This window comes from Pantoea septica (assembly GCF_002095575.1).
In the GTDB taxonomy this organism is placed as follows: domain Bacteria; phylum Pseudomonadota; class Gammaproteobacteria; order Enterobacterales; family Enterobacteriaceae; genus Pantoea; species Pantoea septica.
Window position 1 is genome coordinate 1 of the sequence record NZ_MLJJ01000016.1, and the last position, 57,671, is coordinate 57,671.

General features: G+C 56.0%; 51 protein-coding genes (1 of these 51 running past the window's edge). 38 read left to right on the top strand and 13 right to left on the bottom strand.

The features are described from left to right. From HA46_RS10510 to HA46_RS10515, 3 genes are all read left to right on the top strand, one after another. A partial coding sequence (locus tag HA46_RS10510; protein WP_084884123.1) for a conjugation system SOS inhibitor PsiB family protein occupies positions 1-439 on the top strand: 439 nt, incomplete at its 5' end. Next, positions 436-837, top strand: a complete 402-nt coding sequence (locus HA46_RS20820) for a hypothetical protein (protein ID WP_143807621.1) — start codon at positions 436-438, stop codon at positions 835-837. The genes HA46_RS10510 and HA46_RS20820, both read left to right, overlap by 4 nt. 635 nt (positions 838-1,472) lie before the next feature. After that, entirely contained in the window at positions 1,473-1,712 is a 240-nt protein-coding gene (locus HA46_RS10515) for a hypothetical protein (RefSeq protein WP_084884125.1), read from the top strand. Positions 1,713-1,858: 146 nt separating this feature from the next. On the opposite strand, the gene HA46_RS10520 is transcribed toward HA46_RS10515, so the two are convergent. From HA46_RS10520 to HA46_RS10550, 6 genes are all read right to left on the bottom strand, one after another. Then, positions 1,859-2,113 carry an EexN family lipoprotein gene (locus HA46_RS10520; RefSeq protein ID WP_084884128.1) on the bottom strand — a complete coding sequence of 85 codons (255 nt, stop codon included), beginning with the start codon at positions 2,111-2,113 and terminating at the stop codon, positions 1,859-1,861. 613 nt (positions 2,114-2,726) lie between these two features. Further along, positions 2,727-3,707, bottom strand: a complete 981-nt coding sequence (locus HA46_RS10525; protein ID WP_084884130.1) for a hypothetical protein — start codon at positions 3,705-3,707, stop codon at positions 2,727-2,729. A 363-nt stretch (positions 3,708-4,070) separates the two neighbouring features. Next, positions 4,071-4,586, bottom strand: a complete 516-nt coding sequence (locus tag HA46_RS10530; protein ID WP_084884133.1) for a GNAT family N-acetyltransferase — start codon at positions 4,584-4,586, stop codon at positions 4,071-4,073. A 437-nt stretch (positions 4,587-5,023) separates the two neighbouring features. After that, on the bottom strand, positions 5,024-6,283 hold the full coding sequence (locus tag HA46_RS10540) for a GIY-YIG nuclease family protein (RefSeq protein WP_084884139.1): 1,260 nt from the start codon (positions 6,281-6,283) through the stop codon (positions 5,024-5,026). Next, positions 6,283-8,334: a DEAD/DEAH box helicase gene (locus HA46_RS10545; RefSeq protein ID WP_084884141.1), complete on the bottom strand. Its 2,052-nt coding sequence runs from the start codon at positions 8,332-8,334 to the stop codon at positions 6,283-6,285. The genes HA46_RS10540 and HA46_RS10545 overlap by 1 nt, the downstream gene beginning before the upstream one ends. Next, a complete protein-coding gene (locus tag HA46_RS10550; RefSeq protein WP_084884147.1) occupies positions 8,334-11,018 on the bottom strand; it encodes a DNA methyltransferase in 2,685 nt (894 codons plus the stop codon). The genes HA46_RS10545 and HA46_RS10550 overlap by 1 nt, the downstream gene beginning before the upstream one ends. 602 nt (positions 11,019-11,620) lie before the next feature. On the opposite strand from HA46_RS10550, the gene HA46_RS10555 reads away from it, so the two are divergent. The 4 genes from HA46_RS10555 (at position 11,621) to HA46_RS10570 (ending at position 16,067) form a co-directional block, all read left to right on the top strand. Beyond that, a complete protein-coding gene (locus HA46_RS10555; protein ID WP_244277518.1) occupies positions 11,621-13,423 on the top strand; it encodes a DUF4942 domain-containing protein in 1,803 nt (600 codons plus the stop codon). Between the two features lie 105 nt (positions 13,424-13,528). Then, on the top strand, positions 13,529-13,903 hold the full coding sequence (locus tag HA46_RS10560) for a hypothetical protein (RefSeq protein WP_143807622.1): 375 nt from the start codon (positions 13,529-13,531) through the stop codon (positions 13,901-13,903). A gap of 657 nt (positions 13,904-14,560) precedes the next feature. Next, a complete protein-coding gene (locus tag HA46_RS10565) occupies positions 14,561-15,151 on the top strand; it encodes a hypothetical protein (RefSeq protein WP_084884154.1) in 591 nt (196 codons plus the stop codon). A 64-nt stretch (positions 15,152-15,215) separates the two neighbouring features. Continuing rightward, a complete protein-coding gene (locus HA46_RS10570; protein WP_143807623.1) occupies positions 15,216-16,067 on the top strand; it encodes an LPD29 domain-containing protein in 852 nt (283 codons plus the stop codon). A gap of 259 nt (positions 16,068-16,326) precedes the next feature. Here HA46_RS10570 and HA46_RS10575 read toward each other — a convergent pair whose 3' ends face one another. Further along, on the bottom strand, positions 16,327-16,827 hold the full coding sequence (locus tag HA46_RS10575) for a lytic transglycosylase domain-containing protein (protein WP_084884159.1): 501 nt from the start codon (positions 16,825-16,827) through the stop codon (positions 16,327-16,329). A 414-nt stretch (positions 16,828-17,241) separates the two neighbouring features. Here HA46_RS10575 and HA46_RS10580 point away from each other — a divergent pair, with 414 nt between their 5' ends. Next, positions 17,242-17,643: a relaxosome protein TraM gene (locus HA46_RS10580; RefSeq protein ID WP_084884161.1), complete on the top strand. Its 402-nt coding sequence runs from the start codon at positions 17,242-17,244 to the stop codon at positions 17,641-17,643. 49 nt (positions 17,644-17,692) lie between these two features. On the opposite strand, the gene HA46_RS10585 is transcribed toward HA46_RS10580, so the two are convergent. Continuing rightward, entirely contained in the window at positions 17,693-19,018 is a 1,326-nt protein-coding gene (locus HA46_RS10585) for a hypothetical protein (RefSeq protein ID WP_084884163.1), read from the bottom strand. 283 nt (positions 19,019-19,301) lie between these two features. Between HA46_RS10585 and HA46_RS20825 the strand changes: the two genes are divergently transcribed. The 27 genes from HA46_RS20825 (at position 19,302) to repA (ending at position 48,938) form a co-directional block, all read left to right on the top strand. Continuing rightward, a complete protein-coding gene (locus HA46_RS20825) occupies positions 19,302-19,631 on the top strand; it encodes a type IV conjugative transfer system pilin TraA (protein WP_143807624.1) in 330 nt (109 codons plus the stop codon). Between the two features lie 9 nt (positions 19,632-19,640). Further along, entirely contained in the window at positions 19,641-19,937 is a 297-nt protein-coding gene (traL, locus tag HA46_RS10595; protein ID WP_039390120.1) for a type IV conjugative transfer system protein TraL, read from the top strand. Positions 19,938-19,955: 18 nt separating this feature from the next. Further along, positions 19,956-20,528, top strand: a complete 573-nt coding sequence (locus HA46_RS10600; protein WP_084884168.1) for a TraE/TraK family type IV conjugative transfer system protein — start codon at positions 19,956-19,958, stop codon at positions 20,526-20,528. Next, entirely contained in the window at positions 20,521-21,246 is a 726-nt protein-coding gene (locus tag HA46_RS10605; protein ID WP_084884170.1) for a TraK domain-containing protein, read from the top strand. The genes HA46_RS10600 and HA46_RS10605 overlap by 8 nt, the downstream gene beginning before the upstream one ends. Further along, positions 21,236-22,612 (top strand): TrbI/VirB10 family protein, encoded by a 1,377-nt coding sequence (locus HA46_RS10610; protein ID WP_084884172.1) that lies wholly within the window; start codon positions 21,236-21,238, stop codon positions 22,610-22,612. The genes HA46_RS10605 and HA46_RS10610 overlap by 11 nt, the downstream gene beginning before the upstream one ends. Next, the gene (locus HA46_RS10615) at positions 22,609-22,965 is read left to right on the top strand and encodes a hypothetical protein (protein WP_084884175.1); all 357 of its coding nucleotides are present in this window, start codon (positions 22,609-22,611) and stop codon (positions 22,963-22,965) included. The genes HA46_RS10610 and HA46_RS10615 overlap by 4 nt, the downstream gene beginning before the upstream one ends. Then, positions 22,958-23,122 carry an ATP-binding protein gene (locus HA46_RS20830; RefSeq protein ID WP_143807625.1) on the top strand — a complete coding sequence of 55 codons (165 nt, stop codon included), beginning with the start codon at positions 22,958-22,960 and terminating at the stop codon, positions 23,120-23,122. Before HA46_RS10615 ends, HA46_RS20830 begins: the two co-directional genes overlap by 8 nt. Further along, complete coding sequence (gene traV / locus HA46_RS10620) at positions 23,115-23,666, top strand: type IV conjugative transfer system lipoprotein TraV (RefSeq protein ID WP_084884177.1); 552 nt, start codon at positions 23,115-23,117, stop codon at positions 23,664-23,666. Before HA46_RS20830 ends, traV begins: the two co-directional genes overlap by 8 nt. 7 nt (positions 23,667-23,673) lie before the next feature. Then, a complete protein-coding gene (gene traC, locus HA46_RS10625; RefSeq protein ID WP_084884179.1) occupies positions 23,674-26,280 on the top strand; it encodes a type IV secretion system protein TraC in 2,607 nt (868 codons plus the stop codon). Positions 26,281-26,404: 124 nt separating this feature from the next. After that, a complete protein-coding gene (locus tag HA46_RS10630; protein WP_084884181.1) occupies positions 26,405-26,761 on the top strand; it encodes a TrbI F-type domain-containing protein in 357 nt (118 codons plus the stop codon). Positions 26,762-26,793: 32 nt separating this feature from the next. Next, positions 26,794-27,444, top strand: coding sequence for a type-F conjugative transfer system protein TraW (gene traW, locus HA46_RS10635; RefSeq protein WP_084884183.1), 651 nt, complete (start codon positions 26,794-26,796; stop codon positions 27,442-27,444). 11 nt (positions 27,445-27,455) lie between these two features. Further along, positions 27,456-28,247, top strand: a complete 792-nt coding sequence (locus tag HA46_RS10640) for a DsbA family protein (protein ID WP_048786630.1) — start codon at positions 27,456-27,458, stop codon at positions 28,245-28,247. A 1-nt stretch (position 28,248) separates the two neighbouring features. Continuing rightward, on the top strand, positions 28,249-29,253 hold the full coding sequence (gene traU, locus HA46_RS10645) for a conjugal transfer pilus assembly protein TraU (protein WP_048786627.1): 1,005 nt from the start codon (positions 28,249-28,251) through the stop codon (positions 29,251-29,253). A gap of 10 nt (positions 29,254-29,263) precedes the next feature. Next, entirely contained in the window at positions 29,264-29,704 is a 441-nt protein-coding gene (gene trbC / locus HA46_RS10650) for a type-F conjugative transfer system pilin assembly protein TrbC (protein WP_239670439.1), read from the top strand. A 53-nt stretch (positions 29,705-29,757) separates the two neighbouring features. Beyond that, positions 29,758-31,611 (top strand): conjugal transfer protein TraN, encoded by a 1,854-nt coding sequence (locus HA46_RS10655; RefSeq protein WP_084884185.1) that lies wholly within the window; start codon positions 29,758-29,760, stop codon positions 31,609-31,611. A gap of 2 nt (positions 31,612-31,613) precedes the next feature. Further along, positions 31,614-32,387 (top strand): type-F conjugative transfer system pilin assembly protein TraF, encoded by a 774-nt coding sequence (traF, locus tag HA46_RS10660; RefSeq protein ID WP_233988947.1) that lies wholly within the window; start codon positions 31,614-31,616, stop codon positions 32,385-32,387. 3 nt (positions 32,388-32,390) lie between these two features. Further along, the gene (trbB, locus tag HA46_RS10665; protein WP_084884187.1) at positions 32,391-32,969 is read left to right on the top strand and encodes a type-F conjugative transfer system pilin assembly thiol-disulfide isomerase TrbB; all 579 of its coding nucleotides are present in this window, start codon (positions 32,391-32,393) and stop codon (positions 32,967-32,969) included. Next, entirely contained in the window at positions 32,969-34,333 is a 1,365-nt protein-coding gene (locus HA46_RS10670) for a conjugal transfer protein TraH (RefSeq protein WP_084884189.1), read from the top strand. The genes trbB and HA46_RS10670 overlap by 1 nt, the downstream gene beginning before the upstream one ends. Before the next feature lie 2 nt (positions 34,334-34,335). Next, on the top strand, positions 34,336-37,185 hold the full coding sequence (traG, locus tag HA46_RS10675; protein ID WP_084884191.1) for a conjugal transfer mating-pair stabilization protein TraG: 2,850 nt from the start codon (positions 34,336-34,338) through the stop codon (positions 37,183-37,185). Between the two features lie 5 nt (positions 37,186-37,190). Then, entirely contained in the window at positions 37,191-37,715 is a 525-nt protein-coding gene (locus HA46_RS10680) for a hypothetical protein (protein WP_084884194.1), read from the top strand. A 90-nt stretch (positions 37,716-37,805) separates the two neighbouring features. After that, positions 37,806-38,717, top strand: coding sequence for a DUF6012 family protein (locus HA46_RS10685; RefSeq protein ID WP_048786616.1), 912 nt, complete (start codon positions 37,806-37,808; stop codon positions 38,715-38,717). A 173-nt stretch (positions 38,718-38,890) separates the two neighbouring features. Beyond that, complete coding sequence (traD, locus tag HA46_RS10690) at positions 38,891-41,047, top strand: type IV conjugative transfer system coupling protein TraD (RefSeq protein ID WP_084884196.1); 2,157 nt, start codon at positions 38,891-38,893, stop codon at positions 41,045-41,047. Positions 41,048-41,055: 8 nt separating this feature from the next. Continuing rightward, the gene (gene traI, locus HA46_RS10695; RefSeq protein WP_084884198.1) at positions 41,056-46,194 is read left to right on the top strand and encodes a conjugative transfer relaxase/helicase TraI; all 5,139 of its coding nucleotides are present in this window, start codon (positions 41,056-41,058) and stop codon (positions 46,192-46,194) included. A 5-nt stretch (positions 46,195-46,199) separates the two neighbouring features. Beyond that, positions 46,200-46,712 carry a hypothetical protein gene (locus tag HA46_RS10700; protein WP_048783152.1) on the top strand — a complete coding sequence of 171 codons (513 nt, stop codon included), beginning with the start codon at positions 46,200-46,202 and terminating at the stop codon, positions 46,710-46,712. Positions 46,713-46,797: 85 nt separating this feature from the next. Continuing rightward, a complete protein-coding gene (locus HA46_RS10705) occupies positions 46,798-47,334 on the top strand; it encodes a phospholipase D family nuclease (RefSeq protein ID WP_048783150.1) in 537 nt (178 codons plus the stop codon). Between the two features lie 133 nt (positions 47,335-47,467). Then, positions 47,468-47,722 carry a RepB family protein gene (locus tag HA46_RS10710; protein WP_084884200.1) on the top strand — a complete coding sequence of 85 codons (255 nt, stop codon included), beginning with the start codon at positions 47,468-47,470 and terminating at the stop codon, positions 47,720-47,722. A gap of 283 nt (positions 47,723-48,005) precedes the next feature. Next, positions 48,006-48,938 (top strand): plasmid replication initiator RepA, encoded by a 933-nt coding sequence (repA, locus tag HA46_RS10715; protein ID WP_084884203.1) that lies wholly within the window; start codon positions 48,006-48,008, stop codon positions 48,936-48,938. Positions 48,939-50,041: 1,103 nt separating this feature from the next. On the opposite strand, the gene cadR is transcribed toward repA, so the two are convergent. Next, positions 50,042-50,500 (bottom strand): Cd(II)/Pb(II)-responsive transcriptional regulator, encoded by a 459-nt coding sequence (gene cadR, locus HA46_RS10720; protein ID WP_075203154.1) that lies wholly within the window; start codon positions 50,498-50,500, stop codon positions 50,042-50,044. Between the two features lie 79 nt (positions 50,501-50,579). Between cadR and HA46_RS10725 the strand changes: the two genes are divergently transcribed. From HA46_RS10725 to arsH, 3 genes are all read left to right on the top strand, one after another. Then, positions 50,580-53,198 carry a heavy metal translocating P-type ATPase gene (locus tag HA46_RS10725; RefSeq protein ID WP_239670368.1) on the top strand — a complete coding sequence of 873 codons (2,619 nt, stop codon included), beginning with the start codon at positions 50,580-50,582 and terminating at the stop codon, positions 53,196-53,198. Positions 53,199-53,392: 194 nt separating this feature from the next. After that, positions 53,393-53,725, top strand: coding sequence for an ArsR/SmtB family transcription factor (locus tag HA46_RS10730; protein WP_048781204.1), 333 nt, complete (start codon positions 53,393-53,395; stop codon positions 53,723-53,725). Beyond that, on the top strand, positions 53,722-54,444 hold the full coding sequence (arsH, locus tag HA46_RS10735) for an arsenical resistance protein ArsH (RefSeq protein ID WP_075203156.1): 723 nt from the start codon (positions 53,722-53,724) through the stop codon (positions 54,442-54,444). The genes HA46_RS10730 and arsH overlap by 4 nt, the downstream gene beginning before the upstream one ends. A gap of 66 nt (positions 54,445-54,510) precedes the next feature. Here the strand turns inward: arsH and arsC are convergent, their stop codons facing one another. The 4 genes from arsC to HA46_RS10755 all read right to left on the bottom strand — a co-directional run. Then, entirely contained in the window at positions 54,511-54,939 is a 429-nt protein-coding gene (gene arsC / locus HA46_RS10740; protein ID WP_048781205.1) for a glutaredoxin-dependent arsenate reductase, read from the bottom strand. Between the two features lie 49 nt (positions 54,940-54,988). After that, complete coding sequence (locus tag HA46_RS10745) at positions 54,989-56,272, bottom strand: arsenic transporter (RefSeq protein ID WP_048781206.1); 1,284 nt, start codon at positions 56,270-56,272, stop codon at positions 54,989-54,991. Positions 56,273-56,361: 89 nt separating this feature from the next. After that, positions 56,362-56,715, bottom strand: coding sequence for a metalloregulator ArsR/SmtB family transcription factor (locus tag HA46_RS10750; RefSeq protein ID WP_048781207.1), 354 nt, complete (start codon positions 56,713-56,715; stop codon positions 56,362-56,364). Between the two features lie 246 nt (positions 56,716-56,961). Then, on the bottom strand, positions 56,962-57,671 hold the 3' portion of the coding sequence (locus HA46_RS10755; protein WP_048781208.1) for an IS110 family RNA-guided transposase. Its footprint extends 286 nt past the window's final position; 710 of the gene's 996 nt are visible here — the last part of the coding sequence; its start codon lies off the right edge, out of view; it ends in the stop codon at positions 56,962-56,964.

A 57,671-nucleotide genomic window follows, 5' to 3' on the forward strand; every position in this document is an offset into this window, starting at 1 on the left:
ACGCGATGAAAGCGTGACACTGCAACGTCTTAAGGCATTCACGCCGGGTGACTTTGAGGCCTACAGCGCGCGCGGTGAGGAGTTTCGCCGGCGGCTGTGCGGGACTGTACTGAACGCCCTGCAGCTCAGCAATGCCTGGCTTACCGACTGCGAATGCCGGGGAGAGTGGGGCGGGGTGTTCCCGGTTCATCTCCGCCTGACGCACCGCAAAAATCCGCTCGTCACGCTCGACATCCTGAGCCCGGGCAGCGAGTCGCCGTTCTGGCACGGGCTTATCTGGATAAATCCCGATCACACCGGGCTGTACGTTCTGAACACCGAACAGTTTGAGCCGGAAACCATCGGCCGGCTGCTGACGCGTATTGAAGATATGGTGTCTGCAGGCATTACGCCAGCGGAAATCGTGGCGGTACTGGGCAGAAAGGGAGGGCGCGCATGAACACAGTCATGATGATGCCGCCAGTGGCGCCACGTTTTTATGGGCAACGGCATAATGTCTGCCGGCTGCACAACGTAGCTTCATGCCCTGAAGTGATTTCAGCACCGGCAGCAAGGGTACAAACAAAAAGCAGGGCATATCCTCGGGTGCCCACGTTGCAGAACCTGACTGATATTATCGGGCGGTCCGCTCCGGCAGCGTCAGAACGAACGCCCCAGGCGCTGATGTTCATGGCTGAGGCGCAGGAAAAGCTCATCTGTGAGGCCGAAACTGCGCTGGCCAGCCAGTCTGTTCGCACATACCGGCGATGGTACTCGCACTGGCGGCGCCGGGGCGTACAGGTGAACGACCTGCTGGATATGACGTGGGTATGGCGCCAGCGTGCCCGGACTGAATGACGAGAGACAAAACATTCTAACCGGTCAGACCTGTTAATGTTTCAGATCGTGGTGCCGATAGTATTCAGGTCCTTCACCAGGGAAACACATTGATGGCAAATTCGTTTAGACGATGCTTCGCGGCATCGTCTTTTTTTTATCTTTCAAAAAGAACCCGCCGTAGCGGGTTTTAAATACACACATCTGTTCCCGGGGTCGGGATGAGGGAGAAAAGAATATTGTCTCCCTGTGAGGGTCGGCGACATCTTAGCGGGGTTAATGTTTAGTGTCCTGAGCTAAATCCATCTGAAGAGACAAATGAGATAAATACGCACGGCCTGTGATGCTTAGCATGGATCTGATAGCAGTGCGCGAAGAAAAACTCCGCTGGCGGTAAATCATATTCAGTTAAAGCCTCCATTCCCGGAGTTTTACCGAACGGCGCAGCGGGCAAACCGGCGCGGCCTGCCTTGGCGCTGACCGTCCGACCACTATATCTTGTAGGTCTGCCAGCTGTGAAAGGCACAACATATAGTATTACGCGCCGCAGCGGGGCGATTCGGCAGAATTGGCGTTTTACCGAATGCCGGGAAAACGACAGCAAAAATTGGCGTTGCTGTTGAGGCGTGTTCTGCTAACTTGATGAATGCTTCAATATGAAGTTTGACTTGAGAGAATTGAACATGAAAGATTCCTGGTGCAGTCCCCTAGAAACCGAAGACGGCATGCTGTACGGCGGCGCTGCACGCAATGTAAGAATTGCAGCAGCAGACGGTATGGATGCGATCATTGAAAACGCCGCACGTACAGCCGCGCGTGACGCACTCAAACATGCAACGGAACGTGCCAGCGCCCCTAAAAAGAACGTTGTGGGATTCAAACGTAAAGCAGGATAAAAGTTATCAACATTGTGAAACTGCAAAACAAAAAGCTGCCGGGAAATTCAGGGCAGCTTTTTTTTGACTAATTCGGTGGAATAGGCGTTTTACCGAATGCCCGGAGAAGAGCATAAAAAAACCGCCTCGCGGCGGCTTATCTCCAGCTAACCCTTAGAACCATCGAGAGTCCACTCTTTAGGTTTGCTATGTGTAATATTGCCCCCAGCACGAACAGAAGCATCAATCGCGTTACGGCAGTCTTCGGTGCCACGCGGATTCGAGGATTTCTTACACTCTTCAACTTTTGCGTTTCGCTCCTTATCATGCGCCTTATACCATTCAAGGCTCTGCGCGCCTGCATCGCAGCCGGTAAGCAGTACGGCGGCCAGCAAGCTCAGTGAAATTAATCCCGTTTTCAAGATTTGTTCCTTTTAGTGAATGGATCGCGACAGCAATTATAGCTAGCAGCGTGCGCCGTTTAACGGTTCGGCAGGTGAGGAAGTATCATTTTACCGGCGCCTGGAGAAACTGCTTACGCTTCTTGCCCGTAAATCATATCTGAATTGGTGGGGCTCAGACCGTGTTCCGGGAGGACTGAGATCCCTTGGCCACATCTGTACCTGTAACATTCGCCCTGCCATCGGAAACCGTACGCGCCGCCGGAGCAGAATGAATGTCCCGCCTACGGCGCGGAACCGGTGAGCAGTTGTGTTTGATGTCAACCTAGAAGGATGTTTCAAAGACGCCAGTGGTTACAGGTGATGAGCGTCCGCTAAGAGCGAAAAGCGGACATTATGGCAGATAAATATTGATGCACCGGCGCCACTTATCAAAGCATATCTGCCGCGGGATGCCTGGAACCAAAAGGCGTTACTCAACAAACTGCCCCAGCTTGATGAATAAGTGTTGTTTATAAATATCAGTCCGCGGGGCAGCTGACGTTCATGCGGACTGTTATAGTGTCAGATCAAGGTGTCCCTTAAGGTGTAGACACCTATCGTGTGTTTTTTTCTAAAAAAGACATACATCTGACTAGAACGGAATATCATCGTTCTTGACCGCATCATCAGAGATAAGTGCACCTCCGGGCAGAGGTATATTACTTACAGTATATAAATTAAGAATGTCTTCCCGGTCCATAAACATTATCTGACTTCTTTTGCTGGCATCAAGTTTACCGCCCAGCCAGTTCCTCGCCTGTTTAGTAATTTCTCCGCCGGCAACAATAAAGGCATGATCAACTAGCACCTTTCTGTTTGTTTCCGGGTCAAATATTTCATGGCCAAGCATCATTAGCACTTGGTTGTGAATTTCTGCCACGTTTGAATTCGTAGCTTTGCTGACACCCGACGCATCCAGCTTGCCTTTTTTTGCCTGAATGCCGAAATAAAGAACATGCTGAGTTGGCAGTGTGAACTTCATCCAGATGTCTTTCCCGTATTCCAGCGCTTTATCTTTATGTCCCGCAGCTGTTATCCGGTGAAAACCGAGTTGTCTGAATAAAGGGAGGAGTACCTCTTCTATCAGCTCATCTTCAGAGCAGGTATCGAGAAACAAAGTCAATAATGTTCTGCGTTTTATTTCGTGAGGCGTTAAGGGCCGGTGAGGGTTATTACTTACTGAAACTGTTTTGGTGCCAATGTGGCGTATATACAAAAGGTTATCATCACCATAAAATGCCTCATAGCCTTCCCGCATCAATGGCTTGTTCAGTTCTTCGAGCGCCTTTGATCTTCCGGGATCATCGTCCATGGCATCTTCTGGTAGCATTAAAGTCCTAAGTACATGAACAAATCTTTCCGGTAAAGCATGGGCCTTTGGCTGTGGCTCATTAAGAAGTTCTTCAAGCCTCTCGGCCGTCCATGCCCACCGCGTTGATCCGTCATGAATAACCTCTATGTCGCAGTCTTGGAAAAATTCAGTGATGCGACTGCTTGAGCGATACAGAAATGCCGTATTATCTCCGATGAGACATTCCGCGAGAGCCCTGAGATTTCTGTCCTTAAATTTCATATGTAATAATCTCTCCCTTGTTCAGTTATACAGAATTAATTGCAGGCACCGTTTGTTCGGGTAACTGTTAGCGATTCACTACTCATTACTATTAATTCACAAAAGAAATGCCCGAGGCAGTGATTGGACGGATATCATTGACGGAATCTTCATACAGCAAGTATATACGCCATCTTAATGGTGTTAAAACGCCCCGGCTACGGGTCTAACGCACTCGCGTAATGCAGGCTTGAGCCGGCGCGCTTTTTTCATTTCCTGAGGGTAGATAATGAAGTGACCCGTTCCCCATTAAACAACTCAGATTGTTGTTAACTACTTCCGCTTTTGGCACAAAGCGGACATTGTGTAAGCATTTCATTACGACTAATCGGCATCATGAATGTGAAGCTCATAAACTACGCAGGTCACATCGTAATGCTGTTCTTTTGTTTTGTAATTCATGCCTAACCGCTGCATCACTCTCTGAGAGGAGATATTTTCAGGGTCGGCAACAGCTACTAAGTACGTCGTGCCTGTCTGCTCTACTGCGAAATCAATAATCGCTTTAGCCGCTTCTGTTGCATAGCCTTTACCGTTCTGTTCCGGGACAAGCCGCCAGCCAATCTCTAAGGGGGCATTCTCCGCGTTTGCCAGGTGCTGGAGGCATGCTGCGCCAACGATATCCCCGGAAGCCTTTTCTTTGATAGCCCACCACGAAAACCCGTACTTATCCCAACGGGCCTGTACACGCCTGATACTTTCCCAGGTTTCTGCTGGTGTTTTAACTATTCCCTTATTGATATAACGCATCACGCCGGAATCGTTATCCATCACCCGCAAACCCTTGTAATGTGAGCCATTAAAGGGTTCAAGCCTTAAACGCGCAGTTTCTAAATCCATCTGACACCCCTTTTTACGTGCCGGCGTTAACTGGATGACCGACTCTCTATCAATCAACGTATCAAGCTGTAAGGAACGTCAGCTACCGGCACAGAGCGGACATGGACGAAGCCAGGTTCGCTTTGAGCGAGAAGCGGACGTTGCTAATATCACGGTGAATTAATCAACGGCGCGCAGGTCAGGCGAAAAGAAGCTTTTCCGGCAAGACCTGCAGCGCTAGCGCGCACGCTCAATGTGCAACACGGTAGGCTTTCTGTTATGGGCTATATCAACATAATGTGGTTGTTTAATCCCGTGCTTATAGGGTGTGATAGCCTCACAGTAAAGGCAGCATCCTTGCTCCTCATTACCTGCTATTTCGAAGACGTAATGATCACCCAGATCGATGACTTCACCCTGCAAACCTCCGATGTGCATCACTTCCACTTTTGGCATTATCAGCCCTTTTTCATCACCATCTTGCCGGTGGTGTTATCAATCCGATAATGCACGATTGAACCATCAATGATGCGCCTGACAACCTCGCGGGCGGTATCCAGCGGCACCGAAAACCACTCGTTAGGGTGATAGGCTTTACCGTTCTTACCGGTGAGCGTCACCTTCAGGCGCTGTGAGTGCAAAAATCCGTGGATAAGCGACTCAAATTTATTGGGGTTGAGGTTGTAACATTCCATAGAAGCTAGGATTTTGACCGGAGACTCCAGAAACGCCGCATCGTTAATCGCGTTCTTTGTCCGTTCCTCTACGGTCAATTCTGTATAGCCAATCTTGATGAGGTTCGGTATTGCCAACAGTACCGGATTGTCACTTTTTGTTGTCACAATGTAGATCTGGCCAGAGCGCTTATCTTTGTGAGTAATGTTGTTGAATGTCTCAGTAACAGAATCCCCATCCCGGATGATGCGACGGCCAGTTTCCTCTTTGAAAAGTCGCTTTGCCAGAGAGCGCAGCAGGTGATTCGACTCAGTACCATTTTCAAAAATCAGACGTAAGCGAGGGTTATAGCGTCCGTCTTTTTCTTCACGATACTCACCAACTTCATCAACGATGCAAATCACACCATCCATGATAAACGCATCACCAGTCTGAACCTGGGAGCCTTTGACAAATCGAGTGGCGCTTGCCTTTCCAGACTTGAGATCGTCATGCAGCTGATTGAATGTCGATTCAAACTGGTAAAAGTCTTTGCATACCCGGCGTTGCGCCACTTCATCGGGATCAGCTGACTTATTAAATTCAACATTCACCGAATTCAGAATACTGATGTCACCTAAGTCAAATTCTGCGAAGGCTTCGCTCGCAAAAATGTCATCCAGCGAGGTGACTTCTTCAAATGCTGCTGCGCCAGCCTGCACGGCAGCATTAGTCTCACCTAAATCGCCTTCAAGTTCCGCGAGATACGGCAGCAAGCCATGACGGTCAAAAGGGATTAGCAAAGGCTGCATGCCATGATTTTGCTGATATCCCCTTAAACGGCGAGTGAGCTGCTTCTCACGCAAATCACCGTCGCTGGATGGTAAGCGGCCGTGCTGATCCACAAACGCGCTGATTTCTTCGAATTTCGCCACTTCTGGTGAAGATGAATAGCTGCTTTTTTTTGCCTCAACATTCAGTAATCCAAACTCATCATCACTGCTGAAAATGTCGGCCAGGGAAGGGCGCGAAGCGCCCTTATTTTTATGATGTGAGAAAGCCATTACTCAGCACCATTTGCGGCTTTGGCCTGAGCCTGAAGCTGCTCAGCCTTTTTACGCTTAACGAATGACAGCGCATCACCTAGGCGACGCTCAAAGGCATCAGCCGCTTTCACTGAAGGCTCACGACCTTTATCGCGGCGAAACTCCAGTACGTGCTTCCAGAGCACAATCGCTTCTTCCTCAGTCATGGTTGATCGCATGCCAGTGACGGTGTCCTGGATGGTTTTCAAAACATCGGTAGTCACCGCTTTAGACAGAATTTCGTAAGCGCCTTGGAAAGGGTTAACCTGGCGGATCAGGTCAACATTGAGATTTTCGATGTTGATAAACTTGCCGCCAATGTTAACGAACTCGCGATTTCCTTTTACCTCACCGTTATTGACTGGCAGTGCTTTAGGCTTGAATGTCTCGGTTTGGCCTTTCCCGTCAATAATAATGGCACCAGCCGGTAAATCTGCCTCGTTAACCACGCCACCAGTAGACTGAACGACCATCGACGTGTGAACAGCCTCAGCAACGGTCTGAACTTCGTCTGCGTCCATATCTGGATACATCTTCTCGATCACTTTAGGGATCTCCACCAGTTCCAGCACTTCCTGGCTAGGGTCGTTGGACACTGCGGGTGCAACCACTTCCGGCTTTTGAAGAATCGCGGCTTTAATGTTGTCCATGTTCTCCAGAGCCTTAATTACTTTGTCTGATACTGGCGAGCTGATGTCATCGATAACAACCGTACCAGGCGCGGCCTGTTCATCAGGCATCATGCGTGAGCGAGGCTTAAAGGTGATGGAAGGTGCCAGCACTTGCTCCATCAACAGTGAAACGGTGATCGCTTTAAGCATGTTGTTCACAGAGACCTTAACGTCATCGTCTTCAGCGTCTGGCTGGGCAATCAGGTTGGTGAACTGCGCATGCGATTTGCCTTCAGAGTCGCGAGTGGCACGGCCAATGATCTGAATGATTTCCGTAAGCGAAGAGCGATAGCCGATAGTTAGAACGTGCTCACACCAAGGCCAGTCGAACCCTTCTTTCGCCATGCCCAGGGCAATGATGATGTCCATATCATCGCGATGCTTCACATTACGAAGGTAGTTCTGAACCTCAATGCGCAACGGATTATCATCAACCAGGTCAGCAACCTTAAGCTGTCGGCCAGTCTTATCCTGAACGGTGATGATGCCGGTCTGCATATCCTTAGAAAGAACCTTCCCGATAGCGTCCAAAATGTAATCGACTTCTGAATACTTATCCTTTGTGGACTCAATCGAATTCACATTAGGGATGTGGATGATCGTTTTCTTTGAGGTATCGAGCACTTCGTGGATCGCGTCAAAATAGCGCCCCGTGTAGAAGTGGTATCCAATGCCCAGGGATTTCAGGTATTGATAGCCGTTCAGCTGCTCATAGTACGAATACGTCACCTGAGTGAACTTCTCTTCATCCTCGGGCAGCAGGATAGGAACAGCATCACCACGGAAATACGATCCAGTCATTGCCACTATGTGAGCGGTGGATTCGGCCATAAGGCTATCAATCATCGCGCCTAAACGGTTTTCTTCATCGGCTGATGCATGGTGGAATTCGTCGATGGCCAGCAACATGCCATCAAAATCAGATGGCGAAAGCTGCTGGAAGGCAAAGCGTAATGTGGAATGGGTACAGACCAGCGTTTGAGCTGATGGGTCATGCATGAAGTTGACGAACGCCGAAACCTTTTGGCTTTCGCCGCCTGGAATACACAGATTATTGCTCGGCAACACGGTCCAGTTAGCAAAGAAACCGCCGCTTTTCAGGTCAGTGTCTCTGAACGAGCCGCCAATGCTCATCTCAGGCACAGCCACGATGACCTTTTTCACTCCCTGGTTATGGAGCTTGTCCAGTCCCAGGAACATCAGCGCGCGGGATTTACCTGATGCTGGTGGTGCTTTCAACAGAAGGTATTGAGCATTGCGAGCCTCAAAGGCACGAGCCTGCATCTCACGCATGCCCATGTTGTTCAGGTTGGAACTTTTGCCAGTCTGCTTGTAATTTACTGTCAGTAAGTCCGTCATTATGTTGCTCCTTCGTTAACAAGGCTTTCATAGCAAGCGATCAGGTGTGACTGGCGCTCAGCAGCATCTTTAAATGGTTTTTCGCGATACAGCTTTTCTACAGCACGATCCAGAGCCTTATGAGCTTCGCGTAAGGTTTCAGGCATTTTTTTGGGGTCATAGAGGGTCGATAATGTTTCAGAAGGGAAGTCCTCCCGAACCATCAAAATTTCTTCGGCCAATGCCTCAATTTTTTTTATTTTTTCATCTGAGGCAACAGGCCACGGGAAAGTGTTATAAACAACGGATGCGGCATATCTATATCGACTTTCGAGGCGACCTCCAACTAATCTCATCCAGTCGTTGTGCATCATAGAAGTCATAATGCCGAACTGGAAAAGAGAGCCATTAGGTATAAATAAGTTTGCATCAGAACAAATAACATCATGATCTAAAAAACCGATAGGTACGTAATCTCTTCGCTCAGATGATACTCGCGGGACCAAAATATAATGACCAGACTCAGGCTGACTTACCTGCATGAAAATATGCGGAGTATCTGCGGTCTTGAGAGCCGCAGCATGACCGGCTTTAATTCTGAGCTGGCGAACAGCCATTGTGCGATGCTTTAAAGCTGGCATATTGTTAAGGTCTTCTCCCGTAGCATCCTTAAGCCAGAGACACCAGCGTTCTTTCCCATTTAGGAATTCCGCAGCACCTAAAATTTTCTTAATCCATTTTTTTGTGCCTGGCTCAATGGTAACGAGTTTTTCCATCTCATCACGATTAAGCAGGAGATTACCTCCATCAGCGGCCATGTTTCCAAAGAGCATCTGTGGAATGCCAGTATTTAATGGTTTAGTAGATGGGTGAACAATATTATTACCACCTTCGACCAGATAAGGGCTTATTCCTGAGACGGATTTAACGTGCAATTTCCCGTCAGAGAGCTGGAACAACCTCCCACCGTTTGAAGTGGCGGATAAACCAACAATGATCACATGAACGGCGGCCTTATCCCTTGCATTATTTGACCAGGGGAAAGTCGTGTAAGCGAGATGGATGTTCACGTCTAAATTAAAAATTGGTTCCCAAAGATTGGCAACTTGCTCGCCTTGGCAAATCGAATTAGTGGATACAAGTGCCATTTCAGCTTTAGATGATGCGATGTATTGGGCACCTTTCCAGAACCAACAAGCGACATAATCCATTGCGCCAATTTTTTTTCCTTTAAATACGGCAGCCATATCTTCACGTTGTTCGTCGGTACGGCCAACAAAACCGAGGAAAGGGGGGTTGCCAATTAAATAAACCTCATCTTCAGCTTTCTTGGCGCAAACTGTATGCCAATCAACCTGAAGACTGTTTTCATGATGGATCTTGCCGCTGTCACGCAATGGCAATGCTGGTGGAGCATAGCCGAACTCTTTTTCCCATTGAGTATTCAGCTGGTGCTCAGTCAGCCAGAGAGAAAGGCGGGCGATCTCACATGCAAAGTCGTCAATCTCAATGCCATAGAGGTTTGACAGTGACAGATTCGGCAGGTGAATCGACTGCGGGTCTAATTCACGCATCGCGCGAACAATTTCCATCTCCAGCTTACGTAGCTCTTTGTAAGCGATGATTAGGAAGTTACCAGATCCACACGCTGGGTCGAAGATTTTGATTTGCTGAATACGTACGTGCAGCTCGGTGAGCTTGCGCTCACTTTTACGTGCTTTCTCCAGCTCAGCATAGAGCTTGTCCAGAAACAGCGGTTGGATCACCTTCATTATGTTTGAAACTGAGGTGTAGTGCTGGCCGAGGTTTCCGCGCTGGTTTTCATCAATTACAGCCTGAAACATTGAACCAAAAATATCTGGGTTGATTTCAGACCAGTTCATTGAGCCGCAGTCAATCAGGATGCGGCGAGCTTTACGGCCAAACTCTGGAATAGGTTCATCAACTTTGAATAAGCCACCGTTGACGTATGGGAAAGCCTGAAGGTGAACAGGCAGGCTTTGACGTTCAGGTGCATTTGATTTCAGGTTCAGCACGGCAAAGAGGTCAGTAAATAACTGGTCAACATCTGAGCCGTCTTCTTTCGTGTAAGCCTGAATGGCGTTAGTCAGCTGGTCGCGTTCAAAAATGCCCGTGTCATCCGCGTAGAAGCAGAAGAGCAAGCGAGTTAAGAACACGTTAAGTGCGTGAATATCTTCTGGTTTTGAGAGGTCATTACGTTCGCGAATAAGATCGAACAGGTCACCCATTTTTTCAGACGCTTTAACGTCGGCTGGGTGCTCGGTATACATGACCGCTTTTTCATAACCAGCTAGCGGCAGGAAGAAAGCATAGTTTTTATGCAGCTCGGACATCGAAACATCCAAACGCTCTTCAGCAGCTAGGTCGAACGCAACAACGCGAGTGAAATCGGTGACGATCACAAAGCGAATATCGTTCTTGGCAACCACATCTGAAACTTTCAGTTTGTCGGCAACAGTTTCGACATCTGAACCAGCAGAAACCGGAGAGAAGTAGATTTTTTTCTTAACAGCAATGTCATTGCCGGTTGCAACGTTACGTGTGTCATCGCCCTTGCGAAGGCGGGAAATCGTGCTTTTTGAAAAGCCATAAGCATCTAGAAAAGCGAAGATAAATTCTGATGGTGCAACGATGGAACAAGCCTGTTCCATAGACTCGATAATGCGGGCTTGGGTGATGGCCATGCCACAACTCCTTGGGACATTCTTATTAATTATGAATTGAGAGATACATTCAATACCGGTTTGAGCAATGAGATTACGCTTAAAAAAACAAACTCTCTATACTAAAACTCGGTTTTATCTACATAACGTTTTGATCCTAGAGATGTCCTACATAAGCAGTTCTACGGAGAATCCTGAATTCGTCATTACATGCCTACTTCCGCTTTTGGCACAAAGCGGACGTTAGTGTCAAAACCCTGATGGCCCCCTTCGGCTCCCCGGCGTTGCCGGGTCGTCGAGCCCTACTCCGCTAACCGGCAGAGCCGGTAAGCTCCGCCGAACCCCTCCGGGGTTCGGGCCTGACGGCTAGGGTCTGATGGCTGACGGCAAGGCTCACCCCTGCAGCCGGCTGGTGCCGGCGCGCTCACTGGCCACAAAAAGCCGTGGCCGCTGAGGACCGGACCGGCACCGTGGCGTGCCGTTCCGGGGCTGTGCCCTGTTCATCCTTCCGCGTTCTGTTTCGTTTCCCGGGTCCCTTCGCCGTGCAGAAACCTGGCACCCGGGCGTCTTCACGCAAGGGTCGCATGCTAAACGGCTGCACCCGGTCCCTTCGGGCTGCGGCTTTGCCGTTTCCCCCTGCGCTCAGCCTGATGCCCGGTCGCCCGTTCTGCCCTCACGGCGAGGAACTCAGAGAAACATCACTTAAACCACACGGGAGACGCAACATGTCACAGCAGAACGTCAACACCACGGCTTCAGAATCTAAAGAATCATCTCTTTTTCACGGCCAGGGCGATCATGGCGGAGCGGGGGAACTGCTGGGCGATAGCTTCTTTGCGCCGGTAGAGTCGGATCTGATTGATTCCCTGCTGGGACGTTATCAGCACACCCGGGCGAAAATTGAAGCCATCGCCAGCATGGTGACCAGCGGTGAAAACGCGCCTGCGGTGGCGCATTTTATCAGCGGCAATCTGAGCAGCCGCCGGGGCTATTACGGGCGTTCCGTAAGCGAGATGTTCAGCGTGTCAGGCGCGGTCGCGTCCCTGAATTCAGCATTCTGGCAGGAGGCGCTAGACCTGACGGACGTTTACCAGTACATGCCCAACGACCGGCGCAACGAGTGGAATGAGCAGATCCGCGAAATGGCCGCACCGGACTTTGAGGAAAAAACAGTCCGCGCCACGTTGTCTGAACTGCTGTTCTCGCGTGAGAAGTTTTTTGCCGAGCGCATAGACGGCATTTTCCGCAACCTGTCCGGGGAGCACGTCACCAACCGCCCGGAGGGCTTTGGTAAGCGCATGATTATGGCGCGAGTGTACGACGAGTGGGGCGGCAACAACTACGATCGCACCGGCTACATTGATGACCTGCGCCAGGTAATCGCGAAATTCATGGGCCGTGATGCCACAAGCTACCGTACCACAGACAAAATTCTGCAGATTGCTCGCAAGCGTGCCGGGGAATGGCTGACCCTCGACGGGGGTGCGCTGCGCGTGAAAGCCTTTCTGAAAGGTACGGCGCATCTTGAAATCCATCCCGATATGGCCTGGCGTCTCAATGACATTCTGGCGTTTCTGTATCCGGCGGCGATCCCGGCGGAGCACCGTCAGAAGCCGCGTACAAAGTTGAAGACCTTTAACCTGTCGTCGAACCTGCTGCCGTTCAGCGTGCTGAGCGAACTCAGCGAGCTGGAGATCGAGCGCACGGAACCACAGCAGCGTAACCGCTGGGAAGAGCCACGCCAGCCGGTTACCACAAACCCGAATAATCGCCGCTTTAAAAACCTGATGAACTTCGATAAAGGCGTGCGCGCGGAGGCTGAAAAAGTACTGATCAGCATTGGCGGTGTGAAAATGGCCAGAAACGCGTTTACCTGGTTTGAATTCGATTACGACCCGACCACGGCAATTCAGGATATTCAGCTGAGCGGCGCGCTGCCGGATCAGAAAACGCACCAGTTTTACCCGACATCCCAGGCGCTTGCCACGCAGCTGCTTGACGAAGTGAATATCCAGGAGGGTGAAACCTGCCTGGAGCCAAGTGCGGGTATGGGCGGACTTGCCGATTTGATGCCGCAGACGCAAACCACCTGCGTAGAAATCTCGCCGTTGCACTGTCGCGTACTGGAGGCCAAAGGGCACACCGTAATTGAAGGCGACTTTCTGCAATGGGCGCAGGAAACCCGCCAGCGCTTTGACGTCGTGGTGATGAATCCACCCTACAGCGAAGGCCGCGCCGTGGCGCATCTGAATACAGCCGCTGCGCTGGTAAAAGAGGGCGGCCGCCTGGGAGCCATACTGCCAGCGGGAATGGACAGAAAAGGCGTGCTGCCGGGCTGGGACTGCAGCTGGTCTGAACCTATGGAGGGCATGTTTGCAGGGACGGGGGTACGCGTGGTGCGACTCATGGCGTACAAACCGGAATAACAGACAGAAAAAAGGCAGGGTGTTAACCCTGCCAGATTCCGCCCCTGGTATCTGCGACGAAGCCGGGGCATCAGAGAAACACTGACCACAGAACGGGAGATCAATGTGTCTACAGAGCAAACTGTATCAATGGATAACCAGCCAGTAAACCCGGAATTTTACGATGCTCACGAGCCAGTGCGCATGGACGCTATACAAGTTATCGCTTCAATGGCAGAGGCAACAGATAGCCCGATGTCCATTTGGGGAAATACTGACAGGGCAGTAGCTGCAGCAGAAGCGCTATGGGTGTATGCCAGCCGTACTGGCCTCAGCGGAAATGAAGAAAGCGCCTGTGTGGTCGTCCAGGACCTGCTAAACGACCTGATGCACCTGTGTGAGCAGAAAGGCATAACACATCCGGACATGCCATTCATGTCGATTGTAGACAGCGCGCAGATGAGCTACATGGGAGAAATTGAAGACGACAGTAATCTGTGAGAGCGGGGCCGTTTGTGGCCCTGCAGCTGCACCTGACCGCGGCTAAAACCGGGCGGCCCTGCGGGCCGGGTAAAGACGGTGCTGACGCACCGTCTCTCTCCCTTCGCCTGCGCTTTCTCTCTCCGGGACGATGTCTCACGGTCTTCTCTCTCTGCCTCCTGCTGCTCTGCGTTCTGCTGATGTGCTGTAGCTGCTTCTCCGGTTTCCTGTCCCAGAAGGTCAAAAGTATAAACAGCCTGATGGCCCCCTCCGGCTCCCCGGCGTTGCCGGGTCGTCGAGCCCCACTCCGCTAACCGGCAAAGCCGGTAAGCTCCGCCGAATCCCTTCGGGGTTCGGGCCTGACGGCCAGGGTCTGATGGCGAACGGCCAGGTCAACCCCTGCAGCCGGCTGCGCCGGCGCGTTCACTGGCCACAAAAGACGTGGCCGCTGAGGACGCCCGCGTTGCGGTCGGGTGTGTGCCTGCTCATCTTCGGCGCGGTGGTCATGTTGCGGTACGTCCCACGCGGCGGGCGAATCCAAGCACCGTCATTCATCAGATACAAGGGTGAAGTGCACGCCTGCGGCGCCCTTGTATCTGCTGCCTGCCATTGCTTCTCAGCCCTTTGCCGCGAGGAACTAACCGAAACATGAATTAACCACCTGACAGGAGAACCAGCATGCACACAGAAAACGTCAACACCGCCGCTTCAGAATCTCCCAAAACATGGGGTAACGGCCCGAAAATCTGCGTCAGTGCAAACGATCTGCGCACGCGCTGGCACGTCACAGGCGAAAACGGCGAAAAGTTCACGCCGCCAGAGGGGAAGCACTACCCGGCACGAAACGGCAGCTATGGCGTAGACGTGCTGCTCCTTGATGAAACAGATGTCATCGCGCTGATGGCTGCCGGACATAATGCGTTGCCGTGTCTGGCGAGTTCATGCGGAGGCATGACGGCGCTGTACGACATGGGCGAAAAGGCCGCCGGGCGTTACCTGATTGCCAGCCGTGGCCAGATTTTTTACCGCACGGATTCGTGGCAGGAGGTGCGGCAGAAATATGTCCGCCGGGCGTCAGAGGTGCGGAGCGAGGAAGTGCAGAAGTTTCTCGATAACTTTGACGCGGCGATGGCGGCAGGACTGGACCTCTACAAGGCAAGCGACGTCGCGCGTGGAATTATCTCACTGGAAAATGCCCTGAACCCGGCGACTGAAAATCAGGCAACTACTGATAACGCTGATACCACTCTGAACGAGATTCCCTTCTGAAAACGTTGCGCGGCCTGTTAGGGCGGGCCGCTTTTTCGTCTCATCTGATTTAAGGAAAACTGAAATGAAAATGCACAATGCGCAGGCAGTGGTTATCGGTCAGGTTGTCAGTACAGTTCTTTACAATCGCGGGCGGGGCGTCGTGTTCGCCGTTCACGGCGAGCAGAAACCGGCATCAGTCGGATCGCTTTCAGGCTGCGTATCTTATGGCGGTAATGCCACGTTTGATATTGCGTTTGAGAGCGGCGGAATATCTCGCGGGCTGCCGGAAAGTATCTTGCACGGAAAGCAGTGGAGCATATTCCAGGAAATAAAAAGTGGGGAGGAGACGGCACGCATTGTGAAACATGCGGAGTCTGAAGAACGGCGTAAGCAGCAGGAAAAAGAGAAGGAAGAGCGCCTTTATGCCGCTGAGTGCGAGCGTTTAAAAACCGCACCGGAATATGCCGCGCTCTCGCAGGATAAAAAAGGGGCCGTGCAGGTAACGTCTAATATTCGTAAGGAGCTGAAGGCCAGATTTGCAGGCATTAAATTTTCCGTTCGCAAGCGCAGTTATGACAGCGTAAGCGTTAACTGGATTGACGGGCCGACAGAGGAGGAAGTAAAAGCCGTAACCGACAAGTACAAAGACAGTTATTTTGACGGTATGCAGGATATGTCCGTTTCCTGTGCCTCTCCTTTTAATCGTATTTACGGTGGCGTGGGCTACGTTTTTATCGACCGGGATTATTCGGACGTGATGAAGCAAAAAGCGGTCGATGTGGTTTCTCAAAAATTTAGCGGCAGCCTGGACGGCGAAGAAATTACGCTGGCGCGCTTTAATGCCGGCGAGTTATACAGGGTCGGGCGCGATTACTTCTGGCACAATCAGGGCGTGCAGGGCGAGATAAACAGAACGCTTGCGGAAATAAAATAACAAACATTGGGGAGCCTGAAGGTTCCCTTTTTTTCGTCTGTTATCCGCCGCCGGTATTGAACCGGTGGCGAATAAATATAAACCGGTGCGATATGCGGAACGGGCCTGACGTGAGAAAAAAGAAGCGTTGTTCCTGTTGCCCATTCCCGGCATTGAGCCGGGGCGGGTAATTCTGCGGCCTGGCTTCGTTATTGTCTTTAAAATAATCCTACGCAGAAAGATAAAGATGCGTTGCGCGCTTTGTCAGTTTAAAAGTCTGTCAGCCGCTGAAAGCCTTTCGCGGGATCGTGCCTGCTTTGATGGCCTTGTAATGTTTATCAATCAGCATCGCATAGTTATAGCGGTTCGTTACGGTTACCGGCAGGTTTTTCATTCCCGCGTTGTACATTCCCACCGCCAGCCACGTTGTGCCGTACTGATTGAAATTGCGGCGCAGCAGCATGGCACCAATATAAATATTCAGACATGGCTCGCTGAGCAGCTTTTCTTTGCTGAGGCCCGGGTACTCTTTCTGTAAGCGGCGCATTGTGACCGAATTAATCTGCATGAGGCCGTAATCACTGCTGCCGGGCTTACCATCTTTCGTACGGTTGGTATTAATGGCTCCCGGGTTATAGCGGGACTCCTGCCAGGCTATGGCGCGCAGATAGTCCGGATCGATGGAATACCATTCGCCGGCTTTAATAAAACAGTCCGCATTCACGCTGGCGGAGAAAATGCCTGTCGCCAGCAGGGCTGCAGCGTGAGTGAATAAACGCATTGCGGCTCCTGATTTGAAAAGTTCGGAGGAGATGTCAGGCTCAATAATATCATAAGAGTCAGGTTTTTACACACCACTCGCAAATTTATTTTTGCGGATCTATTTCTTTAGTATCAGCTAGTTAGTAAGAAATCGTAGAAAATTTAGTCTGAGAGACGATTTCTTTAAAGAAACTGAAAAGCGCTTGCTACGTGTCATTGGTGTTACAACAAAGTGCCTTTATTAAAATCAAGTAGTTATGATGATTTTAACTGCCTTGACCCTTCCTTGTCGCTTTAAAGTGATATCGTTGTTACTGCATAGTTTCTTGAAATCAGTGAATTTAGAGTATAGTTTATCTGAAACTTTAGGCATTCAGTTACCCGATCATCATGTTCATGATGAGCATAATAACCTTGTTAACAGGAAAAATATATGTTAGAGCAGAATTCATCTAAAAGTAATCGCGTTAATCTTACTGTCCCTTTTTCACTGATTGAGAAGGTTGATGCGCATATCGGAAAAAAACTCGAAGATGGCGAGTCGCGAGAGACAGCTAACCGATCGGCATTTATCATGGAAATGTTTAAGCTGGGCCTCCGTGTTTATGAAAACAAAATAAACAAAGATGCCTCTGAAAAGACTCTTGACCAGAAGCTGGAGTTTATCGCTAAAAATGTGCTCGTCAGTGGCTTTATCACTGACGCTATCTTTGGCATTCAGAAAGAAACAGTCGAGCCCGGAAAGGTCATAAAAAATGAAATGGTTCTGGACCCGGAATGGGTGAAGGCAGTCAATGAACGTGTTGCAGGAAAATTGCAGGAATACTTTAAATAATTAGTCTGGGCCTGATGCGTAGTTCTGATGCATCAGGCGAACCAGCTTATCATTCTTCCTTACTCTCTGAGTCAGCTTCCTTCTTCCGCAATGCTTCAAGTTCTCTTTTCTGTGCTTCACGGATATAGCGCCGCAGCGTAAGCGCGTTAATTCCATACTGAGTATAAACCTGCTTACGGGTAATTCCGTCCCGCAGAACAGCATTAACAGCCTGATCGCGGTCGCGTTTAGATAACACGTTGCGATTATCGTATTTGACGCGTTTTTCCTGAATATCGGGTGAGCCTTTCTTTTCCCGCCACGCATCCTTTACGGTTGATATAGTTACGCCGAGAATATCTGCCGTCTGTTGCAGTGTTTTTCCCTGAACGCGCAGGCGAACCGCATGTTCTTTTAATTCTTCCGGAACAGGTCTGTAGTCGTCGCTTGTGCCAACGTACTTTATCAGCGTTTCCGTTGTGATGTTGTACTCGGCAAGAATATGCTTCCTGAGCATGCCATCGCTTAATTTCCTCTTTATCGTCTTAATGTCATCAGGCGTCAGTTTTCTCTCTTTTTCTCGGGGATTAATCTTTGCGCCATCCCGCTCGGCTATTTTTCTGACAGCATTGTAGATAACCGCACGCGATACGCCGCAGGCTTTCTCAATCTCTTCCAGCGTCATCTTCGGTTCTGCGTGATACATGCCTGAAATCAGCTCCCACTGCTTCCAGCGGTAATCCATTGCAGAGCTTCCCTTGCGCTTTTTAATCAGCTTATAGACGTATGATTCAGAACACCCCTGTTCTTCACATATATCTTTAACACGCCAGCCGAGCATGACCCGCTCCATTATTCTCTCTGCAGCGGGTCCGTCTTTTATTGCGGCAGGCTTTTTCGATGCGCTTTCTTTCTTTGGCGTGGGCGTGGGTTTTAAGCCGGGCGACGCAGGCTTATTTTCAGAATCGATTAAATGACCCGGGTCAGTGAATATTGCCTTATCAAGCCTGTTCTTTAATTTACGGGCCTGCCACAGGTTTACGCATGGGCGCGGAAGGGGAGACAGGAAATCTGCATTAATCATTATCCAGGCGGCGGGGTCAGGCACGTCTGAATAATTCCTTATCTGTGCAAGCGAGCGTTCAGCGGCCGCACGCAGCTGTCGTGCCGGGACGCGATTTTTAATAAATGCCAGTAAAGGAATGGTGACCAGCTGGCAGGCATAAAAGCGGGTTTCTCTGAGGATGATCTCAAACCAGCCCGGGTCACGCATGTAATGCAGAAGGGCATTATTCAGTAGCTCAGTTAAGGCTGCCTCATGATTCGTCTTAAAAATTTCAGCCGCAAAGCCCGCCGGATCGGCGACAAGAACAACCAAATCGGCAGTTTCAGGCATGATTTCTCATTCTCATTCAATCAGTTAAGAACTTAAGTGAAATTTCTCACCATAACGATAAGTTAAATTGATCAATAAGATCAATAACTTAAATTGAAGTGTGCGATCCGGAAGCGTAAAAAAACGTCAGCCGGTTAAGAAACCGTAAGCATCTGTAGCAATTCCACAGATTTGTAAAGGAGGAGTAACCGGTAAGCCAGAAATTTGACTTAAGGCCATACAGGCAGCAACAAATGATAGTTCAACCAACTGACCATTATATCCCTAACTGAGGAAAAAACCTATGAAGGGCTCTCTCTCTTCGTCTTTAAACTACTGCCGCAAGGCAGGGGCGGTAGCGTGGAAGAAAATGAACAAGTCTGCACTGCTTTCAGCACTGGCGATCTTGGCTGTTTCTGTGATGCCAGCTCACGCCGTGGACTACTTCGCAGGGGCGAAAACTGATGTTACGGATACATTCGGCGGCAACTCAGCTGTGGTGTATATCCTGTATGTGATCGAGATTGCATTCATCGCGTTCACCTACATCAAAACCAAAAACCTCGCGCTGTTCGGCAGCATCGCCGCGCTGCTGGTTTTCGTGAACGTCGCCTTCAACGTGATTCCGGCTTAACGTCTGCTTATGGATAAACGTGACCGGTATACCTATGCGGCTACGTTTTCCGAGCAGAAGCGGTTCGTGGGGCTGCCACCTGATGAGTTCTGCCTGTATGTGCCACTGGCACTGCTGGCAGTTTTCCTCAACATGTGGATTTTTGGCCCCACGCTTTTAGCCGCCGTGGTTGGAATTCGTCACCTCAAGAAAGGCCGCGGTTCTCAGTATCTTCTCAACCTTGCGTACTGGTGCCTGCCCACCTCAGTGATGCGCTTCTTTATCAGCATCCTGCCTGACAGTTACAAACGGCACTGGGTCGCCTGACCCCCCTCCGGAGACAACATGGAATTAAAGCTGCGTTCGGCGGGAAACCGCAATATGGCCGTGGCTATTCTGGTGCTGCTCGTTATCACGATCCTTGCGCTTCTTCTCTGCTGGCGCATCTACGGTGATAACCGGGCGCTGATGAATCAGCTCCTTAATAACAAACAGACCATTATCGTTCCCTACGGCGCGGACACGCCGTTCAGCTTTACCGGTGAGCGCGGCGACGCCCGCTACCTGCGCCTGATGGCGCTGGCGTGGCTGAACCTGCGCCTCAACATCTCCGACAAAAACGCAGAGGCCAGCCACGAAATGCTGCTGGCGGGCGCCTGCGACGGCGCGGAGAAATCACTTAAAGGCGTGCTGGCTGACGAAGCCTCGCGCGTTAAAGGCAACAGCGGCGGGTCGGTGTTCTACCCCAGAGACGTCAGCGTCTGGCCGGACAAGGGCATCGTGGACGTGACCGGCGACCTGCAGCTGAGCTACGGGCTGCACGACGCCAGGCCGGTTAAGAAGCACTACCGCCTGCGCACCGATACCCGTGCTAACCGTCTCTGCTGGAGCGCTTTCCTGGAGGTTCCCGATGCGTAAATCCCTGCTAATCAGCGCCGTGGCGCTGCTGACGGCGTTTGGCGCCCGTGCTGAACAGCTGACGCTTAACCCTGGTGCCCGCGTCAACGCGGCGGTGAGCAATAACAACCCGAACTACCTGCGCGTGAACGATGATCGCATCCTCAGTGTGCAGGCGGCACAGGGCGTGCTGAGTGCCAAATCCCCGACGCCGGAAGGCGCGGTTGTGTTTTCTACCGTGACTGATAAGCCGTTTACCATGTTCGTGCAGACCGCGTCCGGCTTTGCCTTCTCGGTACAGGCGACGCCGGGCAAACGCGCCGGCCTGAGTCTGACGGTAGACAACCGTGAGGTGAAGGGGACGGAGGAGGCGCGGGAGTACGAGCAGAAGCAGGACACTTACAGTGCGCTTATCAGCGGCCTGGTGGGAAGGTTCATCACCAACCGCAAGCCGGCAGGCTACGTGCTGAGTAAAAACACCGACGTGCCGGTGAGCGAGTCGGTGAAAAGCGCGTTTGCACTGCGCCCGGTGACAGCCTGGCAGGGCGACCGGGTGCGCATCGTGCGTACCGACATTACCAGCCTCTCCTCGCAGCGCATCCGCCTGAGCGAGCGCTACTTCTGGAGTCCGGGCGTGATGGCTGTGGCGTTTCACCCGCAGCTCGACGTGCTGGAGCCGGGAGCAAAGGTCTCCGTCGTGACGGTGTTCCGCACGAAAGGAGGCCCGGATGAACCTTAACAGCCTGGTCCGCAGCAAACAGCGACGGCTGTTTGGCATTATCCTCGCCGCTGCTGCCATCATCATCGGCGGCCTGTACCTCGCGAACCGGGGCGCAGCCGGAAAGAGCGGGAGTCAGGAAAGCAAGCCTGACCGTGCCACCGCCGAGCCGGATCTGACCGGCGGGGGCGTGGTCAACGCCTTTGACGGTTCCGGGCAGGGCTCGCTGCTGGTCAGCGCGCAGAACCGCGATAAAGAGGCGCGCGAACAGCTCGCCTCCATGCAAAAAGACTTCAAATCACTGAAAGACCAGATGTCCGACGTGATGAACAACAACAAGTCGCTGCAGCAGAACGTCTCAGACCTGATGGATCAGCTGAAAAATCAGCAGAACCAGCAAAAGACACCTCCTGCCGGACCGCAGGCTCAGCCGGCCGCGCAGCAGGGCGCGGGCTACACGCCGCCGCGCACGGAATACTCCTTTGCGCCCGCGCCGGTGCAGACGGGGCAAATCGACAGCCAGATGTTTGACTACTCGCAGTTTGAGCCTAAAGCGAAAGACACCTCGTTCTGGGTCCCGACCGGCACGTTCTCTGACGCCATCGTGATCGAGGGGGCAGACGCCAACGCCTCGGTGCGCGGGGAGAACAACCTGGTGCCGATGCAGTTCAAGCTCAAGGGCAGGGCGCACATGCCGGGTAATAACAAAATGGGGCAGCTGGATAACTGCTTCGTGACGGCCGCAGCCTACGGCGACATCTCCAGCGAGCGTGCCATCGTTCAGCTGCAGCGCCTGTCCTGCATCATCGACGGTAAGCACGTCGATCAGGCAGTGAAAGGACATGTTGCCTTCTACGGCAAGAACGGCATCAAGGGCGTGCCGGTGATGCGCAACGGCAAAATCCTCGGGCTGGCCTTCACCGCAGGGGCGCTGGGCGGTCTCGGTCAGAGCGCCTCGCAGGTCGGCCAGACGGTCACCGGCATCGGCGCGACCAGCACAATCAGCGGCGGAGACGTGGCGCGCGGCGCCGTAGGCGGCGGCGTGGGCAAGGCGGCGGACAAGCTGGCCGACTACTACATCGAGCGGGCCGAGCAGTATCACCCGATCATCCCGATCGGCGCGGCGAACCGCGTAGAGGTGGTGTTTATCGAAGGCTTCCGCGCGAAGTTTATTGAGGATGAAGAGGCCGCGAAGCTCGCGAAAGAACAGCAGCGCTCGGGCGGGCAGCAGCAGGACACGCAGACGCGCGAGCAGGGCAACAGCGGCCTGCCGCCGGATCTGGTAGGCAAACTCGGTGACGCCACCCGCCTCAACATGAATGACTTTGTGACCCCGACCAGTGGCGGACAGGCGAGGGGTACAACCCCGCAGGGCGTGGCGCAATGACGGCCGAAAAGATCCGGCTTCGTCACGCAGAGCACTGCGGCTGGATGGTGTTTACCGAACGGACGGTGAGCTGCTTCGGGCGCGACGCCGACGCCCGCATTCCGGGGCTTCAGGCGCTGGGGTTTGGCGTGAAAAAACTCTACTGCAAGCCCGGGCGCATTCCCGACGACGGCTACGTCGCCCTGTTCGGGGAAACGCTGCGCCGCCTGCTGGAGGTTGCCCCCGGCGATGCCTTTGCCATGAGCATGCTGTCCCGGCTCGGGACCAGCGGAAAAAACGGCGATCTCTTTATCGACTTTACCGAAATCGACGCGCTGTCATCCGGTAGCGCTGGCGGAGAACACCATGAATAACCCGACAGATGTAAGCAATACACAGCCTGCTGATGACCAGGCTCCTGCTGGTCATCTTCTGATAACGGGCGAAGCCGGCGCGGGAAAAACTACGCTGGCCATGACCCTCATGAAAGGCCTTCTCAACCAACACGCAGACGGAGAGCACCATGACTAAAGCTCACTCTTTTATCATCAGCGCGCTGGCCGTGATGCTGAGCGGCTGCGCGGGCATGAACGGCGACTTTGAGTTCGACAAGCCCGCTAAGGACTCCGGGGTCTGGATGTCGCAGGCCGACGATATGTCGGCCGGCAGCAGCGGCAACGCGCCAGCGGCTACCGCGCCGAACGGCTTCACCGGCGCGGGCATTCGCCTGGACGACTACCGCCTGATTGATACCGGCACCATCCGCCTGGACCCGCAGACGGAGGCGCAGGCGGGGCGCAGCGGCCTCAACGACGGCATTCCGGTGCGCGTGGCGTCATCCGGCGGGGTCCGCCCGTTCACCCGCGAAAACGGCGTGCTGCGCACTGACGCTCGGCAGACCGCGTACTGCAGCGCGGCGCACTGCTTCCCGGAGCCGGCCGCCGCGTTCCGCCGCCCTGACGGCGTGGCGCGCATCTGGATTGCGCCGTACATCTCCCCCGACAACAACGTCCACATGGGCGAGGTCATCTACAGCGTATCCAGTCACGGCGACTGGAGCGGCATTCTGATGTGAGGTCTGCATGAAATTTCTGAAAGGCTTCCGCTTTGACCCGCTGAACGTGGTGGAGACGGTGGCGGGCATCCTGGGTGAGCGGGACACCACGAACGAGACGCGCCAGAAGCTGCAGGACATGGACTACCCGCACATCCGTGACCTGCTGCCCTACAAGGATTACGACTCCGAAAGCCAGATCTGGGTGAACAAAGAGTCGGTGGGCTTCGTGGTGGAATCGCAGCCGCTGATTGGCGCCAACGAGAAGCTGGCCGAGAGCCTGGAGTATCTGCTGCGCGACGTCGCCCCCCGCGATATTCCGCTGCAGGTGATGCTGGTTTCTTCCCGGGCGGTGAAAGAGCAGGTCGAGCAGGGGCTGAAAAACTTCGCCTGGAAGGGGCACCGGGCGGACGAGTGCAACGATGTGACCGCGCGCTTCTTCCTGAACGGCGCACGCTACACCTACAGCAACGGCCTTGACCATCCGCTGACCCTTCGCGACTACCGCCTGTTCTTTATCTGGGCCATGCCGGTGAAGCACCTGAGCGAAACCGACATGATCCGCGTGCGCGACGTGCGCCGCAACCTGCTGAACGCGCTTAACGCCGCCGACCTGTGGTCCTCAGCCATAGGCGTCAGCGAGTTCAGCAGCGTGCTGCGCGAGTTCTTTAACCACGATCCGGCGCGGCTTGAGCGCTACGACAGCGAGTACGATCCGGCGGCCGACCTCGGCACGCAGTTCGTGGACCGCACCACGTCCTGGCGGGTGAAGCCCTCGCATATCCGCATTGAGGGCAGCGACGCGAAGAACAAGCCGTTTGCCGCGCGCATGGTAAACCTGAACCTCGATCGCAATCCGCAGGAGCACTTTTTGTGGCAGAACGGCAACATCATTCAGGACCTGATGTCGCCGACCAACGGCATTCCCTGCCCGTTTATCTGCACGATGGTGCTGACCACCGAGGAGCAGATGAAAAGCCAGGGCGAGGCCAACAGCCGTTTTCTGTCGCTGGATTCGCGCGTGAACACCAGTTACGCCAAGTACATTCCGTCCACCACGCGTCAGCATGCCGAATGGAAAGACGCGCGCGCGCGGCTGCTGTCGAATCAGACGTCGCTCACGAGCTACTTCTACGGCATTACGCTGTTCTGCCCGGACGATGACGATCTGACGTCGCGCTATACCGAAAAGACGCGCAACGCCTTTGCCGCGCAGGGTCTGCGCTTCGTGCGCGCCGACTTTATGCAACTGCGCAACCTGCTGGCCACGCTGCCTTTTGCGATGGTGAATAAAAAGCTGCGTGACGACTGCCGCAAGACCGGCGGCATTCAGCGCTCGGAGTCGTTTCACGCGGTGAACCTGATGCCGGTCATCGGCGACAACAAGCTGTGCGCTTCGGGCATTCTTATCCCGAGCTACCGCAACCAGGTCGCATTTATCGACGTGTTTGACGAAAGCCTGCCGAATACCAACTTCAACTGGTTTATGTCCGGCACATCCGGCGCAGGCAAGTCGGTGCTGGCGAACTCCATTGCGCGATCGGTGCTGGACAAGGGCGGGACGGTCGCAGTGCAGGACATCGGGGACTCCTACAAGGCGGCCTGCAGCAGCCTCGGCGGCACCTACATTAACGGTGACTCGCTGCGCTTTAACCCGTTTGCGAACGTCACGGATATCACGCTGGCGGCCGAGCGCATCCGCGATCAGCTGTGCATTCTGGCGAGCCCTAACGGCCTGCTGGACGAGGTGCACGAGTCCATGATCCTGGAAGCCATCACCGAATCGTGGCCGACCTATCAGCAGGACATGCGTATTGACCACGTCATTGACTATCTGACGAAACGACAGGCCGCGATTACCCGCGAACACTCTTCACTGATTGGCGGGCGCATAGATGAAATCACGACGCTGCTCGGCAAGTACAGCACCAAAGGGATTTACGGCCGGTTCTTCAACTCATCCGAACCGACCCTGAAGCCAGACCTGCAGTTCGTGGTTACCGAGCTGGGCGACCTGCGTAAGCAGCAGGACCTGCTGTCGGCGGTGCTGTTCAGCATCATGATCTGGAACGAGAACATGATGTACACCACGCCGCGCAGCATGCGGAAGATGAACATCATCGACGAGGGCTGGAAGCTGCTCGGCGGGTCCAGCACCAAAATCAAGGATTTTATCGAGGAGGGCTACCGCACCGCCCGCCGTCACAACGGTTCATATGGCACGGTGACCCAGGCGATACGCGATAAAAACCTGTCTACGGCGGCCCTCGCGGCCTACGACAACAGCTCATTCAAGTTCACCTGCATGCAGGACGCCAAGTCGTTCACCACCTTCCAGAAGGAGGAGCCGCACGCGTTTAACGAGCTGGAGTGGGAGATGATCAGGAAGTTTCCGCCGGCGAAAAAGGCGCGCTACAGCTCGTTCCTGCTGAGCGTGGGGGAATTCTCCAGCTTCCACCGCCTCATTCTCGACCCTTTGAGCGACGGGCTGTTCTCCTCCAAAGGCGAGGACTTTACCTATCGCGAGAAGCGCCTGCGCGAGGGCGCGGACATCAAAGACATCCTGTTTGAAATGGCCGACAACGACGCACACAAGCGCGACATCATCCACATGCTGAAGGAGATGCAGATTTGAACCCCAAGTTCATAAAATACCTGATTATTTATCTGTTCATGGTAGGCGTTGGCATCCTGTTGGCCTACCTGGATTAATCGGGTGAAGAACCCATCCCTATCTATTCCCTGCAAAGGAGTCTGAAATGGACTTAAAACAGAGCGCGGCCTGTATCGCAGCATCCATGTTGCTCAGCGTGAGCGTATGCGCGGCCGCCTGGTTCCTCTGGCTGAAGCCGCCGGCGCTGGTCACCTTCGACATGAAGGGCACGACTAATGCGCTTATCCGACAGACTGCGAAGCTGGACCTGAACGATGATCAGCGTAAGGCGCTGCTGACCCGCTTTGACCGCAGCGTCACCACCGCAACGGCGGAATATGCCAGCGAGCACGGTGCGGCCATTCTGGTGAGCCCCGCCGTGGTCACTGGCCTGCCCGACGCTACGCCAGAGATTCAGGCACGCCTCGCCGAGCTGATGAAGGCCGGTAACCCGCCGCAGTAACCCTGTCCGATCACCCCAACGGGAGCCTCCCGATGACACACGCAACTTCGCTGGCGCGCCTGGCTGCCGGCGCGCTGCTCGCCACGCTCAGCCTGCAGGCGAGCGCGGCTGAGCTGGGCACATACGGCGATACCTGGGATATCCGCGAGCGCAACCTGATCGCGGTCCTGAAAGACAACCTGAAAGAGCACTTTGCTGGCCGGTCGCAGGCCGACATCGAGCGGGACATGCAGAAAAAGGCCGAGGACGAGGCGATGCGCCCGCCGCCGGTAGCGGGACTCACTACCGCGCGCGAAACGCACAGCCGCCTGTTTGATCCGTCGTTCACGGTGCAGCGCGACATTGCCGACCAGAACGGCGTGGTGTTTGCGCATAAAGGCCAGGTGGTGAACCCGTTTGACGTTATCCCGGTGTTTGACGAGACGCTTTACTTCATCGACGCCGACGACGACCGGCAGATTGCCTGGGTGAAGCAGCAGGTGCCGCACACGACGACCTCACGCGTCATCCTGGTCAACGGCAACGTGCGCGACAGCGCAGAGGCCCTCGGCAGCCGGGTCTACTTCGACCAGACCGGCAACATCACGAAAAAGTTCGGCATCACGCAGGTGCCTGCAGAGGTGAAGCAGGCGCCCGGAAAAAAACTTTTCCTTATTACTGAATTCGGTCTTCCCGACCGCTAACGGAGCCAGACATGAAAAAGCACATCCTCGCCGCCGCCCTGACGCTGAGCCTGACCGGGCACGCGATTGCCGCTGACGACGCCTTCAGCGATGCGCAGAAGGCGCAGATCGGCGAGATTGCAGCGGACTACCTGCGCGCGCACCCGGAAATCCTGATTGAGATGAGCCAGAAGCTGCAGGCGCAGTCGCAGGAGAAACAGATGGCCTCCGCCGCTGGCGCGGCGCTGAAGGAGCAGGACGGGCTGCTGAACGATCCGACCTCTCCGGTGCTGCACCCGAAGGGCGACGTCGCGGTCATCCAGTTCTTTGACTACCAGTGCATCTACTGCGCGAAGGTGGCTCCGACCGTGGAGCAGTTCATCAGCCAGAACCCGAGCGTGCGCTTCATCTATAAGGAGTGGCCGATTTTTGGCAGCCGCTGGCCCGCGTCGGTACAGGCGGCGAAAGTTGGCCTGTCAGTGTACAGCAAAGGCGGCGCAGAGGCGTATCACCGCTACCACGCCGCGCTCTACGCGACCGGCCACAACGAAGGAAAGCTGCTGGATGAAGACATCCGCCAGGCGGCGGTGAAGGCGGGCGTGACCACGACGCCGAAAGAAGAGGTCGAGGCGATGGGCGCGGCGCTGGAGAAAAACAATCAGCTGGCCCGCAGCCTCGGTATTCAGGGCACGCCCGCCTTCTTCGTCATGCCGGTGACGGGCGCAACCGCTGAGAACGTCAGCGTTATCCCGGGGGCGACTGACCTGCAGGCGCTGCAGGCGGCGGTGGAAAAAGCGCGCGGCGGCGTGAAGAAAGGAGGCTGATATGGCCTGGCGCACGGTTTTACTGGCGCTCGCAATGTGGGTCTGCCAGCCGGCGTTTGCCGCTGACAACGGCAAGACGTCCCTGACCTGCGAGGGGCGCTGGGTTAACCCCATCACCGACGTGTGCTGGGAGTGCCTGTTCCCGATGAGCATTGGCAGCGTGCAGGTTTCAGCCGGATCGCTGCCGGATACCGAAAACCCGTCATCGCCCATTCAGTTCTGCCCGGCGCCGCCGCCCATTTTTGAGCGCCCGGGCATCGCGATTGGCTTCTGGGAGCCGTTTGCGATGACTGACGTGACGCGCTCGCCCGGCTGCATGGTGAACATGGGCGGCTTCAACATCAACATCCCGAACACCGGCACCGGCACCGGCACCAAAACGGCGAATGAGCACCCGGGCACCTTCTATCACGTCCACTGGTACAAGTACCCGCTGATCTCCTGGCTCAACATTATTACCTCGGAGATGTGCATGCAGGGCGGGGAGTATGACATCGGCTACCTCTCGGAGCTGGACCCCACCTGGCAGAACGACAACCTGGCGTTGTTCCTGAACCCGGAGGTGATGCTGTTTGCGAACCCGGTGGCGCAGATGGCCTGCGCGGCGGACGCGGTGGCGGCGGGTGTGAGCAAACCGATTGATGCGCTGTTCTGGTGCGCGGGCTCGCACGGCTCGATGTACCCGTTCACGGGCAACATCGTGAACGAGTCGAGCGGGCTCAACAGCGGGGCGCTGCTCTCCGAGCGTATGGACTTCAAGCTGCACCGCGAGGGGCTCATCCTGGACACCGTGCCGCAGAACACCGCCGTCTGCTACGAGTATCCGTCCGCGATCATGCCGAAAAGCCGCTACCGCTATCAGATGGTGAACACCATCCCGGACGTGGCGTCCTGTCATCCCTTTGGGCGCAACGTGATGCTGTGGCAGACCGGTAAGGAAATGCCCACTACCAAAAAGAACTATGGCTATCTCATCTGGAAAAAGCGCAACTGCGTTGTGCTTTAAGCGAGGACACATGAGGAAAACACGCAACACGCTGCTGATTGCCGCCGGGCTGACGGCGGCGATGGCCGCGCAGGCGGAGGACGCGCCGCAGGGCACGCAGGTCGGCAGCACAGAAAACGAGACGGCCTATTTCCTGTCCGCGTCAGTGCCCGAAAAGGAGATGGCCATTCTGATGAAGGCGGCCGAAGCCCGGGACATTCCGGTCTACTTCCGGGGGCTGGTCGGCGACAGCATGGAGCAGACCGCGAAGTACATGATGTACATGGTCAGCACCTATAAGGTGCGCGGCGTGCAGATAGATCCGGTGCGCTTTGAGCGCTACGGCGTGAAGCAGGTGCCGGCGCTGGTGAAGAAGTGCGGCGACCAGTTCGACATCGTGTACGGCAACGTCGCGCTGAATCAGGCGCTGAGCATGATCGAGACGCGCGGCGACTGCCGCAAAAAGCCCTGACCGACCCCGCTGCCCGCTGCGGCGGGCTTTCTTAACCCTTTCCGGAAACTCTTATGAAAAAAGCCACTCGCTCCCTGCTGCAGGGGCTGCTGCTGACCTGCCTGTCGGCCAGCGTTCTGGCGGCGTCGATGGACGCTTCCAACCAGGAAGGCATTAACGCCGGCAAATCCGCAGACGGCACGACCAGCGCCGATCCGAACGGTTACTTCGACAACTACAGCTCAGACGCGCCGCAGCGCGGCTACTACAGCGGCCCGACCCAGACGTCATCAAACATTGACGTGAAGGGACAGACGGAGCTGAGCGAGTCCGACCTCGGGCAGACCGCGCGCGAGTCCTACGTAAACAATCCGGCGGACAAGCTCAGCTATGACTCGGACATGATGAAGTACAGCGACGAAATCCGGGAAAACGCCAACGCCATAACCGGCGTGAACGGCAGCCAGTGCGTGGCGCAGGAGCTGAACAAAACCACGTACACCACCCACAGCTGTGAAATGGCGACCCCGCTTACGCAGTCGTGCACGCGTAAGGCCACCATCGTGACGACCGGATCGTATGAGGAATACAGCACGCAGCTGGTTCTTAATGCAGGCAGCTCGACGGGCGTACCGGTCGATAACTACTGGATACGTTACGACTTCACTATTCCTGAAGACGGCACCATCAGCAGCGGCGTCTGGGCATATGAATACCCGCGAGCGCCCTCGTACCACGGGGAGTCGGGAAATCGCCTCTGGTATTACATTCAGGCTTTTGGCACGACGGTTAAGGCCAAGCCAAACCGGAACGGGGACTTCAGCATCGCAACGCAGAAAGTGAGCAAAGGGCAGACGGTGTCTCTGTTTGTGCTGTACGACACTGACGGCAACAAAGGCAGCGGGCGGGACGGGCTGATCAGAACGATTGCTAACGGCACCAACGTGTTTCGCGTGACTTTGCCGATGCAGGCAGTACGCGACACGGTCACAGCGGGCATCGAATGGACCAACAGCTGCCCGGCCGACATGGGCGACGCGGTGAAGATGAGCGAGGTCTGCAGCGACCCGGGCGGCACCCGCTCAGTGACGGTCGGCGGCAAGGCCTACAGCCTCTACAGCGACTGCTGGGGCTACACCACGCAGTGGAACGTGTTCGAAGACGATACCAACACCTGTCAGGCGTACATCGACGATCCGAACTGCAGCGAAGGCACCCGCACCTGCACCCAGAAAATCGGCAACCTCTGCGTCTACAGCAAGCTGACCTACCAGTGTGCGCACACCGTGAAAAGCACCGGCTACGTCTGCGGCTCGGAGTTCTACTGCTCGGACGGCAGCTGCTCGGCGATGCAGGCGGGCCAGAACCAGAACTTTGAAATGGCGGTATCGCAGCTGGCCGCGCTCGCGGCCGCGGGCAAGGACTTCGCGGGTATGGACCCGAACCAGGTGACGGCGTTTACGGGCAAGGCGATGGCCTGCCGCAAAAGCGCGGCGGGCTTCAGCAACTGCTGCAAAAGCGGCGGCTGGGGGCAGAGCGCGGGGCTCGCGCACTGCAACACCGAGGAGAAGGAGATCGGCACCGGGAAGGAGAAAAAGCTGGTCGTGAAGGTCGGCTCCTACTGCTCGAAAAAGGTGCTCGGGGTCTGCCTGCAGCAGAAAGAGGGCTACTGCGTATTTGACAGCAAGCTTGCCCGCATCGTGCAGGAGCAGGGGCGCCGCGACCAGCTGGGCATCAGCTTCGGCTCGGGTGAAAGCCCGGACTGCAGGGGAATAAAGGTTGCCGAGCTGCAGGGCATTAAGTTCGATCGCATCGACTTCAGCGACTTCTACGACGACCTCAACAGCAACATCAAACTGCCCGACCAGGACGCGCTGAACCAGCGCATCACCTCCGACATCCAGAACAGCCTCAAATCAGGAGATTAAGCGTGAGAAAACTCATCAGCCTCGCGCTGCTGCTGGCGGTATCGCCGCTGCACGCGGCAGAGGAAAAAAAGCCGGACGGCTACAACTATGATCCGGCGGTCGGCTGGTACTGGTACAACGAGCCGGTAAAAAAGGACGAAGAAGAGCAGCCGGCGCCGCCGCACGCTGCGCCGCAGGAAACACCCACGCAGAAGATGAAGCGCCTGCAGGCGTTTCGCGACAACTTGATGAACGAGGCGATGCTGCACCCCTCCACCGAGAACATCCGGCGCTACAAAATCGTGCAGGACTGGATGGTCAATCAGGCCAGCATGTTCGCCTCGCGCTGGGAGAAGGTGCTGCTGGACAACCCGGAGCTGGACTACAGCCTGAAGCACCCGTTCTACAACGGCACCGCCAACATCCAGTACACCGAGCAGCGCCAGAAGCAGCAGGCGGCGATCCGCTACGTCAACCAGCGCTATGGCGTGTTCTTCTTCTATCGCGGAAACGAGCCGCTGGATAACCGGCTCGGCGGCGTGGTGAAAGAGTTCAGCGAGCAGTACGGCCTGACCGTGATCCCCGTGACCGTGGACGGACGGGCCAGCCCGGATCTGCCGGACACCCGGCAGAACGCCGGTCAGGCGGAAAAGATGAAGATAGAACACTTCCCGGCCATCTACCTGGTGGAGCCGCGCACGAAGAAATACCAACCGCTGGCCTACGGGTTCATCACCCAGGACGACCTGGCGCGCCGCATGCTCAACATCGTTACCGACTTCCAGCCCGAGGATTAACCCATGATTGCAAAACTTTTTGCCGTACTGCTGATGCTCACGCCGGTGCTGGCCACGGCCAGCACGATTGACGACATTGCCCGCCTGGAGCAGGCGAAAGAGGGGGCAGACGCGTCCGCGTCCGCACAGCCGGATAGCCAGCCAGAGAAAAGCGCCACCTCAGATACGCCCGCTGCACGACCGCAGACGTCGGTGGCAAAGCCGGTCTGGTATCACCTGAGCGACGGTCGCCGCGTGGACGTGGGCCACTGGCAGATCGTGCACTTTGTCCGCTCCGACTGCCCGTACTGCCACCGCTTCAACCCGACCCTGAAGTCGGTGTCCGGGCAGACCGGCATCGGGGTGTTTGTCTATAGCTTCGACGGCAAGGGTGACGCGGTGTTCCCGAAGGTTATGCCCGTGAACAACGGCATCCTGAAGGACTTCTTCGCAGAGCTGCCGCAGGCGACGCCCACTGACTTTATTATCAACACGCAGTCGCTGGTGACGATCCCGCTGTCGCAGGGGGAAATGAGTGAGGAGGCGCTGAAGCAGCGTCTGGACGAGTCTTTTGCACTGGCCGTGCGGCTGGGGGTGCTGTGATGAGTAAGTTTGTGCTGAATGCCGGCATTGCGGCCGGCCTGCTGTTCTCCGCTGCCGCGAACGCGGACGTGCAGAACGACATCAACAAGTTCTTTAACGACATGGGCGGCGGCGGCGGTAACTACACCCAGGCGGCCGCGTGGCAGGGACAGTCGGCGGGCTACCTGACCGGCGGTAACCTCTTTATCCGCACGCCGGTGCGCAACATCCAGCTGATTTCGGTGACGCTCCCGGACATTAAGTCGGGCTGCGGCGGCATCGACGCCTATCTGGGCTCGTTCAGCTTCATCAACAGCGACAGCATCAAAATCATGGGCAAGCAGATCCTGAGCAACGCCGCCGGTTACGCCTTCGACCTCGGGCTCGAAACCATCTGTCCGCAGTGTAAAGCCGTGAAGGACTACCTGCAGAAGCTCGCGGCGGACACCAATAATATGAACATCTCCACCTGCCAGGCCGCGCAGTCTATCGTCGGTGGCCTGTGGCCAAAAACCCAGGCGGCCAGCTCGCAAATCTGTCAGGACCTCGGCACCAAGCACGACGTGTTCTCTGACTGGGCGGCATCCCGTCAGGGCTGCGGCGTGGGCGGGGAGACGAACAGCGTATTCGACAAGGCGACCGAGGAAGAGAAAAAGCGCATCCCGCGCAACCGTAACCTGACGTGGGACACGTTCACGAAGCTCAACCAGTTCTTCAGCAACGATCGCGCGCTGAAGGAGTTCATCATGTCGATGGTCGGCACGGTGATTTATGACGCGAACGGCAACCCGACATTCCTGCAGCCGCGCGGGGGCAGCGAGTCGATGTTCAACACGCTTCTGAACGGCGGGACCGAGAAAATCTACCGCTGTAACGACAACACCACCTGCCTGTCGCCCACAATCGCGGAACTCACGCTCTCGGAAGATGAAGGCATGACCGGCCGGGTACGGGACATGCTCAACGACATCTTCGACAAAAGCCGCACCGACACAGCGCTTAACGATAACGAAAAGGCGCTTATCAGCAGCACTCGCGTGCGCATCCTGCGTTACACCATCGACTCCGCGTCGGTGGGCATGGATCAGAGCGTGGTCAGCAGCCTGGCGGAGTACATCGCAGCCGATATGGTGATGTCCTACATCAACGGCCTGATCGACGTAGCCGCGAGCGGGGCAGCAGGCACGCTCGATACCGAAGAAGAGAACAAGCACTTTCGCGAGAACCTGCGTCAGGTGCGCAACGAGCTGAGCCAGCGCGTCGCGCGCATTCAGGTGCAGCAGAACGGGCTGGCGGAGTATGACCGCAGCCTGTCTGAAACGCGGCAGCAGCTCTCGTCATCCGTTTCCGACAGCGTGCTGTCTAACTATCAGTTCGGGGGGTAAGCATGGCGCTTGATATATGGGTGGTCAGCTCCGGCGGCATGATCACGATGGGCCTAAATGCGGTTGCGGCCGTGATGGAGAACGGCGGCTGGAAAAGCACCGTGTGGGTGGCGGAGATGCTGGGCATCGCCTTCTGCGTGATGACTTACCTGCGCACGCACAACATGACGGCCATGTTCGGGTGGGGGCTGACGTTCGTGCTGGTCACCGCCCTGCTGCTGACGCCAAAAGTCACGGTGGTGGTTAATGACCTGACTGCCCCGGACACCATCGGGCGGGTGGATAACGTGCCGGCGGGACTTGCCCTGCCACTGTATCTGGTCACCGGCGTCGGATACACAATAACGACCACCTACGAAGACTTCTTCCACTTCCCGGACGAGCGTGCCTACACCAAAACCGGCATGCTGTTTGCGAGCAGGCTGATGCAGGACAGCTTCACCATTCAGAGCCGTGACCCGGTGCTGACATATAACATGGGAGAGTTCGCAAAGAACTGCGTGGTGCCGGACATCATGCTGAACCACAAGTACAGCATGCAGGACGTGATGGAGTCAGAAGACGTGCAGGCGCAGATTTTCAGTAACCCGAGTCCGCTGCGCGCCATCTACTGGCGCGACGCTAACGGCACGACGTTCATGGTCTGCCGGGACGCGGCGCCACGACTGAAAACCCTGCTGACGGCAGAGGCTAACAATACAGGCAGCACGTTCATGGCCCACGCGGTCCGCATGCTGCCGGGCAACAACGCGCCGCAGACGGTATACGCCGAGCAGCTGGCAGGGTCCTATGAATACTTCCTTGGCAGCAGCAAGTCGGCGCAGGCGATCATGATGCAGAACATCGCCGTCGCGGGCCTGCGTCGCGGGCTGAACAGCTACGTGAAGGGTATGGGCGACACCGCCTCGATGGTGGACATCGCGTCCGAGCAGTCTCTGATGAAGCTGCGCCTGTCGCACGCGGTCAGCTACACCATTGCGACGGAGGTGCTGCCACAGCTGCACACGGTGCTGCTGCTGTTCTGCATCTGCATCTTCCCGGTGATGGTGCTGGCGCTCTACGTGCGGGAAATTGCCTGGTCCGTCATCAAGAGCTATCTGAACTTTATGGGCAGCCTGATGCTGTGGCCGGTGATGTTCGCCATTTTTAACTTTGCGGTGAACTACAGTACGCAGAGCAGCTTCCACGCCACGGGGCCGACGCTCTCCAACATGAACCGCCTGATGGAAACCAGTACCACCACGGCGGGCATTGCCGGCTGGCTGATGCTGTCCATTCCTTTCCTGGCGTTCCGGCTTTTCACCGGGCTGGGCCAGAGTTTTGCCAGCCTCAGCTCCAGCCTGGGCAGCGCGCTCAGCAGCGCGTCTGCAGCAGACTCCGGCGCGGTGGCGTCGGGTAACATGAGCGTGGGTAACGTGCAGATGGATAATATCAACGGGCACAAAACGGACCTGAACCGCGCATATCGTGAGGGGATGACCACAATGCAGCTGGGTAACGGCGCTATGCGTACCATGACGCAGGACGGACAGACGGTGTATGACGCGTCCGGCGCAACCAGCCGCCTGCCGGTCGATCTGCATCTTGACCGCAATCTGGCGAGCGCGGCGCAGCGATCGGTGCGCGACAGCATGGCGCAGACCGAAATGGCGGCGCAGGGCTACAACCATTCTGTGCAGGAAACCGGCTCGCAGCTCAAGCAGTTCCATGAGCAGTTTGGCAACAGCGATTCGAAAACCCTGTCCGCTTCAACCGGCATGAGCATCACCGATGCCGAGCGCGTGAACAAAATGCAGAACGTGGCGCAGGATTATGCGACCCGCAATCACATCAGCCTGAATGAGGCGTACTCGGAGCTTGAAGATAAATCCCGGAGCGCATCAGTAAATACTGGAGCACGAACACAGGCGGGTATTGATTCAAGTAAATCACTCTGGGGCAAAGCAGGAGAGTGGGTTACAGGTGCTTCGGTCAAAGGGGATGTTCATGGCGGTACAGAATTGACAGGGAGAACTGGTTCAACATCTCAGACTTCTGAGGGCGGACAAAGTGGAAATGATAATTCGCAAACTATCTCCGCTCGCGAGTCGCAGGACTTCAGCCAGGGTATGGATGTGCTGCGTAATTACAGCACGACCTACAATGGACAGCACGTTGATAACAATGCGACCGGCCTGATGAACCAGATCTCTTCTGGCATCACCACCTCTGACAGCAAATATGCGCAGTACACGGCCAGTCAGTCGCATACGCATGAATTGCAGAAAATGGCCTCTGAGACTGAAACGCTCAGCGCAGGCGCACGTGACAACTACACGCAGCAGTTTGTGGAGTGGGCTCAGAAGCGTTCTCCGGGGAATGCCGAAACTATCCTTACTAACACGTCCGATGAAGGCATTCAGAAGCAGCGCGACGGTCTGGTGCAGGAGTTCTTTGCAGAGAAGTTGCAGGGCCGCATTGACGGAGACTATGCGCGCAACTCAGGAAGCACGGGTGAAGGTATGGGCGCACCGGCGAATAGAGCAGGCGCTCAGTTCGGAGGAGCATACGATAGTGCAAATCAGAACATTGATGCAGGTGTAGCCAGAAATAACATACGCACTGGCGTTATCAATGATGTTGAGGAACAGCAGGCTGTAGTTAACAATAAAGCCATCGACGCAAATGCTACTATTGAAAAAGCTAAAGGTGAAACAGATAGCGGTATAGCGTCACGTATGGGAGAGTATACGTCGAGCGCGAATAACTTTGCGGATGATAAGCGGGCTGCTGATAAGCAACAAGACGACTTATTAGTGAACCCTTTTAAGAATCACACCCATAAAGATTACAAAGGGGATGGTAAGGAGTAGTTAATATGATGACATATGCACAAATTGAAAAGGACTCCAAGGAAATAATAGACTTCATAGGTTCGTCTGATAGAGAGGTGCCTAGTTTTTTTGGGATGTTCAGTAAGGTTAAATATCACTTCATTGCATATTGTGTTCTCGGTGTATTAAGTTATTTTTCGCTACCTCAACCAAAGAATGTTGGATTGTGGCTGTTTTTTGTAGCTTTCGGTATCTTCCACTGGCTTGTGATTTTTTCATTCACTGCATCATATGCAAGCCTGTTCAACATGATTAGATCTGACAAGTTAAAAAGTTTAGAGCTAACAAAATTAATATCAGGGAAAGTCAGAGCGTATGGGGTAGTTTGGTTCGTAGCCTTGGTTACATGCGGGCTTGCAGGAGTCCTTACTGAGTGGAGCATACTACCTCTTGTAATCGGTAACTTTGTTGCTACGTTGCTGATCTTCATTGTCTTCAATATGGATATATCACGCTATCAGGTTTCTTCCATTATTGGAGCTGTGAAATCTATAAGAAATAAAGCGTAAAACAACTTATCTAATAAAGTGTTCCCGCCTGATTAAATTCAGGCGGGAGCTTTTGCATCTCTCTCTTAATCTGAATATTTAGAGGAAAAAATGCTAATACACTTAACACCTTCTTTCTTTTTAAATTACTCCAATATCTCTGTTAACTTAATTGATGTCGAAATCCCGGAATTAGGTCTACACCTTCATGCTGAAAGAGATATTACCGTCCGATTCCCGTCACCTAATAAGCGTCTGCATTACGTCTGCCGTAAAAAAGGACGCAAAGCTATTCACGGTATTCTGCTGAATACGGACACTGACGTGACGGACATAACCGTGATAACCCGCTGGGCCGTTCAGGGTGAGGTGTCCGTGCACCGCGTGCATATGCACATTGTCGGCGATGACGATGCAGTAACGGACGTTATTCACTTGTGGAACGGCGTTTTCAACACCCCCTTCCGGGATAAAACCCCGGCTGAGGCCAGAAACTGGATACCGGCATCCTGTCAGCCCCGCCTGACCGTGAACGCTGGCGACAGGCCGTCCGCACGCGAACCGGCTATCTGGCGTCGTGCCGATCCGGCCGGGATTATCCGACAGCAGACCGAATACTATACTGCCGCTACCGTAGAGCCTGAAAGGCTGCTTTCGCCTATGCGTAGCAATAACCGGTTACCGGCACTGGAAGACGCGTTTGACTGCAAAGTACGGGAATATTCGGACACGCTGCGCGTCCTGTATCCCTTCCCGGGCGTAACCGTCTGCCCACTGACGGAGCATGAGGAGCTTATTGAAAACGACCTAAAAGAGATCGGAAAGCTCGATGCGTTTACTTCGATCATTCAGCCCGTTCTGCAGGAAGTTCGCACGGTGTGTCCGGTGTTTTTCACCAACACGACCAACCTGATGAACTACATCCGAAGGTTTTCCACGCGTTTTAGCGCGCTGAGTGACGCTGATCAGCGGTTTGTTGAAGACCAGATTAATCAGCCATTGTTTCAGGTTTCAGTCAGCTGAGACCGCCCGCCGCACAGCCTGACGCGCCCTGCGTCTGGCGGAGGAGGCGGAACATCACGTCAGCCCATCCGGGCACGTTCGCACCGTAAGTAAACCCCGCGCAGCTTTCTGTCTGGCTTTTGCCTGCCCGCAGCCCTGCGCGCCCGTCTCTGTTTCCACATAAAGGACTTTCAATGAGCCTCAACGCCCGCGACTTTACCCAGGGCGGCCAGGTGATGAAATACATGATCGGCATGTTTGTGCAGATCATGAATATCGCCTCCTACTGGGTTGTGCTGTTTTCTGCACTGGTATTTTTCAGCTGGATGCTGCTGCGCCTTACGCTGCAGGAGTTCATTCACGGTAGCGCCTACTGGCTGGTTAAGTGGTTTGTCATGCCGCTGTCGAAATTCTCCGGCGGTAATTCTAAAAGCGGCTGGACCTTTCATTTTGAGCGACCCAACGGCGAAGTGGTGGCGTTTAAACACACTGCTCAGCAGGTGATGAACGATCCGTACTTCGTGCAGATGGGCGAAAGCGTTAAAGACGCCGCATTTTACGGCTGGGGCATTGCCACATTCTGCTTTGTTGCCGCCATTCTCGGCATTACCTGGTTTCTCGGGAGTAAGGGCGCGAAGCAGCGCGAGAGTGAGCTCACCGGCGGCCGCATTCTGGCGACAAGCCCTGCAGTAGTGAACCGCCTGCTCAAAAAAGCCGACGTGATGTCCCCGCTCAGCATTTGCGGTCTGCACATCCTTAAAGACTCCGAAATGCAGAACTTCGGCTTCCACGGCACCGTCGGCTCGGGCAAAAGTACCGCGCTGAACGACCTGCTGCGCCAGCTTCGCGCGCGAGGCGACCGCGTCATTATCTACGACAAAGGGAATAACTTTATCCCAACCTTCTATAGGCAGGATAAGGACAAGATCCTTTGTCCTTTCGATAAACGCTGTCCGTTCTGGGATCTGTGGGAAGAGTGCCAAACGGTGGGCGATTTTGAGAACTTTTCTACCTCATTACTACCTGACAGCAGCGGCAGCAGCGATCCGTTCTGGGTGCTGTCAGCCCGTTCTATGTTTGTGGCTGCCTCCCGCCGGATGGGACGTGATAAAAACCGCAGCATCGGTGAGCTGTTGAAAAAGCTGATGTCCATCAGCCTGGCTGATCTGCGCCAGTATCTTGAGGGCACGGACGCGGCAAATCTGGTGGATGGCAGCATCGAGAAAACCGCGATGACCATCCGCACCATTCTGACCACCTACGTTCGCTCGCTGCGCTACCTGCAAGGGCTGGATGAGCAGGTCCGCCGCCCGTTCAGCATCCGCGACTGGCTGCACACCGAAGACGCGAGCGGCGATAATCCGTGGATTTTCATCTCCAGTGACGGCCAGAACCACAATGCACTGAAGCCACTGTTGAGCGCGTGGCTCTATATGACCATGTCCGGCATTCTGGGCCTGAAAGCCGATCGTAACCGCCGCATCTGGATTTTTCTGGATGAGCTGCCGTCCCTGCACAAGCTGCCCATTCTGCCGGAGTTCTGCGCCGAGGGCCGTAAGTTTGGTGGCTGTACCGTTGTCGGTCTGCAGAACTTCCCGCAGCTGGAAGAAACCTACGGCACCAACGCGGCCAAATCTATCTGGGACCTGCTGAACACCCGCGTCTTTTACCGTGCCCCCAGCGGCTCGATTGCGGACTGGGTACAGAAGGAAATCGGCGAACAGCGTCACAAGAAGTTCAAAGATCAGTACAGCTACGGCATCGACATCATCCGCGACGGCGTGCAGTTCTCCAAAGACGAGGTTAACGAGTTCCTGGTCAGCTATTCCGACGTGCAGAGCCTCAACGACCTCGAGTGCTACATCACCCTGCCGGGCGAGTGGCCGGTGGTGCGCATGAAGCTGCCCTGGAAACCCTACCGCGAAATTGCTGAAGGGCGTATTCCACGCGACGTCGAGGACGTGTTTGACCCGGACATCGAGGCAACGCTTGCGGGCGAAACCGCCGACAACAAGGCCAGCCAGATTGTCGGGCGGCTGTTCGGTGACGCAGCTGTAGCGGCTGCAAAACCTGAAGACGAACAGAGCGCGGGCAACACCGGAGCCGCTGCAGGTACGCAGAGCGCAACGGCTCCCGCTGAAAACGCTACGGCGTCGTCTCCAGCGGCTCAGGCGGCAGCTGCCGAAGCAGGCGGGCGCGTAGTGGCGCTGCCGCCTCCTGTAGCGGAAGCATCCCCATCCCCAGAAACCACAGTGCCTGCGCCGGCCGCACAGCAGGAGGCAGAGCAGCGCCTGCAGGTTATGGACGTGGTTAAACATAACGGCACGGATTTTGGTCTGGACCGTAACTGAGGTGAATCATGCTGTCAGTCTCTGCAGTCAAAAGCGCCGGTAAGGCCGGCGCCTACTACACCAACGAAGACAACTATTACTTCCTCGGCGAGCAGTCCACGGAGTGGTACGGCACGGGCGCGGAAAATCTGGGCCTTGAGGGCCCGGTTAACCGGGACACCTTCGTCGCGGTGCTGGAAGGCCAGCTACCGGACGGCACCGACATGCGCCGCATGGAGGGTGGAGTCAATAAACACCGTCCGGGCTACGACCTGACATTTTCCGCACCCAAGAGCGCCTCGGTGCTTGCGCTCGTGACCGGCGACACCTTTCTCGTGGATGCACACAAGGAGGCGGTGCGCCGCACGCTGGACGAAGTTGAGAAACTCGCCACCACGCGCACCATGACCGACGGCATTACCGAGATGGAGAAAACCGGCAACCTGGTGATCGCGACCTTCATGCACGACACCAGCCGCAACCTTGAACCTCAGATGCACACGCATGCGGTTGTGGCCAACGCCACGCTCTCGCAAAACGGCTGGAAAACCCTTTCCACCGACATCAGCGGAAAGCAGGGCTTTACCGACGTGGTCTGGAACGAGCAGGTGAGCATCGGGGCGCTCTACCGTGGCCACTACCGGTCCATCATTGAGCCTGCGGGCTACCAGACCGAGGACACCGGGCCGCGCGGGGAGTGGGACATCACCGGCGTGCCGGTGAAGCCGTTTTCTTCGCGCCGCCAGGACATTCTCGATCTGGTCGGCGAAAACGCGACGGCGAAGCAGAAAAGCATGGCCGCCCTCGATTCCCGCCAGGCCAAGCACTTTGAAGACCCGGAGACGCTGCGCGAGCACTGGCAGTCGGTGCTTGAGGATACCGGCTTTGATGTTGAGACGTTCAGGGAGGAGCTGGCGGAGCGCCAGCAGCAGCGTGAAGCCGAAAGCGCCGGGCAGGAAGAGAAAGCCGCCACGCCTTCGGTGCTCGACGGCGCTGTGCGGGAGGCCATCGAGAGGCTGTCGTCGAAAAGCGTGCGCGTGACTTATGACGACGTGATGACCAGCGTGCTCAATCATGTACCCGTCAGGGAGGGCGTTTACGGGCAGGCGCGTAAGGCCATTGACAGCGCCATCGGTCACGGCCAGCTTATCGCCGTGGATAAAAACCAGACGCTGTTCACCACAGCCGCCCACGTTCGCGACGAGGCGCGCCTGTCGCAGCTGGCCGCCGGGCTGGCGGAAAAGCGCGGCGGGCTCACAGCGCCGGCGGGCGAGCGCGGCGTGCTGGCGCAGGTGGCCGACGCCGATCGCGCGGTGTCGCTGATTGACGTGCGCGGCGGCACGCAGTTCATCAGCGACCTCAACAACAGCATCATGGCAATGGCCAGCGAGAACAGGCGTCCGCTGGTCGTGGTGGCCGCCGACGGCGCCGCGCGCAAGCGCCAGCTGGCGACCTTCGGCGACAAGCCCGGCGTACAGCTTATGACGGCGGAGGAGATGAAAAGCGCTGAGCTGCCGGCGCGCCCGCTGGTGCTGGTTGCGGAGGCCGAGCGCTTTAACACCTCCGGGCTGCACGACGTGCTGAAGACGGCGGCGCAGCACGATGGCGCCACGCTGGTGACCGATACTCATGCCCGACGCACGGCAGGCTTTGCGTCGGAAGTGCTGAGCGCGGCGGGCGTGAAACAGTTCACCGCTTCACCGAAGACCGAAAACGTACGCGTGACGATGGTGCAGAAGGACACGGTGGAGGACCGGCTCAGTGTGGCGGCGCGCTACTACGCGCAGGAAAAAGCGCAGGGCCGGCAGGTGTCGCTGCAGGCGGGCAACGCGCGCACGCGCGACCAGCTCACGATCCGGACCCGGGAAATCCTCGCCGACGAGGGGCAGCTCGGCCGGGTGCTGGGCGAAGCCACGGTGCGGGTGCCGGTGTGGCTGGACGCCAGCAACCGCAACGACCGCAGCGTCTACCGCGCGGGCATGGTGCTGGAGCATCACGAGGGGCAGGGCCAGAAGTCGGTGTTCACCATCGCCGGCGTCAGCGAGCGGCATAACCTGCTGACCCTGAAAGACGAAAAGGGGCAGACGCAGGGCGTGAGCATCAGCAGCATCGACAGCCACTACCGGCTTTACCGGGAGAAAAAGCTGGAGCTGCGCGAGGGCGAGCAGCTGCGCGCCACGGCCGATCTCGGCAGCCGGGCCGGCAGCGGGGAGCGGCTGACCGTCACCGGCGTGAAGGAGGGGCGCTGGCTGTTTAAGGACACCATCACGATGGAAAACGCAAAGGGCGAGCGCGTCAGGCTCGACCGCAACGCGCCGCTCTACGCGGACTACGCCTACGCCGAGTCTTTTGGCGCCACGCGTCGCACGGAGGGGCGCGTGGTGGCGGTGCTGGCGGGCAAGGAGGTGAACGACGCGACCGTAAACATGCTGCGCCGCAGCGGCTCGGACGTGATTGCATTCACCCCGCTGGACGAGGCCACCATCGGCCGCCGCCTGGAGGAAAACCGCCCGGTGGTCAGCGTGACGCAGGGCATCAAATCGCTCGCCGGGGAAAGCGAGCTGACGGACGCCCTGCGGGAGCTGGAGTCCCGGAAGATGTCGCAGCCGGAGCGCGCGATGCGGCTGGCCATCGAGAAAGCCACCGGCACCGACGTGACGTTCACGGGCGTCCGGGCGCTGGCCGGGGTGATTAACACCGACCGCAGCATCACGCCCGAGCGCGCGCAGGAGGAGCTGTCACGCCTGGTGCAGCGCGGGGAGATTTTTGAACTCAGCGGGGAGCAGGGCGCGGCCGGGAAGTACATCTCCCGCGAGAACTTTGAGAATGAGGTGTCCATCCTGCGCCACGTTGCCGAAGGAAAAAACAGCGTAAAACCCCTGCTGGCCGGCGGCCTGAGTGAGGAGAAAGCCGCCGGGCTCACGGACGGCCAGCGCGAGGCGGGCAACCTCATTCTGACTACCCGCGATCGCTTTACCGCCATTCAGGGGTATGCGGGGGTGGGGAAAACCACGCAGTTCCGCACCGTGGCAGCCGCACTCGCCACCGCAGACAACGCCCCGGACATTCGCGGGCTGGCACCCACGCACCGCGCCGTCAGCGAGCTGTCTGACGCGGGTATCCCGGCGCAGACCATCGCCAGTTTTCTGAGCGAAAGCAGCCAGTGGCAGGCCGCCGGACAGGCGCGCGACTTCCGCAACACCGTGTTCGTTATCGATGAGTCCTCCATGAACGGCAACGCCCAGCTCGCCTCTCTGATGGACGTGATTGCCGAAGGCGGCGGCCGTGCAGTGCTGAGCGGTGACCAGGACCAGCTGAAGTCCCTGGAGTCCGGCGCGCCGTTTGCGCTGGCCCTTGAGCGCAGCGCCGCAGACGTGGCGGTGATGAAGGAAATTGTGCGTCAGATCCCCGCGCTGAAGCCCGCCGTGGAGGCGGTTATTGCCGGCAACGTGCGTGAGGCGGTCCGCATCACGGCAGATACCAGCCCGCAGAGCGTGCCGCGCCAGCCGGACGCGTACGTGCCTGAAAGCAGCGCGATGGACGGCAAGACGATGGCTGTGGCTGACGAGACGAGCGGGCCGGGCCAGGCCCCGGCAGACAAAGAGGGTCCGGACCTGATCGGTATGATTGCAGACGACTACAGCGGGCGGACGCCGGAGGCGCGCGACAATACGCTCATCGTGGCGGAACTCAACGCCGACCGCGAGGCCATAAACAGCGCGGTGCACAACCGGCTGCAGGCACAGGGGGCGCTGGGTGACGGCGTCACGGTGCCGCTGCTGGTACGCGTCAACAACAGCAATGCCGATCTGGGCCGGCAAAAGTTCTGGGAGGCGCAGGAGGGCAACGTTGTGCGCCGGGGCGAGCAGTATTTCAGGGTAGAGGAAACGGATAAGGAAAGCGGCGTGGTGCGCATGGCGGGGCTTGATGGCGCGCCGGACCGCTGGATCAGACCCGCAGAGCTGCGCAAGGAGGATGTTGCCGTGTTTAAAGAGGTTGAGCGGGAAATCAGCACCGGTGAGAAAGTTCGCCTGACGGCAACGGACCGCGACCGCAACGTGCGCGCCAGCGACATGGCCGTGGTGTCAGGCATTACGGAGGAGGGAAAAATTCTCATCGATACCGGCGACCGGCAACTGTCATTCGATCCTGCCGCGCGCTACGCCGACCGCCACATGGACTACGGCTACGCCGTCACCACCTACAGTTCGCAGGGCGCGTCCGTGAAGTACCTTATCGGCCTGTTTGGTGAAGAGGGCGCCAGAGGCCGCATGGCGGCGCTGGACAGCACATACGTAGAGCTCTCAAGGGCAAAGGAGCACGTTCAGACCTACTTCGACAATCTTTCTGGCTGGGCAGCGAAGGTGGAGAGTAAAAGCGGGCGGCGCCAGACGGTGCACGACGTGCTGATGCGGGCAGAAGACGTGCGGGCAGATCGGGAGATACAGGCGTGGGACAAAAGCCTGCCGGTATCAGGCACGCGCCTGGCGGACCGGGTGGATCAGGACCTGACGGTGGACGCACGCTTTATGGCCGGGAAAACGCCGGAAATGTTGTGGCCGGTTATCAACGAGCACGGCCGGCAGCGCGGAAACTGGCACGTTCCGGTATCCCCCTCCACCGGGGAAGTAGACTTTTCAGCCGCCCACTATGAAGGGGCAGCGGACGGCAGTCGCATCGTGCTGCAGCGCGGGGAAAAGCACGGAAAGGTGCTGGAAGCCGCGGATGTCGCGCAGGCGCTGCAGCTGATGAAGGACAACCCGGAAAGCCCTGTCGTGCTCTCTGCTGACCACAGTGAACGTCCGGATGCCAGAGGCGCGTCGGCAGCAGCGACGTCGGGTGGGGAGGAGCTGGACCGCCGCGAAGCCGAGGCGCTGGAGAAAGCCGTTAAGGCCGCGCTGGGGCAGGAGGAGAAAGAGCCGGAGCCTGTTGCGCCTGAAGAGGCGCGGAGCGCACCGGACGACAGAGAAAGCGAGCGCGAGGCAGCGCTGGCAGCAGCGCTGGAAGAGCTGCAGGAAGAGGAGGCTTTTGATTACCGCGACTACGACCTGTCGCCGGAGCGTGAGGACCGAACCGCAATGATGAACGATGAAGTTAACGTGATGCGCCACGAGCGCAGCGAACCTGAGCCGGAGTTTGGCCATAAACCTCAAAAGACGCTGGAGTAGACCCTATGACAATACTGCTTATTGCGGCCACCGTGGCCGTTTCCCTGATGATGCTGATGGCCTGGCTGCCTGAGTTAAGGGCAGAAGGCGCGCTGCTTCGCCGCTGGAGTAAGGGAGGCGGCGAGCCCCGCTGCAGTGAGGCCATACAGAACGTGGTTGACGGCTTCATTAAGGATTTTTCAGCCACGCACCGCCTGGCGGAAGCCGAAACGGCGCGCATCCGGGAGATGAAGGCCCGTCCGGGCATGATGCCGGTGACCCTGCTGCTGCATCCGCAGCTGGTGCGGCGGGAAAAAGGACGCTTTACGCGCGGGCGAAACCTGACGTCCGTGTTTGTGGCCACGGGCGTGAGCGCCCTTATCATGCCGCCGCTCGCCGGCATGGCCATGCACAACATGAGCCTGTGGCTGCTGCCCTTTCTGAACACGGCGGTGTTTTTTGCCGGCCTGCAGCTGCTGCGCTACGCATATTCTGACATGGGCCTGCTGAACGTGCTGGTGACGGGTAAGCCTGACTGAAAAAACGGCCTGCCGCCCTGCGGTTGGCCGGTCCCTCGCGTCCAGGATTGAAAATCCCGCACGCTCACGACCCCCGGAGAACCCCATGAAGGTCATTATTTTGCCACTGCTGTTAAGCAGTCTGGTGCTGCTGCCAGATGCAGTTCACGCCGTGGACGCGCCTGGCGTCAGCGTCGGCTTCTCCCCGGAAGGCAGCGCAGTAGCGCTGGTGCTCGATGTCATTGATCGCGCACAGACGGAAATCCGGCTCGCCGGCTACAGCTTTACATCACCTGAAGTGGCCTCTGCCCTTATAAGAGCTAAAGCGCGCGGCGTGAATGTGCGCGTGGTGCTCGATGAAAAGGCGAACCAGAACCGTATAAGCCAGTCGGCCATTAACCTGCTCGCAGCGCGCGACATCCCGGTTCGTCTTAACGGGCAGTACGCCGCCCTGCATGACAAGTTTATCGTCGCTGACGGACGAATGGTTGAAACCGGCAGTTTTAACTACACCCGCTCAGGTGCCCGGCACAACAGCGAAAACGCGCTGGTCATCGGAGATATGCCGGCGCTTGCTGATCGCTACCTCCGGCACTGGCAGTCCCGCTGGGATGCAGGTACAGCGTACAGGCTGTCTTACTGACCCACCGTGTTAACCGTCCGTAACGCCGGATCAGCCCGTTCGCCAGCGGCTGTGAGGTATCACAATTAAGGCATATTACTGATTTGGCTTATGCTATGCTGCGGAAAGTCTTATTTTGCAGCAGGGTACGAGCATGAGCCCCCGTGATTCAGTAACATCAGCTCCCGAAAAGAAACGCACCCGTAACAGAGAGCAGCCAACTCCTGATAAGGAACGCGCGCGCGCCTATAAGGCACGAAAGCGTGAAACGCACAGAGCCATCAGTCTCTTTATCCATACAGAGATGAAAGAGGCGCTGGTTAAGCTTTGTGAGTTAAAGGGAATATCGCAGGCTGAGTTGCTTGAAAAGCTGATTGAGGCGGAAGCACGAAGTAATGGAGTGCTGTGACTGGTCACGTTATTGCCGAAAGCGTTTCTGAGTGATAGATTACGGACAGTTAAGAATTGATGGCTGGCCACGCCGGAAAGCGGCAGGGATCTGAGGCGGCAGGACCAAATCAGAAAAGAAAAACCCCGAAAATCCCTTCAGTTTGGCGACGGATGAGGATTAACGGGGCCCAACACTATACTGCACAGGATTATTGCCCTGTGCGGGGAGTATAGATTCATGCCCGGAAAAAGACAATCCGTACTGTGCATACTCTGCCTGCGCAATATAAGCGCCGGGCGGTATGCATAAGCAGACACCTCTCAATTCATTCTCCCGACCTGACAATCGCCACCGTGGCGATCATTCCACTGCCTGCAAATGCTCTAATCCGGAATGGTTCGCGCCGAAGGGCTATCGCCGCCTGCCGGGTCAGATGGGCCACGCCATGAGCCGCCTTGTAAATAAGGACAAGCGCACAGGGAAAATGACGCTGCGTCAGCGCATATCCCGCCATCCCTACTTTGTGCAGCTGCGCGACGTCGCAGGGCGCAAACGTGACTTTCGTCCCGAAAAACAGGCGCTGTATGACGCCATGTGGCCGCTGTGTGTCCAGCGTGCGGATCTTGCCACCTCTGTTGTCACCTTTAACGGCAGCAAGCTGGCCGATGAACTGAGCCCGAAAGACGAAAATGGCAACGTCATTCCGGAAACGCGCGTAGAACCCAGCCGGTTGTCTCGCCTGTTTGAAGAGTGGGAGCGTTACGGCCTGATAGAGCGACCGGACCTTGAAATGGACCCCGTAACCGGTTACTGCATGCCGCGTCATATCGTATTGACCGACCAGTTCTGGCAGCTGTGCGGCATCGATATGGACAAATTTCTGGCTGAGCGCAACGAACGTCTTGCTGCAGAAGCCGACGGCATCATCGAACCGGGCACGCACGCCTCAGTTCGCGCCGCGCGCCGGCGCTGGTATGAAAATATGCGCATGGCCACGCTGATCAGTCGTCGTGATAAAGCATCCAGGCAGAAGCGCCGTAAACGGCTGAGTAAACTGCCGCTTGATGACAGGCGTAACGCGATGGCCAGGCTGCTGCGCACGCGTCCAGTCCACGAGTGGAAAACGCTTCCCCCGGAAGATTTTGATCGCCTGGTCTGGAAATGTCTGCGCCAGCTGGAGCTGGGGCTCGACTATGAGCCCATGCTGCCTGAAGTACCTGATATAGTTCACTGACATACCCGCCCAATTTTAACCGCCTTGACTGGCGGTGAAGTCGTTTGTGCCGGGCACTGAACGCCCTCTTTTGCGCTGGTATTTCTCCTGGCAATCAGTGAATCGTGGCCGCAAAATCACTGCGGCCTTTTTTACCCACAGTTACCCGCAATCAACATCAGAAAATTACCTGCAATTACAGTCAGCACTACGCGCAATACAGTCCTGACTTACGTCAGAAAGAATAATCAAAATAATAAATAAGGTTTTCATGCAGACATCTGGCGAAGATAAATTAAATGATTTCGCTTGCAGCGGCCGCAGGCGTCCGCGCCGCTCAGAACCTGAAGTAGCTCCCGCCGACAGGCGGCGGGCAATACATATTAGTTACATCATTCATTAATACTCTCATTTAACCCCCACCCGAGCCGAACCTGAAACCCCGTGCCCCTCTCCGGCAAAATCCCGGAGCCGTACCTGAAGCCCGGTTGCCCCACTGACCAGATCCCGCCGCCCTGCCCAAAGGGCCGGTACTTCAAAGTAGCTCCCGTCGAAAACGACGGGCATTGCCCGTCATCATAAGAAGCTAATTAAATAACATCACGATCGCAGTGCGCATTTCAGCATCGAGGGGCTCCCACCTGAAAAGCGCCGCCGCCCCGGCCAGAGGCCGGGATGGAGTCGCTTTTATAGATGGATGATGTAACTAGGAATTGAAGCCGCTGTGAGTACTGTCGCTTCAGCACCGGAGAACACGCCCGTAAGCGGCCCTGACGGCCCGCTAACGCGGAGATACGCCCCGACTGCGGCTACGCCTTGTCGTGACCACTCCGACGGCGCACAGGGGCTTTACATCGCGTTTAGCAGGTTTGGCTTAGCAGGGCAAGGGATGGGTTTGGTGAAACCTATCAAAACGGAACCGGCTTCGCCGGGCTACCAGCGCCGTCCAGCTCTTGTGCAATATGCAACTGCTTCTGGCGCCTTCATGCCGCTTCGCGGCATTTAAGGGCTGGCTACGCACTGCTCGCCAGCCTGTATGTGCTTCTCAAGCCAATATCCGCTTTGTGCCAAAAGCGGACGTTTACTTTTGATTAAGACGCTTTTTTGAGCGGAGTTTTTAGAGATCAATGAGAATGGCTCCCTGCAAGGTGGCCCGGTGTGATCACTGGCGACACATATTCCGGCTCTTCAGTCTGCTCCAGCTCACGCAGAATGCCGCAGTCGCGAGTCGCCCGATTTGCGTTGCAGTGACTCCGAAGCTCATTCAACTGGTTTTCCAGCATATTCAGCTCGCAAATCCGGGCCTGAACATGATGAAGATGCTCATCTATCAGAGCGTTCACCGTTCCGCAGTCTGCATCTGGCTGACTGCGCGCCTGCAGCAATACCCGGATTTCACCATGCGTCATATCAAGCGCCCGGCAGCGACGGATAAACATCAGTCGCTCCAGATGCGTGCTGTCATAATGCCGGTAGTTGTTTGTCTGGTCGCGTATTGCAGGCTGTAATAATCCTTCCCGTTCGTAATAACGTACGGTTTCAACCTGGCACCCTGCCTGCCGTGCGAGTTCGCCAATTTTCATATTTCACCTCACTCATGCTTGACCCTGTAGTTGCTTCAGGGTCTTTAATGCCACTATAAGCGATGAACAGGATAAAAACATGAGTGACTGCTGCAGTAACAGTAAATGCGGAACGACCGCATCCGGTAAAAACTCGCCTGTAAAAGATATGGACGTCGTAAATTCCGATATTCCGGCGAAGGAAGGCAGGCCAGAACACGACGCTGCCACTGAATGTTGCAGCGGTACTGGCTGTTGCGCGTCAGAAGCGATAAACCCTTCAGCCAGAGATGCTGCCGGGAATGATATTCAGACACGCCTGCGCATTATGCAGATGGACTGTCCTACAGAGGAGACCCTGATCCGTAAGAAACTAGGGCCTCTGTCTGCTGTAAAACATCTGGAATTTAACCTTATGCAGCGGACGCTTACTGTTACTCACGCGGCCCGTGCTCTTGAACCGGTACTTGAGGCTGTACGCTCGCTGGGATTTGATCCGCAACTGACGGGCGAAAAATCCGCTGGTCAGAAGAGCTCTTGTTCAGGCAGTCAGCCATCAGGCACGACCGCTTCCTGCTGTACTCCGTCCCCGGTCACTTTTAGTGAGCTGCAGACGCAGCAGACTACTGCTGAAGGGGTGCGTACCAGTATCCGGATTATGCAGATGGACTGTCCCGTGGAAGAAGGCCTGATCCGTAAAAAACTGGACGGCATGCCTGAGGTCAAAGAGCTTGACTTTAATCTGATGCAACGTGTGCTGACGGTAGTCCATACTCCTGATGCGCTGGATCCGGTTCTGGTGGCCATTCGCTCACTGGGCTTTGAACCTGAACTTCCTGACAGCAGTGGCCAGCATGCAGTAAAGGAAGAAAAGAAAAAATCCTGGTGGCCGCTGGCGCTGGCTGGCGCAGCGGCGATAGCCGCTGAGGCCATGCACTGGGTCGGCATGCCTGAGTGGGTCGAGGCTGCGCTGGCTCTGATTGCCGTGTCAGCCTGCGGCCTGACTACCTACAAGAAAGGCTGGATAGCACTGCGTAACGGCAATCTGAACATCAATGCTCTGATGAGTATTGCTGTGACCGGTGCGCTGGCGCTCGGGCAGTGGCCGGAAGCCGCTATGGTGATGGTGCTGTTCACGATAGCAGAGCTGATTGAGGCAAAGTCTCTTGATCGCGCCCGTAATGCTATAGGCTCCCTGATGAAGCTGACGCCAGATACGGCTACGGTTCAGCAGCAGGACGGTTCCTGGAAAGAAACTGATGCAAAATCTGTTTCTCTGGACAGCGTGGTCAGGGTCAGGCCCGGCGAGCGTATTGCGCTGGATGGCATTGTAACCCGGGGCCGCACCGCCATTAATCAGGCACCCATTACCGGAGAAAGTCTGCCGGTAGATAAAGGTGAAGGCGATCCTGTATTTGCCGGCACGGTTAACGGCTCGGGCGGCTTTGAATATCGGGTGACGGCTGCTGCCGGGAACACCACGCTGGCGCGAATCATTCATGCCGTAGAGGAAGCTCAGGGAGCAAAAGCCCCCACACAACGCTTTGTCGACCGCTTTTCACGTATCTATACGCCCGTCGTATTTATCATTGCGGTTGCGGTTGCGGTTCTTCCGCCTTTGACTGGCGGAGGAAGCTGGCAGGAATGGATTTATAAGGCGCTGGTCATGCTGGTTATTGCCTGTCCGTGCGCGCTCGTGATTTCCACACCGGTGACTATTGTCAGCGGTCTGACGTCTGCAGCTCGCAGAGGGATCCTGATTAAAGGCGGTGTTTACCTGGAGGAAGGCCGCCGGCTTAAATGGCTGGCGCTCGACAAGACCGGTACGCTTACTCACGGGAAGCCGGTACAGACAGATGTGGTGATTTATGCCGGTGTCACGGAAAGCGAAGGGCGTGCGCTGGCTGCCAGCCTGGCGGGTTATTCCGATCACCCGGTATCGCAGGCCGTGGCGGCGGCGGCAAAAGGTACACAACGTTATACCGTGGACAGTTTTGAAGCTCTGGCCGGGCGCGGCGTCCGAGGAGTGATCAACGGAAAAACTTACAACCTTGGAAACCTGAGGCTGACGGAAGAAACGTTAGCCTGCCCGCCCGCTGTAAAAGAGGCACTTGCCCGGCTGGAAACACAGGGGAAAACCGTTGTCTTACTCAGTGATAAAATGCAGGTGCTCGGGCTGTTTGCTGTGGCTGATACGGTTAAAGAAAGCAGCCGGGAGGCGATAAAAGCGCTGCACAGCCTCGGCGTCAGTACGGTCATGCTTACGGGAGACAATGCGCACACCGCCAGCGCGATCGCCAGTCAGGTCGGTATAGATGAAGCCCGGGGCGACCAGCTGCCGGAAGACAAACTCCGCGCTGTAGAGTCGTTTGCTGCTCAGGGCACTACGGGCATGGTCGGAGATGGCATCAATGATGCCCCGGCGCTGGCCCGTGCGGATATTGGCTTCGCTATGGGCGCAATGGGAACCGATACTGCAATTGAAACCGCCGACGTGGCGCTGATGGATGATGACCTGCGGAAAATACCTGCCTTTGTCCGGCTATCCCGACAGACCTACAACGTTCTGGTTCAGAATATTGTCATGGCAATTGGAATAAAGGCAGTATTCCTGGCTCTGACAATCGCAGGCATGGGCACAATGTGGATGGCCGTGTTTGCGGACGTGGGCGCAAGCCTGCTTGTTGTGGCAAACGGCCTGCGTTTATTGCGTAAATAGCTGCTTAATGTGTTGCCCGTCGGATGACGGGCAATGTTCTCTTTTCACTCATAGTGAACGCTGTCCTGCGCATGCATCCGTGTTATGCCAGAAACAGACGTTCAGCTTTAACAATTACTCAAATAAAAAGATTTTGCCCGTTTGACTCCATAAATATATTTCCATTATTCTGGAAATACAGTTATGGAGGAAGTATGGATTTAAATACTGCAGCAAATGCACTCCGTGAATTAGGACACCCGACGCGCCTGGGCATTTATCGGGAACTGGTTAAGGCGGGCCATAATGGCCTGCCGGTCGGCGAACTGCAGAAGCGCCTCGGCATTCCGGCCTCCACGCTCAGCCATCATCTTTCTGCGCTGATATCCGCCGGCCTGATCAACCAGGAAAGGCAGAGCCGTACTCTGTTCTGCAGACCGTGTTATGCGCAGCTTGAGCAGCTGATGGCCTTTTTGACAGAAGAATGCTGCGCAGGCGGCAGCTGCGGCCTGTCACCCGCGACGACTCACGAAGAGACCTCATTGTGAACAACATCAACAATACCCTGAAAAACATTGACCCCGCGCTTCTGGACATGCCGCTGACGGAAGAGAAACTGCATGCCACAGAAGTGGCGCACCCGCCTCGCATTCTGATGCTCTACGGCTCGCTGCGAGAACGCTCTTACAGCCGGCTGGCGACGGAGGAAGCCGCCCGGCTCCTGACGGCGATGGGCGCAGAGGTTAAAATTTTTAACCCGTCCGGCCTGCCGCTGCCTGACGATGCCCCGGAGACGCACCCAAAAGTTGTCGAGCTGCGTGAGCTGGTTCTCTGGTCAGAAGGTATGGTCTGGTGCTCGCCTGAGCGTCACGGCGCCATGACCGGCATCATGAAGGCGCAGATTGACTGGATACCCCTGACGTCCGGCGCGGTTCGCCCGTCGCAGGGAAAAACTCTCGCCGTCATGCAGGTGAGCGGCGGCTCGCAGTCGTTTAATGCCGTCAACCAGATGCGCATCCTCGGCCGCTGGATGCGCATGATTACCATCCCGAACCAGTCATCCGTAGCAAAAGCCTGGGCCGAGTTTGAGGAGGACGGCCGCATGAAGCCTTCCCCGTATTACGACCGCATCGTTGACGTGATGGAGGAGCTGATGAAATTCACCCTCCTGACGCGCGGCCGGAGTGAATATCTGACCGATCGCTACAGCGAAAGGAAAGAAAGCGCCGCGCAGCTTTCAGAGCGGGTCAACCAGCGCAGCATATGAAAAAAGCCGGCATTTTGCCGGCTTTTGTTTTTGTATGTCCCGTCCAGTCAGGCGCATGCTCAGGGGTCAGCGGCTGATACGGTTTCCGTGCTCATCAATAACCTGCTCGCCATCTTCTTTTGTAAAAGGCCCCTGCTGCGGATCTGGCAGAATGTCCAGAACCGCTTCAGACGGACGACAGAGCTTTGTGCCGAGAGGCGTCACAACTACCGGACGGTTAATGAGGATGGGGTGAGCCAGCATGGCATCCAGCAGTTCTTCATCGCTGAACCGGTCCTCTGCCAGACCCAGCTGCTCATAGGGCTCTGTATTTTTGCGCAGCAACGCGCGCACGCTAATCCCCATATCCGCAATCAGTTTTTGCAGCTCGTCGCGCGTCGGCGGCGTCTCCAGATACATAATCACTGAAGGCTCCACGCCACTGTTGCGGATAAGCGCCAGGGTATTACGGGACGTCCCGCAAGCCGGGTTGTGATAAATGGTGATATCAGTCATAAACGGTACTCCGTTACGGTGCTGCGCAGACGCAGCCCCGGGGTTAAGGTTAAACAGACAGGCGCAGGACCAGCGCCGCCAGCGTCACAAAAAGCACCGGCAGGGTCATTACGATGCCCACGCGAAAGTAATAGCCCCAGCTGATGGTGATGTTTTTCTGCGCCAGAACGTGCAGCCACAGCAGGGTTGCCAGGCTGCCGATTGGGGTGATTTTCGGACCGAGATCGCAGCCGATGATGTTGGCGTAAACCATCGCCTCCTTTACCACTCCCTGAGCGGTACTGCCGTCAATGGAAAGCGCGCCAACCAGTACGGTAGGCATGTTGTTCATGACCGATGACAGGAAGGCCGTCAGAAAACCGGTGCCCAGCGTGGCACCCCAGACGCCGTGCTCCGCAAAGCGGTTCAGGATGGCAGAGAGATAATCCGTAAGTCCGGCGTTGCGCAGGCCATACACAACGAGATACATGCCCAGCGAGAAGATGACTATCTGCCAGGGCGCGCCCTTCAGCACCTTCCGGGTATCAATAGCGTGTCCTTTCCGCGCAACCAGCCAGAGAATAAATGCGGCTACCGCCGCGACCAGACTGACCGGCACGCCCAGCGGCTCCAGACCAAAAAAGCCGGCCAGAAGCAGGAGCAGCACCAGCCACCCGGTTTTAAAAGTGCGCATGTCACGGATAGCTTCCCGTGGCGTTTTCAGCTTAACCAGGTCATAGGTTGCCGGAATGTCTTTGCGAAAAAACAGATGCAGCATCACAAGCGTGGCCGCCACGGAGGCAATATTCACCGGCACCATGACTGACGCATACTCACTGAAGCCCAGCTTAAAGAAATCCGCCGTCACGATGTTGACCAGGTTCGACACGATGAGCGGCAGGCTGGACGTGTCCGCGATAAAGCCAGCCGCCATCACAAATGCCAGCGTGGCCCCGGGGCTGAAGCCCAGCGCCAGCAGCATGGCGATAACAATGGGCGTCAGGATAAGTGCCGCGCCGTCATTAGCGAACAGCGCCGCCACCGCCGCACCCAGCAGAACAATATACGTGAACAGCAGCCTGCCCCTGCCGCCTCCCCAGCGGGAAACGTGCAGTGCCGCCCACTCAAAAAATCCTGACTCATCTAACAGCAGGCTGATGATGATGACCGCAATAAACGTGGCCGTGGCGTTCCAGACAATCTGCCAGACGGCCGGAATATCCCCGATATGCACTACGCCGGTCAGCAGCGCCAGCGCAGCCCCGATAAGGGCACTCCAGCCAATACTGAGCCCTTTCGGCTGCCAGATAACCAGCACCAGCGTCAAAATAAAAATTGCACCCGCCAGAAACATATACCCTCCTTCAAAACTGCGCCTGTCAGAACTGGCACAACGACCCAATGAATACATATACGTAAAAGCATATATGTATGGTCAAATTTTTAAATGCAGACAGGTTTACCGTTAGTCATTGCGTTGTCCCGCTCAGCCTGCTGGCTGAGGTGCAGAATGTCATCCCGCTGACACAGATAAGCCTGTTCAATGACGGCTGCCGCCCAGGCAGGCATGTGAGGTGACAGCCGGTAATGAATCCATTTGCCATCACGCCGGTCGATAAGCAGGCCGCTGTCTCTGAGCAACGCAAGATGACGGGAAATTTTTGGCTGGGCTTCCCTGAGAATGGATGTGAGTTCACAGACGCAAAGCTCCCCCTTTTCCCGCAGTAGCAGCACCAGACTGAGTCGGGTTTCATCAGACAACGCTTTGAAAAGCTGAAGGGGGTTTAGGTGAACCATGACAACTCCTGTGTATGAAGCAACAGGTAGTATCGCTACGTACAGACTGGCGATCAACTATATATTCGAAAAAGAATATATATCACCCCCGTTGCATATTCTTTTTTGCAAACCAGTTCTGTAATACAACCGAGCGTTAATCACGGGAGGATGTAATCGCTTAATGTCCGCTTTTCGCTCTTAGCGGACTTTGCCTTGTTCATAGTGTCTGTTCTATGAACTACGCCTTTAATATCTGGACGGACATCAGGTATGTACCAGGGAATTTGAAATCTCGTCACAGAATGCGGTACCTGTTTTCAGTACACCGTAACACCAGTGCACCAGTTTTCTCATCAGGGCACCAATGGCCACCATTTTTGGCTTTCCTCGCAGGCACAGCTCATTGTACATATTGCGCATCCGCTTATTGTGAATTTTTCCGCAAAGGGCTGACATATAAAGCTTTGCTCTTAACTGAGGAGGGCCTATTTTCGACATGCGGGAGCGATTGCGTACCGACGTGCCTGAACGCTTCTCCACAGGCACCACCCCCAGAAAAGCTGCAGCCTGTTCAGCTGACTCAATATTATAGCTGCGCAGCACGACCAGCATGTGCATTCCCAGCTGCGGCCCGACAGACTTAATCGATGTCAGCAGGCTGAAATCCCGCTTCAGGTCAGGACAAGCCTGGATGTGCGCTTTGATTTGTCGCTCGATGCTGTCTACCTCTTCACGAAGCAGATGCGCCATGCGCATGCAGGAACTGATGACATCTGCAGGCGTATAGGTTGACAGGTATTTTTCCAGGCGATTCTCCTCACGCACGGCATCGCCCAGCAGCACATCCCTGCGACGTAAGAGCGCACTGAGATGTCTGATTTCAGGTGCCGGCGGCTTCCAGCGATGTGGCTTTTTCAGGAGTGCGTAACAGGCCAGCATGTATGCATCGACTTTGTCCGTTTTCGTCATGATCC

Bases quoted from the DNA above. Each gene is read 5' to 3' on its own strand.
- HA46_RS10745 (WP_048781206.1), bottom strand. From the start codon at position 56,272: ATGTTTCTGGCGGGTGCAATTTTTATTTTGACGCTGGTGCTGGTTATC.
- HA46_RS10540 (WP_084884139.1), bottom strand. From the start codon at position 6,283: ATGGCTTTCTCACATCATAAAAATAAGGGCGCTTCGCGCCCTTCCCTG.
- HA46_RS10565 (WP_084884154.1), top strand. From the start codon at position 14,561: ATGCACACAGAAAACGTCAACACCGCCGCTTCAGAATCTCCCAAAACA.
- HA46_RS10725 (WP_239670368.1), top strand. From the start codon at position 50,580: ATGAGTGACTGCTGCAGTAACAGTAAATGCGGAACGACCGCATCCGGT.
- HA46_RS10680 (WP_084884194.1), top strand. From the start codon at position 37,191: ATGATGACATATGCACAAATTGAAAAGGACTCCAAGGAAATAATAGAC.
- HA46_RS10545 (WP_084884141.1), bottom strand. From the start codon at position 8,334: ATGACGGACTTACTGACAGTAAATTACAAGCAGACTGGCAAAAGTTCC.
- HA46_RS20830 (WP_143807625.1), top strand. From the start codon at position 22,958: ATGAATAACCCGACAGATGTAAGCAATACACAGCCTGCTGATGACCAG.
- trbC (WP_239670439.1), top strand. From the start codon at position 29,264: ATGAGGAAAACACGCAACACGCTGCTGATTGCCGCCGGGCTGACGGCG.
- HA46_RS10550 (WP_084884147.1), bottom strand. From the start codon at position 11,018: ATGGCCATCACCCAAGCCCGCATTATCGAGTCTATGGAACAGGCTTGT.
- HA46_RS10700 (WP_048783152.1), top strand. From the start codon at position 46,200: ATGACAATACTGCTTATTGCGGCCACCGTGGCCGTTTCCCTGATGATG.
- HA46_RS10530 (WP_084884133.1), bottom strand. From the start codon at position 4,586: ATGGATTTAGAAACTGCGCGTTTAAGGCTTGAACCCTTTAATGGCTCA.
- traG (WP_084884191.1), top strand. From the start codon at position 34,336: ATGGCGCTTGATATATGGGTGGTCAGCTCCGGCGGCATGATCACGATG.
- cadR (WP_075203154.1), bottom strand. From the start codon at position 50,500: ATGAAAATTGGCGAACTCGCACGGCAGGCAGGGTGCCAGGTTGAAACC.
- traU (WP_048786627.1), top strand. From the start codon at position 28,249: ATGGCCTGGCGCACGGTTTTACTGGCGCTCGCAATGTGGGTCTGCCAG.
- HA46_RS10610 (WP_084884172.1), top strand. From the start codon at position 21,236: ATGAACCTTAACAGCCTGGTCCGCAGCAAACAGCGACGGCTGTTTGGC.
- traD (WP_084884196.1), top strand. From the start codon at position 38,891: ATGAGCCTCAACGCCCGCGACTTTACCCAGGGCGGCCAGGTGATGAAA.
- trbB (WP_084884187.1), top strand. From the start codon at position 32,391: ATGATTGCAAAACTTTTTGCCGTACTGCTGATGCTCACGCCGGTGCTG.
- HA46_RS10640 (WP_048786630.1), top strand. From the start codon at position 27,456: ATGAAAAAGCACATCCTCGCCGCCGCCCTGACGCTGAGCCTGACCGGG.
- HA46_RS10750 (WP_048781207.1), bottom strand. From the start codon at position 56,715: ATGGTTCACCTAAACCCCCTTCAGCTTTTCAAAGCGTTGTCTGATGAA.
- HA46_RS10570 (WP_143807623.1), top strand. From the start codon at position 15,216: ATGAAAATGCACAATGCGCAGGCAGTGGTTATCGGTCAGGTTGTCAGT.
- HA46_RS10705 (WP_048783150.1), top strand. From the start codon at position 46,798: ATGAAGGTCATTATTTTGCCACTGCTGTTAAGCAGTCTGGTGCTGCTG.
- HA46_RS10600 (WP_084884168.1), top strand. From the start codon at position 19,956: ATGGAATTAAAGCTGCGTTCGGCGGGAAACCGCAATATGGCCGTGGCT.
- HA46_RS10670 (WP_084884189.1), top strand. From the start codon at position 32,969: ATGAGTAAGTTTGTGCTGAATGCCGGCATTGCGGCCGGCCTGCTGTTC.
- HA46_RS10585 (WP_084884163.1), bottom strand. From the start codon at position 19,018: ATGCCTGAAACTGCCGATTTGGTTGTTCTTGTCGCCGATCCGGCGGGC.
- traI (WP_084884198.1), top strand. From the start codon at position 41,056: ATGCTGTCAGTCTCTGCAGTCAAAAGCGCCGGTAAGGCCGGCGCCTAC.
- HA46_RS10605 (WP_084884170.1), top strand. From the start codon at position 20,521: ATGCGTAAATCCCTGCTAATCAGCGCCGTGGCGCTGCTGACGGCGTTT.
- traV (WP_084884177.1), top strand. From the start codon at position 23,115: ATGACTAAAGCTCACTCTTTTATCATCAGCGCGCTGGCCGTGATGCTG.
- HA46_RS20820 (WP_143807621.1), top strand. From the start codon at position 436: ATGAACACAGTCATGATGATGCCGCCAGTGGCGCCACGTTTTTATGGG.
- HA46_RS10615 (WP_084884175.1), top strand. From the start codon at position 22,609: ATGACGGCCGAAAAGATCCGGCTTCGTCACGCAGAGCACTGCGGCTGG.
- HA46_RS10655 (WP_084884185.1), top strand. From the start codon at position 29,758: ATGAAAAAAGCCACTCGCTCCCTGCTGCAGGGGCTGCTGCTGACCTGC.
- HA46_RS10730 (WP_048781204.1), top strand. From the start codon at position 53,393: ATGGATTTAAATACTGCAGCAAATGCACTCCGTGAATTAGGACACCCG.
- traC (WP_084884179.1), top strand. From the start codon at position 23,674: ATGAAATTTCTGAAAGGCTTCCGCTTTGACCCGCTGAACGTGGTGGAG.
- HA46_RS10630 (WP_084884181.1), top strand. From the start codon at position 26,405: ATGGACTTAAAACAGAGCGCGGCCTGTATCGCAGCATCCATGTTGCTC.
- HA46_RS10515 (WP_084884125.1), top strand. From the start codon at position 1,473: ATGAAGTTTGACTTGAGAGAATTGAACATGAAAGATTCCTGGTGCAGT.
- repA (WP_084884203.1), top strand. From the start codon at position 48,006: ATGCATAAGCAGACACCTCTCAATTCATTCTCCCGACCTGACAATCGC.
- HA46_RS10580 (WP_084884161.1), top strand. From the start codon at position 17,242: ATGTTAGAGCAGAATTCATCTAAAAGTAATCGCGTTAATCTTACTGTC.
- HA46_RS10685 (WP_048786616.1), top strand. From the start codon at position 37,806: ATGCTAATACACTTAACACCTTCTTTCTTTTTAAATTACTCCAATATC.
- HA46_RS10575 (WP_084884159.1), bottom strand. From the start codon at position 16,827: ATGCGTTTATTCACTCACGCTGCAGCCCTGCTGGCGACAGGCATTTTC.
- HA46_RS10710 (WP_084884200.1), top strand. From the start codon at position 47,468: ATGAGCCCCCGTGATTCAGTAACATCAGCTCCCGAAAAGAAACGCACC.
- HA46_RS20825 (WP_143807624.1), top strand. From the start codon at position 19,302: ATGAAGGGCTCTCTCTCTTCGTCTTTAAACTACTGCCGCAAGGCAGGG.
- HA46_RS10525 (WP_084884130.1), bottom strand. From the start codon at position 3,707: ATGAAATTTAAGGACAGAAATCTCAGGGCTCTCGCGGAATGTCTCATC.
- traL (WP_039390120.1), top strand. From the start codon at position 19,641: ATGGATAAACGTGACCGGTATACCTATGCGGCTACGTTTTCCGAGCAG.
- traW (WP_084884183.1), top strand. From the start codon at position 26,794: ATGACACACGCAACTTCGCTGGCGCGCCTGGCTGCCGGCGCGCTGCTC.
- arsC (WP_048781205.1), bottom strand. From the start codon at position 54,939: ATGACTGATATCACCATTTATCACAACCCGGCTTGCGGGACGTCCCGT.